The organism is Haloactinomyces albus, assembly GCF_031458135.1.
Lineage (GTDB): Bacteria > Actinomycetota > Actinomycetes > Mycobacteriales > Pseudonocardiaceae > Haloactinomyces > Haloactinomyces albus.
The window spans coordinates 801,948-858,932 of the sequence record NZ_JAVDXW010000001.1; the positions used below are offsets into that span (position 1 = coordinate 801,948).

The 56,985-nt window shown below is 66.9% G+C and carries 57 protein-coding genes and 1 pseudogene (2 of these 58 running past the window's edge); 16 read left to right on the forward strand and 42 right to left on the reverse strand.

From position 1 onward, the window contains the following. The 6 genes from JOF55_RS03720 to mraZ form a co-directional block, all read right to left on the reverse strand. Positions 1-1,412: the 5' portion of a UDP-N-acetylmuramoyl-tripeptide--D-alanyl-D-alanine ligase gene (locus JOF55_RS03720; protein WP_310269595.1), read on the reverse strand. It extends 97 nt beyond the left edge of the window; only the first 1,412 of its 1,509 coding nucleotides appear in the window; its start codon is at positions 1,410-1,412; its stop codon lies beyond the left edge, outside the window. Further along, positions 1,409-3,034, reverse strand: a complete 1,626-nt coding sequence (locus JOF55_RS03725) for a UDP-N-acetylmuramoyl-L-alanyl-D-glutamate--2,6-diaminopimelate ligase (protein WP_310269597.1) — start codon at positions 3,032-3,034, stop codon at positions 1,409-1,411. Before JOF55_RS03725 ends, JOF55_RS03720 begins: the two co-directional genes overlap by 4 nt. A gap of 175 nt (positions 3,035-3,209) precedes the next feature. Then, positions 3,210-5,060: a peptidoglycan D,D-transpeptidase FtsI family protein gene (locus tag JOF55_RS03730; protein ID WP_310269600.1), complete on the reverse strand. Its 1,851-nt coding sequence runs from the start codon at positions 5,058-5,060 to the stop codon at positions 3,210-3,212. Beyond that, a complete protein-coding gene (gene ftsL / locus JOF55_RS03735) occupies positions 5,060-5,794 on the reverse strand; it encodes a cell division protein FtsL (RefSeq protein ID WP_310269604.1) in 735 nt (244 codons plus the stop codon). The genes JOF55_RS03730 and ftsL overlap by 1 nt, the downstream gene beginning before the upstream one ends. Continuing rightward, on the reverse strand, positions 5,791-6,828 hold the full coding sequence (gene rsmH / locus JOF55_RS03740) for a 16S rRNA (cytosine(1402)-N(4))-methyltransferase RsmH (protein ID WP_310269607.1): 1,038 nt from the start codon (positions 6,826-6,828) through the stop codon (positions 5,791-5,793). The genes ftsL and rsmH overlap by 4 nt, the downstream gene beginning before the upstream one ends. A gap of 254 nt (positions 6,829-7,082) precedes the next feature. Beyond that, a complete protein-coding gene (gene mraZ, locus JOF55_RS03745) occupies positions 7,083-7,514 on the reverse strand; it encodes a division/cell wall cluster transcriptional repressor MraZ (RefSeq protein ID WP_310269610.1) in 432 nt (143 codons plus the stop codon). A gap of 590 nt (positions 7,515-8,104) precedes the next feature. On the opposite strand from mraZ, the gene JOF55_RS03750 reads away from it, so the two are divergent. From JOF55_RS03750 to JOF55_RS03760, 3 genes are read left to right on the forward strand one after another with little or no spacing between them, the layout of a single operon-like run. Then, a complete protein-coding gene (locus tag JOF55_RS03750; RefSeq protein ID WP_310278271.1) occupies positions 8,105-9,160 on the forward strand; it encodes an AAA family ATPase in 1,056 nt (351 codons plus the stop codon). A 2-nt stretch (positions 9,161-9,162) separates the two neighbouring features. Beyond that, the gene (locus JOF55_RS03755; protein WP_374727217.1) at positions 9,163-10,419 is read left to right on the forward strand and encodes a DUF58 domain-containing protein; all 1,257 of its coding nucleotides are present in this window, start codon (positions 9,163-9,165) and stop codon (positions 10,417-10,419) included. Continuing rightward, positions 10,416-12,692 carry a transglutaminase TgpA family protein gene (locus JOF55_RS03760; RefSeq protein WP_310269614.1) on the forward strand — a complete coding sequence of 759 codons (2,277 nt, stop codon included), beginning with the start codon at positions 10,416-10,418 and terminating at the stop codon, positions 12,690-12,692. The genes JOF55_RS03755 and JOF55_RS03760 overlap by 4 nt, the downstream gene beginning before the upstream one ends. A 144-nt stretch (positions 12,693-12,836) precedes the next feature. Here JOF55_RS03760 and JOF55_RS03765 read toward each other — a convergent pair whose 3' ends face one another. Continuing rightward, on the reverse strand, positions 12,837-13,247 hold the full coding sequence (locus JOF55_RS03765) for an SCO2097 family morphological protein (RefSeq protein WP_310269617.1): 411 nt from the start codon (positions 13,245-13,247) through the stop codon (positions 12,837-12,839). A gap of 180 nt (positions 13,248-13,427) precedes the next feature. Next, positions 13,428-14,168, reverse strand: a complete 741-nt coding sequence (locus JOF55_RS03770) for a class I SAM-dependent methyltransferase (protein ID WP_310269621.1) — start codon at positions 14,166-14,168, stop codon at positions 13,428-13,430. 104 nt (positions 14,169-14,272) lie between these two features. Here JOF55_RS03770 and JOF55_RS03775 point away from each other — a divergent pair, with 104 nt between their 5' ends. After that, the gene (locus JOF55_RS03775; RefSeq protein ID WP_310269623.1) at positions 14,273-15,154 is read left to right on the forward strand and encodes a ParA family protein; all 882 of its coding nucleotides are present in this window, start codon (positions 14,273-14,275) and stop codon (positions 15,152-15,154) included. A gap of 62 nt (positions 15,155-15,216) precedes the next feature. Here the strand turns inward: JOF55_RS03775 and pspM are convergent, their stop codons facing one another. The 5 genes from pspM to pgsA all read right to left on the reverse strand — a co-directional run bounded on the left by pspM (position 15,217) and on the right by pgsA (position 19,470). Continuing rightward, positions 15,217-16,236, reverse strand: a complete 1,020-nt coding sequence (gene pspM / locus JOF55_RS03780) for a phage shock envelope stress response protein PspM (protein WP_310269626.1) — start codon at positions 16,234-16,236, stop codon at positions 15,217-15,219. A gap of 6 nt (positions 16,237-16,242) precedes the next feature. After that, positions 16,243-17,061, reverse strand: coding sequence for a PspA/IM30 family protein (locus JOF55_RS03785; RefSeq protein WP_310269628.1), 819 nt, complete (start codon positions 17,059-17,061; stop codon positions 16,243-16,245). Between the two features lie 415 nt (positions 17,062-17,476). After that, the gene (locus JOF55_RS03790; protein WP_310269631.1) at positions 17,477-17,977 is read right to left on the reverse strand and encodes a helix-turn-helix domain-containing protein; all 501 of its coding nucleotides are present in this window, start codon (positions 17,975-17,977) and stop codon (positions 17,477-17,479) included. A 357-nt stretch (positions 17,978-18,334) separates the two neighbouring features. Then, positions 18,335-18,832, reverse strand: coding sequence for a CinA family protein (locus tag JOF55_RS03795; protein ID WP_310269634.1), 498 nt, complete (start codon positions 18,830-18,832; stop codon positions 18,335-18,337). Continuing rightward, positions 18,829-19,470: a CDP-diacylglycerol--glycerol-3-phosphate 3-phosphatidyltransferase gene (gene pgsA / locus JOF55_RS03800; protein ID WP_310269637.1), complete on the reverse strand. Its 642-nt coding sequence runs from the start codon at positions 19,468-19,470 to the stop codon at positions 18,829-18,831. The genes JOF55_RS03795 and pgsA overlap by 4 nt, the downstream gene beginning before the upstream one ends. A 373-nt stretch (positions 19,471-19,843) precedes the next feature. On the opposite strand from pgsA, the gene JOF55_RS03805 reads away from it, so the two are divergent. Continuing rightward, complete coding sequence (locus tag JOF55_RS03805; RefSeq protein ID WP_310269639.1) at positions 19,844-20,392, forward strand: amino-acid N-acetyltransferase; 549 nt, start codon at positions 19,844-19,846, stop codon at positions 20,390-20,392. A 337-nt stretch (positions 20,393-20,729) separates the two neighbouring features. Here the strand turns inward: JOF55_RS03805 and JOF55_RS03810 are convergent, their stop codons facing one another. After that, positions 20,730-20,933: an AAA family ATPase gene (locus tag JOF55_RS03810; RefSeq protein ID WP_310269641.1), complete on the reverse strand. Its 204-nt coding sequence runs from the start codon at positions 20,931-20,933 to the stop codon at positions 20,730-20,732. Further along, positions 20,923-21,978 carry an AAA family ATPase gene (locus tag JOF55_RS03815; RefSeq protein ID WP_310269644.1) on the reverse strand — a complete coding sequence of 352 codons (1,056 nt, stop codon included), beginning with the start codon at positions 21,976-21,978 and terminating at the stop codon, positions 20,923-20,925. Before JOF55_RS03815 ends, JOF55_RS03810 begins: the two co-directional genes overlap by 11 nt. 326 nt (positions 21,979-22,304) lie before the next feature. Between JOF55_RS03815 and JOF55_RS03820 the strand changes: the two genes are divergently transcribed. Further along, on the forward strand, positions 22,305-22,874 hold the full coding sequence (locus JOF55_RS03820; protein ID WP_310278274.1) for a phospholipase: 570 nt from the start codon (positions 22,305-22,307) through the stop codon (positions 22,872-22,874). 188 nt (positions 22,875-23,062) lie between these two features. Continuing rightward, positions 23,063-24,283 carry an alpha-hydroxy acid oxidase gene (locus tag JOF55_RS03825; protein WP_310269646.1) on the forward strand — a complete coding sequence of 407 codons (1,221 nt, stop codon included), beginning with the start codon at positions 23,063-23,065 and terminating at the stop codon, positions 24,281-24,283. 59 nt (positions 24,284-24,342) lie between these two features. Here the strand turns inward: JOF55_RS03825 and JOF55_RS03830 are convergent, their stop codons facing one another. The 4 genes from JOF55_RS03830 to JOF55_RS03845 all read right to left on the reverse strand — a co-directional run bounded on the left by JOF55_RS03830 (position 24,343) and on the right by JOF55_RS03845 (position 29,105). Beyond that, positions 24,343-27,078 carry a DNA translocase FtsK gene (locus tag JOF55_RS03830; protein ID WP_310269649.1) on the reverse strand — a complete coding sequence of 912 codons (2,736 nt, stop codon included), beginning with the start codon at positions 27,076-27,078 and terminating at the stop codon, positions 24,343-24,345. Positions 27,079-27,206: 128 nt separating this feature from the next. Continuing rightward, on the reverse strand, positions 27,207-27,563 hold the full coding sequence (locus JOF55_RS03835) for a cupin domain-containing protein (protein ID WP_310269651.1): 357 nt from the start codon (positions 27,561-27,563) through the stop codon (positions 27,207-27,209). 183 nt (positions 27,564-27,746) lie between these two features. Continuing rightward, on the reverse strand, positions 27,747-28,859 hold the full coding sequence (locus JOF55_RS03840) for a beta family protein (RefSeq protein ID WP_310269654.1): 1,113 nt from the start codon (positions 28,857-28,859) through the stop codon (positions 27,747-27,749). 54 nt (positions 28,860-28,913) lie between these two features. Beyond that, a complete protein-coding gene (locus tag JOF55_RS03845) occupies positions 28,914-29,105 on the reverse strand; it encodes a hypothetical protein (protein WP_310269656.1) in 192 nt (63 codons plus the stop codon). Between the two features lie 172 nt (positions 29,106-29,277). On the opposite strand from JOF55_RS03845, the gene JOF55_RS03850 reads away from it, so the two are divergent. Beyond that, entirely contained in the window at positions 29,278-30,603 is a 1,326-nt protein-coding gene (locus tag JOF55_RS03850; protein ID WP_310269658.1) for a PP2C family protein-serine/threonine phosphatase, read from the forward strand. 43 nt (positions 30,604-30,646) lie between these two features. Here JOF55_RS03850 and JOF55_RS03855 read toward each other — a convergent pair whose 3' ends face one another. After that, the gene (locus JOF55_RS03855) at positions 30,647-31,126 is read right to left on the reverse strand and encodes an ATP-binding protein (protein ID WP_310269661.1); all 480 of its coding nucleotides are present in this window, start codon (positions 31,124-31,126) and stop codon (positions 30,647-30,649) included. Positions 31,127-31,260: 134 nt separating this feature from the next. After that, positions 31,261-31,650, reverse strand: a complete 390-nt coding sequence (locus tag JOF55_RS03860; RefSeq protein WP_310269663.1) for an STAS domain-containing protein — start codon at positions 31,648-31,650, stop codon at positions 31,261-31,263. 204 nt (positions 31,651-31,854) lie between these two features. On the opposite strand from JOF55_RS03860, the gene JOF55_RS03865 reads away from it, so the two are divergent. Both JOF55_RS03865 and JOF55_RS03870 read left to right on the forward strand, forming a co-directional pair. After that, on the forward strand, positions 31,855-32,166 hold the full coding sequence (locus tag JOF55_RS03865) for a hypothetical protein (protein WP_310269665.1): 312 nt from the start codon (positions 31,855-31,857) through the stop codon (positions 32,164-32,166). Further along, the gene (locus tag JOF55_RS03870) at positions 32,163-32,534 is read left to right on the forward strand and encodes a type II toxin-antitoxin system RelE family toxin (RefSeq protein WP_310269668.1); all 372 of its coding nucleotides are present in this window, start codon (positions 32,163-32,165) and stop codon (positions 32,532-32,534) included. Before JOF55_RS03865 ends, JOF55_RS03870 begins: the two co-directional genes overlap by 4 nt. A 20-nt stretch (positions 32,535-32,554) precedes the next feature. Here the strand turns inward: JOF55_RS03870 and JOF55_RS24680 are convergent. The 4 genes and pseudogenes from JOF55_RS24680 to JOF55_RS03885 all read right to left on the reverse strand — a co-directional run. Beyond that, positions 32,555-32,768: pseudogene (locus JOF55_RS24680) on the reverse strand (IS30 family transposase); the annotation flags it as partial. A gap of 167 nt (positions 32,769-32,935) precedes the next feature. Continuing rightward, positions 32,936-33,487, reverse strand: coding sequence for a GAF domain-containing protein (locus tag JOF55_RS03875; protein ID WP_310269671.1), 552 nt, complete (start codon positions 33,485-33,487; stop codon positions 32,936-32,938). A 698-nt stretch (positions 33,488-34,185) separates the two neighbouring features. Next, complete coding sequence (locus JOF55_RS03880) at positions 34,186-34,452, reverse strand: hypothetical protein (protein ID WP_310269673.1); 267 nt, start codon at positions 34,450-34,452, stop codon at positions 34,186-34,188. Between the two features lie 264 nt (positions 34,453-34,716). After that, a complete protein-coding gene (locus JOF55_RS03885) occupies positions 34,717-34,944 on the reverse strand; it encodes a restriction endonuclease subunit S domain-containing protein (protein WP_310269675.1) in 228 nt (75 codons plus the stop codon). A 97-nt stretch (positions 34,945-35,041) separates the two neighbouring features. On the opposite strand from JOF55_RS03885, the gene JOF55_RS03890 reads away from it, so the two are divergent. Both JOF55_RS03890 and JOF55_RS03895 read left to right on the forward strand, forming a co-directional pair. Further along, the gene (locus JOF55_RS03890) at positions 35,042-35,338 is read left to right on the forward strand and encodes a hypothetical protein (protein WP_310269677.1); all 297 of its coding nucleotides are present in this window, start codon (positions 35,042-35,044) and stop codon (positions 35,336-35,338) included. 485 nt (positions 35,339-35,823) lie between these two features. Next, positions 35,824-36,597: a DUF4190 domain-containing protein gene (locus JOF55_RS03895; protein ID WP_310269679.1), complete on the forward strand. Its 774-nt coding sequence runs from the start codon at positions 35,824-35,826 to the stop codon at positions 36,595-36,597. A 107-nt stretch (positions 36,598-36,704) separates the two neighbouring features. Here JOF55_RS03895 and JOF55_RS03900 read toward each other — a convergent pair whose 3' ends face one another. The 9 genes from JOF55_RS03900 to thyX all read right to left on the reverse strand — a co-directional run bounded on the left by JOF55_RS03900 (position 36,705) and on the right by thyX (position 45,077). After that, the gene (locus JOF55_RS03900) at positions 36,705-36,983 is read right to left on the reverse strand and encodes a cousin-of-CoaP protein (protein WP_310269681.1); all 279 of its coding nucleotides are present in this window, start codon (positions 36,981-36,983) and stop codon (positions 36,705-36,707) included. 237 nt (positions 36,984-37,220) lie between these two features. Beyond that, positions 37,221-37,610 carry a hypothetical protein gene (locus tag JOF55_RS03905; RefSeq protein ID WP_310269684.1) on the reverse strand — a complete coding sequence of 130 codons (390 nt, stop codon included), beginning with the start codon at positions 37,608-37,610 and terminating at the stop codon, positions 37,221-37,223. Positions 37,611-37,921: 311 nt separating this feature from the next. After that, positions 37,922-38,185 carry a hypothetical protein gene (locus JOF55_RS03910; protein WP_310269687.1) on the reverse strand — a complete coding sequence of 88 codons (264 nt, stop codon included), beginning with the start codon at positions 38,183-38,185 and terminating at the stop codon, positions 37,922-37,924. Positions 38,186-38,496: 311 nt separating this feature from the next. Next, the gene (locus JOF55_RS03915; protein ID WP_310269690.1) at positions 38,497-38,772 is read right to left on the reverse strand and encodes a hypothetical protein; all 276 of its coding nucleotides are present in this window, start codon (positions 38,770-38,772) and stop codon (positions 38,497-38,499) included. Positions 38,773-39,027: 255 nt separating this feature from the next. Beyond that, the gene (locus JOF55_RS03920; protein WP_310269693.1) at positions 39,028-40,752 is read right to left on the reverse strand and encodes a ribonuclease J; all 1,725 of its coding nucleotides are present in this window, start codon (positions 40,750-40,752) and stop codon (positions 39,028-39,030) included. Further along, positions 40,749-41,690: a 4-hydroxy-tetrahydrodipicolinate synthase gene (dapA, locus tag JOF55_RS03925; RefSeq protein WP_310269696.1), complete on the reverse strand. Its 942-nt coding sequence runs from the start codon at positions 41,688-41,690 to the stop codon at positions 40,749-40,751. Before dapA ends, JOF55_RS03920 begins: the two co-directional genes overlap by 4 nt. Before the next feature lie 189 nt (positions 41,691-41,879). Continuing rightward, positions 41,880-42,506 (reverse strand): TIGR03085 family metal-binding protein, encoded by a 627-nt coding sequence (locus tag JOF55_RS03930; RefSeq protein ID WP_310269699.1) that lies wholly within the window; start codon positions 42,504-42,506, stop codon positions 41,880-41,882. Positions 42,507-42,614: 108 nt separating this feature from the next. After that, positions 42,615-44,105 (reverse strand): serine/threonine-protein kinase, encoded by a 1,491-nt coding sequence (locus JOF55_RS03935; RefSeq protein ID WP_310269702.1) that lies wholly within the window; start codon positions 44,103-44,105, stop codon positions 42,615-42,617. A gap of 219 nt (positions 44,106-44,324) precedes the next feature. After that, positions 44,325-45,077, reverse strand: coding sequence for an FAD-dependent thymidylate synthase (thyX, locus tag JOF55_RS03940; RefSeq protein ID WP_310269708.1), 753 nt, complete (start codon positions 45,075-45,077; stop codon positions 44,325-44,327). A 224-nt stretch (positions 45,078-45,301) separates the two neighbouring features. Between thyX and JOF55_RS03945 the strand changes: the two genes are divergently transcribed. From JOF55_RS03945 to JOF55_RS03955, 3 genes are all read left to right on the forward strand, one after another. After that, positions 45,302-45,886, forward strand: coding sequence for a toxin-antitoxin system HicB family antitoxin (locus JOF55_RS03945; protein WP_310269711.1), 585 nt, complete (start codon positions 45,302-45,304; stop codon positions 45,884-45,886). Positions 45,887-45,938: 52 nt separating this feature from the next. Further along, on the forward strand, positions 45,939-46,892 hold the full coding sequence (locus tag JOF55_RS03950) for a DUF4097 family beta strand repeat-containing protein (RefSeq protein WP_310269714.1): 954 nt from the start codon (positions 45,939-45,941) through the stop codon (positions 46,890-46,892). A 249-nt stretch (positions 46,893-47,141) separates the two neighbouring features. Then, entirely contained in the window at positions 47,142-48,836 is a 1,695-nt protein-coding gene (locus JOF55_RS03955; RefSeq protein WP_310269716.1) for a C69 family dipeptidase, read from the forward strand. A gap of 45 nt (positions 48,837-48,881) precedes the next feature. Here JOF55_RS03955 and JOF55_RS03960 read toward each other — a convergent pair whose 3' ends face one another. Then, entirely contained in the window at positions 48,882-50,111 is a 1,230-nt protein-coding gene (locus JOF55_RS03960) for a winged helix-turn-helix domain-containing protein (RefSeq protein WP_374727218.1), read from the reverse strand. Positions 50,112-50,332: 221 nt separating this feature from the next. Here JOF55_RS03960 and JOF55_RS03965 point away from each other — a divergent pair, with 221 nt between their 5' ends. Then, positions 50,333-50,896 (forward strand): GNAT family N-acetyltransferase, encoded by a 564-nt coding sequence (locus JOF55_RS03965; RefSeq protein ID WP_310269720.1) that lies wholly within the window; start codon positions 50,333-50,335, stop codon positions 50,894-50,896. A gap of 49 nt (positions 50,897-50,945) precedes the next feature. On the opposite strand, the gene JOF55_RS03970 is transcribed toward JOF55_RS03965, so the two are convergent. The 7 genes from JOF55_RS03970 to JOF55_RS04000 all read right to left on the reverse strand — a co-directional run. Next, positions 50,946-51,410, reverse strand: a complete 465-nt coding sequence (locus JOF55_RS03970) for a hypothetical protein (protein WP_374727380.1) — start codon at positions 51,408-51,410, stop codon at positions 50,946-50,948. 56 nt (positions 51,411-51,466) lie between these two features. After that, on the reverse strand, positions 51,467-52,207 hold the full coding sequence (dapB, locus tag JOF55_RS03975; protein WP_374727381.1) for a 4-hydroxy-tetrahydrodipicolinate reductase: 741 nt from the start codon (positions 52,205-52,207) through the stop codon (positions 51,467-51,469). A 163-nt stretch (positions 52,208-52,370) separates the two neighbouring features. Continuing rightward, complete coding sequence (locus JOF55_RS03980) at positions 52,371-54,653, reverse strand: polyribonucleotide nucleotidyltransferase (RefSeq protein WP_310269728.1); 2,283 nt, start codon at positions 54,651-54,653, stop codon at positions 52,371-52,373. 266 nt (positions 54,654-54,919) lie between these two features. Next, positions 54,920-55,189: a 30S ribosomal protein S15 gene (rpsO, locus tag JOF55_RS03985; protein WP_310269730.1), complete on the reverse strand. Its 270-nt coding sequence runs from the start codon at positions 55,187-55,189 to the stop codon at positions 54,920-54,922. Between the two features lie 347 nt (positions 55,190-55,536). Beyond that, a complete protein-coding gene (thpR, locus tag JOF55_RS03990; protein ID WP_310269732.1) occupies positions 55,537-56,112 on the reverse strand; it encodes an RNA 2',3'-cyclic phosphodiesterase in 576 nt (191 codons plus the stop codon). A 107-nt stretch (positions 56,113-56,219) separates the two neighbouring features. Then, entirely contained in the window at positions 56,220-56,705 is a 486-nt protein-coding gene (locus JOF55_RS03995; protein ID WP_310269734.1) for a helix-turn-helix transcriptional regulator, read from the reverse strand. 158 nt (positions 56,706-56,863) lie between these two features. Then, a protein-coding gene (locus JOF55_RS04000) for a bifunctional riboflavin kinase/FAD synthetase (RefSeq protein WP_310269736.1) crosses the window boundary here: on the reverse strand, positions 56,864-56,985 show its end. The gene runs 862 nt beyond the window's last position; 122 of the gene's 984 nt are visible here — the last part of the coding sequence; its start codon lies off the right edge, out of view; its stop codon occupies positions 56,864-56,866.

Sequence of the window (56,985 nt, forward strand, 5' to 3'; positions counted from 1 at the left end):
ACGACATCACCGGGGCGCAGCTCGTCGCGCAGCAACGCGACAGCGGCCTCGACGTCGGGCACCAGAACCGACTCCTCTCCCCACGATCCTTCCAGCCAAGCACCTCGGTGCATCGGGCGAGCCTCCTCGCCGACGACCACCAGGTGGTCGATGTTCAACCGGACGGCCAACCGTCCGATCTCGTCGTGCGCGTCCGCACCGGAATCGCCCAGCTCGCCCATCACCCCGAGCACCGCCCACGCTCGACCGGGCTTGTCGCGGGTCATCGATGCCAACGTCTTCAGTGCCGCGCGGACCGACTCGGGGTTGGCGTTGTAGGAGTCGTTGACCACCGTGACCCCGTCGGCGGTCTCGGTGACCTCCATGCGCCGTGCCGAAACCCGATGCACGCCGCCGAGGCGTTCGGCGACCTCCTCGAACGAGGCCCCCGATTCGAGCGCGATCGCGGCGGCGGTGAGCGCATTGCCGATGTGGTGCTCCCCGTGCAGTGGCAAGGTCACCGCGGCCCGGTTTTCTCCTGCGACGCTGCCCGCGGCGGTGACCAGCGTGAAGCTCGGCCGGGCCTGCTCATCGAGTTCGATGCCCTCGGCACGGACGTGTGCCTGCGGACTCTGCCCGACCAGCACGACACGGGCCCTCGTCCGCTCAGCCATCGCGGCGACCAACGGGTCGTCGGCATTGAGGACCGCCAGCCCGCCTTCTTCCGCTCCGGGCAGTGCCTCGACGAGTTCACCCTTGGCCCGGGCCACCGCTTCCTGCGAGCCGAACTCGCCGAGATGGGCGCTGCCGACGTTGAGCACCGCTCCGATGCGGGGCGGTGCCGCCGCGCACAGTGCGGCGATGTGTCCGACCCCGCGCGCGGACAACTCCAGCACCAGGTGACGCGTGTCCTCGTCGGCACGCAGAGCGGTCCACGGGTGACCGAGTTCGTTGTTGAACGATCCCGGCGGTGCCACCGTCGGCCCGAGCGGTTCGAGCATCTGGGCGATCAGGTCCTTGGTCGAGGTCTTGCCGGACGAACCGGTCACCCCGACCACGGTGAGCCGCAACAGCCGATCCACCACGTACCGGGAGAGTCGGGCCAGGGCCGCCAACACCGCCGCGCCGGAGCCGTCGGTATCGGCGGCCAGCGCCATCACGCCGGAGCGGTCCTCGTCCTCCACCGGAGGGACGATCACCGCGGGGGCGTCGACCTCCCGCGCGGCGAGTACGCCCACCGCACCGTCGGCGACCGCCCGACCGGCGAAGTCGTGCCCGTCCACCCGCTCGCCGGGAACGGCCACGAACAGGTCGCCGGAACGCAGCTTCCGCGAATCGAACTCCACGGTCCCCGAGACGGTCTCGGAACCGTCCGCACGGTGGAGCCTGCCGCCAACCGCCGCCGAGATCTCGTCGAGGCTGAGCCGGATCACCTTTCCTCCTCGTCGCATCCCCGACCGCCGGTCGGGGCGTTGTGCCCCAGTCCGATGCCCGCCCCCTGCGAGCCTTCGAGTCGTGTGCGCAACGCGACCGCGAGTTCGTCGCGGTCGGAAAAGGAGTGCACGACTCCTGCCACTTCCTGCCCGGTCTCGTGTCCCTTGCCCGCCACGACCACCACGTCGCCGTCCTCGGCACGACGGACCGCCTCGGCGATGGCCGCACGCCGATCGCCGATCTCGATCAGTTCACCACGCTGCCCGCCGGGCACGTTCCGGGCTCCGGTGAGCATGGCTTCCCGGATCGTGCCCGGATTCTCACTGCGGGGGTTGTCGTCGGTGACGATCAGCAGATCGGATCGGCGTGCCGCCGCCTCACCCATCACGGGACGTTTGGCGGCATCCCGGTCGCCTCCGCACCCGAGGACCACGATCACCTTCCCGGTCACCTGGGCTCGAGCTGCGTCGAGCACCGCGGAGACCGCGCCGGGCTTGTGGGAATAGTCCACCACAGCGGCGAAGTCCTGCCCGAGTGCGACACGCTCCATGCGTCCCGGCACGTCGACTTCCGCCAGGCCCCGTTCGATCGCCGCAGCGGGGACACCCGCCGCGTGCAGAACCGCGGCGGCGAGCAGCCCATTGGCGACGTTGAAGGGGCCGGGCAAGCGCAGTCGGATGTCGAGCCGCACATCATCCGGGCCCGAGGCGCGGAATCGCTGCTCACCCGTGGGGGTGGCAACGATGTCCGAGGCCGTCCACACGGCTTCGCCCACTGTGGACACGGTGACTGTCGTGGGGCCGACCAAGCGGTTACCCCACTCGGTGTCGGTGCACACGACCTCGTGTTCGGAGCGGCCGTCGAACAGCATCGCCTTCGCCGCGAAGTAGTCGTCGAGATCGCGGTGGAAGTCGAGGTGATCCTGGGACAGGTTGGTGAAGGCTCCCACCGCGAACCGGGTGCCGGAAACCCGGCCCAGCGCCAGCGCATGGCTGGAGACTTCCATCGGAACGTGGGTCACACCGTGCTCGACCATGACCGCCAGCAATGCCTGTAGATCGGGAGCTTCCGGTGTGGTGAAAGCGCTGTCCAGCCGTTGTCCGGCGATGCGGGTTTCCACCGTGCCGACCAACCCGGTGGTGAACCCTGCCGCGCGCAGGGCGGACTCCAGCAGGTAGGTGGTGGTGGTTTTGCCCGAAGTGCCGGTGATGCCCAGGATCGACAACCGTTGCGAGGGTTTGCCGTAAATGTGGGCGGCGGCCACACCGAGTGCCCCCCGGGGAGCCTCGTGCACCAGCAGCGGCACCGAACCGTCCTGTACCCGCGGATGACCTGTCAGGGCCGCACGTTCGGCGCCCGTCTCGTCGGTGAGCACGGCGCCGGCGCCCGCATCCAGCGCCTCTCCGGCGAAGTCGGCACCGTGTGCTCGTGCGCCGGGCAGCGCGGCGAACAGGTCACCGGCACGGACATGCTGCGCGCGCAGGGTCGCCCCGGACACCGCTGTCGGCCCGTGAGCAGCGGCACGAACGAGTCGGGCGCCGAGGGATTCGGCAAGCTGTTCGGCGTCCACCGGCTCGACGTGAGCAGGGCGAGGCGGGACTGTCGCAACCGCGGAAGGCACGACGCGAAGGTTACCGGTACCGCCTATCGGGTTCTCTTCATGGTCGCCCGTTTCAGACGCACTCGCCGACACCCGCCCATCCCCGGCGCCAAGCGGATTCCACACGGTGCACGGCAACCACGCGGTTTCGCCGCACACCGGTTGCTCTGCTCGCCGCCACGGCCGCAGGCCGTGGTCACCGAACACGCAGTGTCACCTCGGGGGCGGGTTTCTTCGACAACGGAATGCCGTAGCGCTGGGTCAGGTAGGAGGCGATGTCGTGGAACAGCGGCGCCGCCGAGCGCGTCTTCGTCGGATTGTCCAGCATGATGCCCACGACATAGCGAGGATCGTCCGCCGGCACGATTCCGGCGAAAGTGGTCCAGTACTTCGAATTGCTGTAGCACCCGCAGGACGGATCGACCTGCTGTGCCGTCCCCGTCTTACCCGCGATCCGGTACCCCTTCAGATCGGCCTCCGGCGCGGTTCCCTCCTGGCCCGGCACGTCCTGCACCGTCGCCCGCAGCATGTCCTTGACGGTGTCGGCGGTTTGTTCACTGACCACTCGCACTCCCTCGGGCCTGGGGTGCGGCACTCGGGTCCCGTCCGGCTTGACCTTTCCGGCGATGATGCGCGGGGGGATCCGCACGCCGTCATTGGCGATGGCCTGATACATCCCGGCCATCTGCAACACCGTCATCGACAGACCCTGTCCGATGGGCAGGTTGGCAAATGTCGTGCCCGACCACTGTTTGCGCGGCGGGACGCGTCCGGAGCTTTCCCCCGGCAGCGCTATCCCGGTTTTCCGGCCGAGGCCGAAGCGTTCCATCAACGCGCTGAAGCGGTCCTTGCCCAGTTTCTGCGCGGTCATCAGAGTGCCCACGTTGGACGATTTGGCCAGGACACCGGTGAAGGTCAGCGGGATCGTCCCGTGCGACCAGGCATCATCGATGGTGCTGCCGCCCATGGCGATCTGCCCGGGAACCTGCAGTACGGTATCGGGCTCGACGATGCCGTGCTCGATGGCTCCGGCGGCCGTGATCACCTTGTTCACCGACCCCGGCTCGAACGGAGTGGTCACGGCCGGATTCCCGAGTTTCTCGTCGGTCCAGGTGTCCTGGTCGCCCGGATCGAAGGTCTTGTCGTTGGCCAGCGCACGAACCTGACCGGTCTGCGCGTCGAGCACGACGGCACTGCCGCCTTCGGCCCCCATCTCGGCGACGTAGTCGGCCAGCTTCTGCTGCAGCACGTACTGCAGATCGGAGTCGATCGTCAGGCGTACATCGGAGCCCGGCTGCACGGGCTTGAGGATCTTCTTGCTGCCCGGGATCACGAGACTGCTGCTGCCCTGCGCGGTGCTGGAGATCTTCGTCCCGTCCTCCCCCGCGAGGACGGGGTCGAGTGTGTTCTCCAGGCCGAGCAGACCACGGATCTTGCGCTCCTCCTTGCGCCACGTCGCCGCCCCGAGGATGTTCGCGGCCACGCTGCCCGCCGGATACTGCCGCACGGCGCGATACTCGGCGCCGATATGCGTGTATTCCTCGGTGATCCTGTGCGCCGTTCCGGGATCGATCAGCGGACCGAAATACAGGAAGCCGTTGTCCGAGAACAGCGCGTCGAGTACCTGCTGTTCGGAGACCTTGCCGTGGGTCACGCGGCCGATGTAGGCGGCGGCATCCCGCTTGTACTCCTCGACCGTGGGCTTGTCCGGGTTTTTCGCATGTGCCCGGCTCACTTTTTCCTCCAGCGTCACCAGGCTGGCGTAGAGCTGGCGAGCCTCGGTACTGAAAGCGAGGACGCGACCATTGCTGTCCACGATGGACCCACGTTCGGCCGGGATCACCTCCGGAGTGGCGAGCTGTTCTCTCGCCCGTTCGGACAGAGCGCTGGCCTCGAAACCCTGTACGATGACCAGTTTGGCCCCGGCCACCACCAGCGCGGCCACCAGCAGCAGTCGCCCCACCCGCAGGCGCCGGAGGCTGCCCGCGACGTCCGTACGAGCCGTTCGATTCCCCCGGACAACCCGAGTGTTCCTGCGCCGGGCCATCAGGGGCGACTCTCCTCCGGAGCCGATGAGGTCTGCTGGGAGGGCTGCTGCGGTGCCGAATCGGGAGCGGCGGCCTTCGCGGGTTCCGGTTCACCGATCAGGGTCACCGAACCATCGGGATGCACCCGCAGGTAGGCCGGCTCGGGGCCGGGTACCAGACCGAGCTCGCGCGCACGCCGCTGCACTGCCGGTATCGAACTCATTCTGCTGACCTGGGCCTGCAACGTTTCCTTGCGTTCGCTCAGCGCATTGACCCGATCCTCGGCCTTCCGCAGCTCGTACGAGTTGCTGACCGCGGAGATGGACAACCACAGCGTGCCCACGATCCCCGCGGCGAGCACCGTCATCACCGCCACCACGAACGGCGCCCGCGCGGATACGACCTTCGTCTGCAGCTGTTTGGCCTTGCTCGCCCGCGATGGCTGCGACGACTGCCGCGGCCGGGATGGCGCCTTGGTCCGCGCCTCGGTCTTCGTCCCGGTCTTCGCCTTGGCCCGTGTCTCGGCCTTCGTCTTGGCTTCCTGCTGACGTGATGACTGCCCTCGTCCGGAGGATTGTCGCCGACCGGAGGGCTGCCGCTGGTTGCCCGACCTGCCGGACTTGCCGGGCTGCCGCGTCCGACGAGCCCGCTGCTCGCGGGGATCGGCACGCGCACGGGTCCGTTCCGGAGCCTGTGCTCGCTCGCTCGACTCCTTGCGCGCCGCGGATGTTCTCGTGCGTGCCGGTGCTGTCATGCACCCTCCTCGATCCGCTCCGCGGCCCGGAGTCGCGCAGGCGCGGCCCTGGGATTGGTCTCCGTCTCCCCTTCTCCCGCGAGCTCGGCCCCACGCGTGAGCAGCCGCAGTTGCGGCCCGTGGCCCGGCAACTCCACCGGCAGGTCGGGCGGAGTGCGCGATTTCGCCCGTTCGGCCAGTGCACGCTTGACCATGCGGTCCTCCAGCGAGTGGTAGGACAGGATCACGGCACGCCCGCCGACGGCCAGGGAGTCCAGCGCTGCGGGCAGCGCGTGCGAGAGCGCATCCAGCTCGCCGTTGACCTCGATGCGCAGCGCCTGAAACGTGCGCTTGGCCGGATGGCCGCCCGTTCGCCTGCTGGCCGCCGGAACCGTGTCGTAGAGCAACTGCACCAGGCGTGCACTGGTGGTGAACGGCGCACGCTCGCGCTCCCGCACGACCGCGTTGGCGATCTTCGAGGCGAACTTCTCATCCCCGTACTTCCGCAGGACCCGGGCCAGATCTCGCGCCGGGTAACTGTTGAGTACATCCGCGGCCGTACGCTCCGATTCGGAGTCCATCCGCATATCCAGTGCAGCGTCCTGAGCGTAGGCGAATCCGCGTCCGGCCTGGTCGAGCTGCAGAGACGAGACACCGAGGTCGAACAACACACCATCCACTTCGGAGACCCCAAGACTCGCGAGGACCTCGTCCAGTTCGTCGTAGACGGCGTGCACCAGATGCGTGCGTGTGGAGTAGGGCGCCAGCCGCTCACCCGCCAACCGCAGCGCTTCCCGATCGCGGTCCAGACCGATGAGTGTCAGTTCGGGGTGCGCTTCCAGGAGTGCCTCGGCATGCCCGCCCATGCCCAGAGTCGCGTCCACGACAACAGCGGATCGCCCCACCGGCGATACGGCCAACGCCGGTGCCAACAGTTCGAGCGTGCGTTCCAGCAGGACCGGAACATGCCGATCCCGCGCCGACTCACCGGAAACCGGCACGGGTTCGGAAGCCCTGCCGTACTGCGCACTGTCCTGTTTCTCACCAGCAGCCACAGCGGACCCTCCCTCCCGCGTGCCTCGCGTCATTGAGCACCGTGCCCGCAGCCACGGAACCGTCCTCACTGGACAGGCCACACACGTGCGCCGAGCCGGTACCGAACGGCTCCGTGCGGATACCGCCAGGTCCCCGCCCGCCCGTGGCGTCCTGGTGCCGGGGAAGTTGCACCAGGACGACGCACACCGGGCGGACCGAGGCCTCACGACACCCACGCCGAGCCTCACCCCCGTTGTTGCCGAAAACCCCACCGCTAGAAGACGCCGGGCAGCACCTCCTCCTGCGCCTGCGCGTAGCCCTCCTCGTGTTCGTCGAGGTAGGTCTGCCACCGCTCGGCGTTCCAAATCTCCAGCCGGGTGATCGCACCGATGACCACGCAATCCTTGGCCAGCCCGGCATAGCGCCGCAGCTCCGGTGCGATCGAAATTCGCCCTTGGCCGTCCGGTTCCTGCTCGTCGGTCCCGGCGAACAGGTAGCGCTGGTAGGCACGGACGGATTCGTTGGTGAACGGGGCTTCGGCGACCTTACGGGCCATCTGTTCGAACTCGGCGCGAGGGAAGACGTACAAGCAGTGATCCTGCCCCTTGGTGATCATCAACCCCCCTGCCAGTGCTTCCCGGAACTTCGCCGGCAGCGTCAATCGCCCCTTGTCATCGAGCTTGGGACTGTGGGTACCGAGAAACATCCCGGATCCCCCTCCCTGGCCCGTGTGCTGCTTACCCGCCCCGTCTCGCTGCGGTTGGTCAGCCCTCGGCGATCAGCCGTCGGCAGGACCCCATCCGCCCCACCGCGTGCCACAGTACCCCACTTCGCCCCACCGTCAACACGAAACACCCTGGAACGGCCATGAACACCGACCTCGTTTTTCCTGGTGACAGAGCTTTTCAGGATGGTGGGGCGCGGTGGGGGAGGCGAGCTCCACAGTGCTCGCGCGAGCACCTCGCCCCTGGGCACGGCCACAGGCTGCGCGAATACCGGAAGATCCACCCGAGTCTCACAACAGCACTCGAAAGAGGGGCCGGTGACACCGCGGCAGCCATCCGAGAGAGCCTGCGTGCCGGGTGAGCACCGGTTGCCGGACTCCCGCTTCGCCAGGCAGCCATGGTTTGAGACACTGCATGGCACGCTGATGTGTCGATCGCATGTCGTGGCCGGGTGGCACAACTCGGCGGGAAAGACCGGCGGGGAACAATCCTGCGCCGCAGTAGCGTCAGGCGCGGGTAACCGCCTCACCACGGGGCACCCGAGACAGCACCTGGAGGTTGCGTGACTCCCATGATGCCCACATCCGGTACCACGTTTCTCGGCAGCGATTCGGATCGGCAATCGAGCGAGAACCGGGACTCGACATTGCCCGGAGGGGTCTCGATCGGTCACCTGCACTCCACCCTGCAACGCATCGCGGCGAACATGGAGCAGGTCCTGGTGGGCAAGTCCGATGTGGTGCGCATCGCGCTCATGACCCTGCTGGCCGAGGGACATCTGCTGCTCGAGGATGTGCCGGGGGTGGGTAAGACCTCGCTGGCCAAAGCATTGGCACGCTCCATCGATTGCACCGCCAGCCGCATCCAGTTCACCCCGGACCTGCTGCCCAGCGACATCACCGGCGTGTCCGTCTACAACCGCCAGGCCGAAAGCTTCGAATTCCGCGCGGGACCGGTATTCGCCAACATCGTGGTCGGCGACGAGATCAACCGGGCTTCCCCCAAAACCCAGTCGGCGCTGCTGGAATGCATGGAGGAGAACCAGGTTACCGTCGACGGCCACACGTACTCCCTGGAAAGCCCGTTCATGGTGATCGCGACACAGAATCCGGTCGAGATGGAGGGCACCTACGCACTTCCCGAGGCGCAGCGGGACCGGTTCACCGCACGGGTCTCGATCGGCTATCCCGATCAGCAGGCGGAGCTGGCCATGCTCGACGAGCACTCCGGCAACGAACCGCTGCAAGACCTGCATCCGGTCGCCGACGGCGCCGAGATCGATACGCTGCTGCGAGCCGTACGCGGAGTGCACGCCACGAGCGAAGTCCGCCAATACGCCGTCGAACTGGTCACCGCCACCCGGAGTCTGGCGGAACTGCGGCTGGGTGCCTCCCCCCGGTCGACCTTGCAACTCATGCGCGCCGCTCGCGCCCAGGCCGCGCTTTCCGGCCGCGAGTTCGTGATTCCCGACGATGTGCAGGCCGTGGCCGTCCCGGTTCTCGCCCACCGGCTGGTGTTGACCGGCGAGGCGCACGCCACCAGGCACACCCCGGCCGACCTCGTTCGGCGGCTGCTGCACAAGGTGCCGGTGCCGCGGGGTGACGGCATCGAGGACGGACGACGGTAACCGTGCTGCGCGGCCTCACCATCCGTGGACGATGCTTGCTGGCGGCAGGCCTGGCTGCCGCGCTGTGCGCGCTCGTCCTCGATGAACGGGACCTGTTGCGGGTCGCTGCCTTCGTCACGGCACTGCCGTTGCTGGCGGTGTGGCTGTCCGGACGAGTTCGGCTCGGCCTGAGCGCCCGGCGGGAACTCGTGGCGAACCGGATCGCGGTGGACTCGGAGACCACGGTGCGCCTGCACCTCAACGGCCGGGGCCGAGTCTCGGCGGGCGGGCTGCATCTGGAGGACGGGGTGCCCTACGCACTGGGAGGGCGACCACGTTTCCTGCTCGAACGACCACCCCGGGACCGGGGCACGATCGTGGAGTACCGGGTGCGTCCCGCACTGCGCGGCATCCACCGGATCGGTCCCCTGCGCAGCCGGGTGCGCGATCCCTTCGGGCTGGCCGAGTTCGAACGTGAACTCGGCGAGCACAGTCGCCTGATAGCGGTGCCCCGGGTGGTACCGCTGGCCGGCACGCCCACCGGCTCCGGTATCGGCGTGGGTGAAGACGGGACGAGAAGCCTGCGGGCAGGCCACAGCGAGGACGACACGATGGTGCGCGAATACCGCCACGGCGACGACATGCGGCGAGTGCACTGGAAGGCGACCGCGCACCGGGACGAGTTGATGGTCCGCCTCGAGGAGAATCCGCGGCACGGCGGTGTCACCGTCCTGCTCGACAATCGCGCGGCAGCACACCGGGGAACCGGGGCGCAATCGAGTCTCGAATGGGCGGTCTCCGCTGCCGCCAGTATCTGCCTGCACCTGCACGCACGCGGCCAACGAGTACGGCTGGTCACTGCGGACGGCCGCCCCTTGGCGAACGGGTCCGGTCGGCACGGCGGCGATGACGGCACCGTCGTGCTCGATGCGCTGGCAGCATTGCAGCCCTCCCCACAGCGGGATCTGATGTGCGGTGCCGACCCCGGCGCCGGCCGGGAGTTGATCGCGGTCCTGGGAGCGACGACGACAGCGGGGATCACGGAGTTGACGAAACTCCGTCCGCACGGTGCACAGAGTCTGGCTGTGCTGCTCAACGTACGCGGCTGGAACGATGCCGACACCGACGGCGGCTTCGACGCGGGCGAGACCGCGAGCCGATTACGTGCCTCCGGGTGGGCCGTGGCCACGGTCGACGGACCGAACTCCGCACTGGCCACAGTATGGGAACGCCTGTGCGGGCAGGATAGTTCGGCACGGGACACGGCGGTGACGACATGACCACCGCGCGCGGATCGGCCGCCACCGAATCCGGCCGCAATGTCATACCGCCCCTGGCCGCGGCACTGGCTGTTCTGCTCACTTCGAGCGCGTTCTCCGGGGTCTTCACCGATACACGCTGGATCCTGCCGCTGAGCATGACGGTCGGCACGGTGTCCCTGTCCGGGATGGCCGTTCGCGCCCTGCGAGGGCGGCCACCGTGGGTGGTCCTCGCCCAGGTGGTGACTCTCCTGGTGCTGCTGAGCACCATGTTCTCGGACAGGGCGATCCTGGGTGTGTTTCCCGGCCCGGGCACGCTCACCGAACTGGGGACGATTCTCGGACAGGCATTGGGCACGGTCCGCACCGCGGTACCGCCGGTTCCCTCGGACACCGCGCTGCAGTGCCTGGTGTGTCTGGGCATCGGTCTCGTCGTGCTCCTGCTCGACGCGGTCGCGGTGTCGGCGAGAGCGCCCGCTGTGGCGGGCCTGTTCCTGCTGTGCGTGTTCGCGATCCCGGCCTCGCTGGCCGACGACATGCTGCCGTGGTGGACCTTCCTGGCGGGCGCAGCCGGCTTCGCGCTGCTGCTGACGGCCGAGAAAGCACGGAACCACACCGCAGCAGGCAACCAGGACGGGCGCGGGTTCCTCGGCTTCGGACGGCAAGCGCTCACCCTCGCCGCTTCGGCGGCCGTGGTGGCACTGCTGGTGGGCTCGGCCTTTACCGGCGTGGGGACCGAAGGGCGGCTGCCCGGTTCCTCGCCCACCGTCGACAGCAAGGCGGCCGGCGGTATCGGGATCCGACCCTTCACGTCTCTGCGGGGTCAGCTCAACCGGGACAGCGTCGTCGAGTTGTTCCGAGTTCGAGGACTCCCCGAGGACGCGTATCTGCGGGCCATGACGCTGCGGAAATTCGATCCGGCAAGTGGCTGGAAACTCGCCGGGCTCACCCGGGGTGTTCCGGCTCGGGGGTCACTGCCGTTGCCTCCCAGTGCGGATTCCATGTCGGGTCCCCCGGTACGAATCGAGATCGATCCGATCGGCTATCGGGACGCTTGGCTGCCGGTTTTCGGCATCCCGCTGAAGGTCGCCGGAATGGGACCGAACTGGCGCTACGATCCGGCAGCGGGGGTGCTGTTCACCCAGGCCCCGCACGAGGCCCGGCCCTATGTCGAAACGGCGTTCCTGCCCGACCACAGCCCTGCGGAGCTGCGCCGCGCCTCCGGGCCGCTCCGGGTGGACCCGGCCTACCTCAACCTCCGCGGTGTCGGACCGCGCATCATCGACCTGGCCGAACGGATCACCGCGGAAGCCGACACCGCGTTCGACAAGGCGGTCGCGCTGAACCGGTACTTCACCGATCCCGACAACGGATTCACCTACGACGAGCAAACCGCCCCGGCGTCCTCGAGCAGCGCACTGGCCGACTTCCTGCTCCGAGGCAAACGTGGCTATTGCGAGCAGTTCGCCTCCTCCATGGCGGTGTTGCTGCGTGCCGTCGGCATTCCCTCCCGGGTGGCCGTCGGATTCACCTCGGGGCACCAGGAGGGCGACAGCCGCGTCATCACCACAGAAGACGCGCATGCGTGGGTCGAGGCGTACTTTCCCGGGGTCGGGTGGGCCACGTTCGATCCGACACCGCTGGACGACGGCCGCACCTCCCTGCCCTCCTACCTGCAGGACGAGCTGAATCCCGAGGGAGGACAAGCGTCGGAGGAATCCGGCCGCACTTCCTCCTCCACCGGTCCGAGCCGAGCGGAGGACGGTGACACCGGCGAGAACCCCGCCGCAGCACTACCGGATCCGCCTCTCTCCGATGCCGACGACAATGTGTGGGTCATCGTGGGTGTTTGTGCCCTGGCCGTGGCCGTGCTGGCGGCTCCTGCCGCGACGCGCTCGGTTCGACGGCGCCGTCGCGTGGCCACGGTCGCCGCAGGAGCGCAGGGTGCGCCGACCACGGCCTGGCGTGAAGTGCTCGACGAGTTCCGGGATCGCGGCAGTCGAGCTGCGGCCACCGATACGGCGCGCGGGGTCGCGCACGCTCTGATCGAACGGCACGGTCTCGATGAGGACGGGGCCGACGCCATGCGTGCTCTCGTCACGGTCGTGGAACGGGACTGGTACGCACCCGCGGGGATGCCCACGGACCACTCCGCCGATCCCGCGCTTGCGGACGTGCTCCGGCGAGTGCGGGACAGTCTCCGGCGAAGCGCACCGCTGAGCTGGCGTCAGCGGCTACTACCCCGGTCCGTGCTCCAGCCCGGCAGGTCCGAGGAGACCACTCCCGCGGCATGACTCCGCGGCGAGAGTTCACCTCGCTCCGGGAATCTCCACGGCAGGGCATGCCACGGCAGAGGCCTTGACGACAAGGTCTGCGGACAGAGTCACTGCCCGGGTCGCCGAGGCGACCCGGGCACCGACTGCCGCATCACGAGTGCGTCACTGCTCGAAGCGTTTGCGGAAACGCTCTTCCATGCGCTGAGCGAAGGAACTGCGGTCCTCGGCTTTCTTCCGGCCCCCGCCGGAAGCGCCACCACCGCCCTCCGCTTGCGACTCGGAATCCTCCCCGCCACCACGCATCGCGAACAGGACGATCACTGCTCCGCCGAACATCACGAGGAAGCCGACTACGCTCACCACGGGGATACCGGCCGCTGTCACCGGTATCACCACGCCGACCACCAGCAGGATCAACCCCAATACGAAAACGGCGATGCCTTGCAGGCGCCGCCGCCGAGAAGGACGGTGCAACCGCCCTCCGCGCACATTGGAGGCGAACTTCGGATCCTCGGCGTAGAGCGCGCGCTCGATCTGATCGAGCAGTCGCTGCTCGTGCTCGGAGAGTGGCATGGCTCCTCCTCCGGCACAGGGTGTAGTGGCGCCGGAGTCCCTGAGGGATACCCCTCCGGACTGGGGATCCGGCGAACGCTTGGGGGCGTCACTTCTGAGGATACGGTTCCAAAGACGAGACGACTACCCGATCCTGCCACCGGGCATGAACGAAGTGGTCGGCATCATCCGGTTGGGGCATTATCGAGATCGACTCGGAACCCTCCCCAGGGCATGGAGACGAGTGGCGATATCGCGCAGCGGCGACCGAGCGGCGGCGGCGAGTTCCAACTCCGCAAGCATGTCGGCCGCCCCGGTACCGGACTCCAGCACCGAGCCGGGCACGAGATCACTGAGCACTCCCTGGCCCTGCACGGTCTCGACGGCAAGCCCGGCTTCCCGAAGCATCCGCTCCAGCACGTCACTGTCGAACCGGCGCTGCAACGTGTCCCCCGCAGGCCCGTCCAGCCTGCCGTCGGCATCCCGGAACAGCCGGAGCGCTTCGGACACACGTCCCGCCAGCGCCCGTTGCAGCACCGCCGCGTATCGGTTGACCACGAGCACCGACACGGCCCCACCGGGAGCCGCTGCCGCCGTCAGCGCACGCAGCGAGGCGGACACGTCGTCGACGTACTCCAGAAGCCCGTGCCCGAGTACGAGATCCGCCCCTCCGGGCGGGCTCACCGCGTCCAGGGCGTCCGTATCACCTTGCAATGCCGTAATCCGCTCGGCCACACCCGCCTCGGCAGACCTTCGTTGCAAGGTGGCCAGCGCGTTGGGGCTGGGATCCACGACGGTGACGGCACATTCCGCGGAGGCCAGTGGCACCGCCCAGACTCCGCTTCCGCCGCCGACGTCGAGTACCTCCGGCGTGCCGCCACGCCGCCTGCGCGCCTCGGCGAGTTCGGATTCGAGAACGCGGTACACAGCGTCGGATCTCATGGGACGAAAGCGTAATCGCGGCTCACGTGGTCCCGTCATCCGGCGGGGCATGTGGAAATACCCAGTGCCCACTACGACGGACGCGGATTCCGTAGGCTACGGGCGTGCATACGGTGGCAGTACTGAGTCTCAAAGGCGGCGTCGGCAAGACGACCGTGGTGCTCGGTCTCGCTTCGGCGGCCATGCGTCGCGGTGTGCGGACACTCGTGGTCGATCTGGACCCGCAGTGCAACGCGACCGCGTCTCTGGAACCGGAGGAAACCGGCAAGGGCTTGAGCGACGTCCTCGCGACCCCGCACGCCGACGTGTTGCGGGCCGCGGTTGTCCCCAGTTCCTGGGGGGAGGAAGTCGATGTCCTCGTCGGTTCCGAGGACGCGGAAATCCACAACGGCCACGATTCCGACGACAGGCATCTCGCCCGGCTCACCGACGCACTGTCCCAGCTGGACAGCATGGTCTCCGATGGCGAACTGCCCTATCAGCTCGTCCTGCTGGACTGCCCGCCCTCGCTGGGCAGGCTCACACGGTCGGCGCTGGTGGCAGCGGATCGGGCGCTGTTGGTCACCGAGCCGACGATCTTCGCGGTTTCCGGGGTCCAACGAGCCTTCGAAGCCGTTCAGGCCGAGCGAGCCGAGAACAATCCACAGTTACAGCCCCTCGGCGTGGTCGTCAATCGTGTCCGTCCCCGCTCTCATGAGCATCAGTTCCGCATCGAGGAGCTCCGCGATATCTTCGGTCCTCTGGTCATGCCGGTCACACTTCCGGACCGGCTGGCCGTGCAGCAGGCCCAAGGTGCGTGCCTGCCGATCCACCAGTGGGGGACGCCGGGTGCCCGCGAGGTCGCATTGGCGTTCAACCTCCTGCTGGCCCGGGCGTTGCGCGCGGGCCGTTCCCGCCGCACTGCCGCAGAGGGCGACATCCCGGCCGAGGCAATCGACGACGCCGACGACGACATCGATGACGAGGAGTTCGAGCAGGAAGCCTGAGAGCTTGGGGCACCGGGCTCTTCCGGCATCCTTTCAACCCACACAGCAGCCCCGAGGACTCTTCAGGCCGGGTCACCCCGGCCGGAGCGGCCACTGTCACGAGGCGGGCGCACCTCCTCGCCCGGTTGTTCGCCCGAGGCATCCGAGTCCTGTGGTCCGGCGGTACGGGGCGGCTCGGAGGCACTGGCTGACTCGGCGCCCTCGAATCGTGTCCGGATCTCTCCGGCGGCCCCGAACGGCACGTCGGAGGCACTTCGGCCGGTACCCGGTGTTCCGCCGGAGAGCTCCTGCAGTGCCGACGCCAGTCCGGCGAGCCGATCGGTGGCGTCCTGCATCACGTGTTTCTGCTCCGAAGCACCGCTGGCGGCCACCGCACGCCCGGCTGCGGCCACGAGACCACCGTAGCTTTCGACTCCCTCGTCGAGTTCCGCGCGCAGACGCCGCACATCGGATTGCAGCGCCTCGCGGTCCGCCGTGGGTGCATGCGGAATCGCCCCCTCCACGGCGACCAACCGATCCGCGACGGCACGCAACGCCGAAGCGGCGCGGGCAGCCGTGCTCCGCGCGTCCGCGGCGGACTCGCCCGCCACCCCGGCCTCCGCAGCTGTCAACTGGGTCAGCGCGTGGTGCAGGCTCTGTTCCGCGTCCCGCAGCTGCCGCATGGGCTCACGTGCCCGGGAATCGTGTGGTGGCAGCTGCACCGGTTCGGGATCCGGTTCCGGAAGCGGTGTGCGCTTCAGTCGTCGGTACTTCAGGCCGGCACCGATGGTGCCGGCTCCCATCGCGAGTGCGAGACCGCCGATCCCGAACGAGGTCATGTCCAGCATGGTTTCCGTCGCGGGCTCGATGGCCGACCAGAAATGATCCGCAGCGTAGGAGAAGTAGGCGCTGCCGCCGAGCACTCCCGTGGTGGTGGCGCCCGCGACCGTGCTGTGCTTGGCCCTCCGCCGTCGCCGGATCAGTCGGGCCCGAGGATCGCGCCACGCCGCGAGCTTCCTGCGGAAACCGGTCAGTACCGGGCCGCGCAACTGATCAAGAGCGAACTCGTTCCATTCGCCGAGCTGATTCCAGCGCTTGCTCACCGATGGTCACGCCTGGCCGGACTGCGGGTTCTGCTGCTGCGGCCGGGGAGCCGGGGCCGCCTGCTGTGTCTGCTGCTCGCTCTCGGTCACCTGCTGCTGATCACTGCCTCCCATCGAGGCTCGCAACTGGTTGAGCCGGTTGGTACCCGCGGCATCGACCGCCGCCTGCTGGACCTCCATCATGCGGCCCTGCACGCTGTTCTGGGCCAGGTCCGCCTCGCCGAGCGCCGTGGTGTAGCGCTTTTCGATCTTGTCCCGCACCTCGTCCAACGACGGTGTGTTGCCGGGGGCGGAGACCTCGGTCATCTGCCGCAGTGAACTCGACACCTGCTCCTGCATCTTGGCCTGTTCGAGCTGGCTGAGCAGCTTGGTGCGCTCGGCGATCTTCTGCTGGAGCACCTGGGCGTTGCGCTGGACCGCCTCCTTGGCCTGGTCGGCGGCCTGCAATGACTGGTCGTGCAGGTTCTTGAGGTCCTCAACGCCCTGTTCGGCGGTCACCAGCTGACTGGCGAGCTGCTGCGCGGTTTCCTCGTACTGCTGCGCCTTGGCCTCGTCCCCCTCGGCGCGCGACTGATCGGCCATGGTCAGCGCCTGCCGAGCCGAGGACTGCAGCTTCTCGACTTCACCCAGTTGCCGGTTGAGTTTCATCTCCAGCTGCCGCTGGTTCCCGATGACCGAGGCGGCCTGTTGAGACAAGGCTTGATGCTGCCGCTGGGCTTCCTCGATGGCCTGCTGGATCTGCACCTTCGGGTCGGCGTGCTCGTCCACCTTCGACGAGAACGACGCCATGAGGTACTTCCAGAACTTCACGAACGGATTGGCCATCTCCTCCGCCTGCTTTCTCTCATGCTGGTCTCCGTCGTGCTGGACTGGCTCACACCGACAGCCCCCGGAGAACCACAGGGCATTGCTCTCGACGGGTCCATCCTTGCGATGGCTCCACCGAAAGGCTCCTCGAGGAGCCTACTGCCCACGGTCCGTGTCCTCCCCATCGTGTCAGGTGAATCGGGCGGCTTCCACCACGCCCGGAGGATCTCGGGGAATTTTCCGGGCCGCTCCCGGGGCCGCCGGTTTCGTCCCCTGCCGGACAGTCCCGGCCATGCTGCGCAGGAGACCACCGAGGTGATGATCTCCTGCGCAGGCCTGTGCTCGCACCGTCGTCCTGGCCGGTCACCACGGTCGATTCTGCGGCCCGAGCGGAAACCGTCCTGACCGGCAACTCGAATCGGGCCCATCCGAATCAGGCAGCGACGACCACGCCTCCGGAGGTCCGAGCAGGCGCACTGATCCGCTGGCTGAGCATCGGCTGCAACCGCCGATCCTGCCCCTGGGATTCCTCGTCGCGGCCCTCGGCATCGGCACCCGCGTGTGCTTCCGCTCCGACCGGTTCGCCTTCCGTCAACTCGGTGTCGGCGAGTTCGCCGCCGATCAGGCTGGGAACCAACCGACCGCCCTCGATCTCGGCAGGCGAGGCCTGCTCGACCACGGAAGGGGCCACCAGGGATTCGGATCCGTCGAGATCGCCGGCCACCGTGACCAGTAGCTCGGGTAGTGGCAGGTCCAGCGCCTCACAAATCGAGCCGAGCAGCTCGCTGGAGGCCTCCTTGCGACCACGTTCCACCTCGGAGAGATAGCCGAGGCTGACTCGGGCCGCGCGCGAGACCTCTCGCAGAGTGCGAGACTGAGCAGCCCGGGCGCGGCGCAGTCGTTCTCCGACCGCCTCCCGCAATAATACGGTCATCGCGCGCCTCCCTTCATCGTCGCCTACATCCTGCGCTACGCGTCAACGGCCCCACGTGACTCAGGGCCCTCCACGTTACTCACCGCAATGCGCCCGGTGGGACCGATGGGTAACAAGTCCGCCGAGGGCGAACGTCGCTCACTCGCATGGCGGCATCCGCCCCCCCCTCCTGACGCACCGGGTTTTTCCATCGTGGTACTTGCATTCCCAGGGGAACGAATATCGGGATCGGGAATCGTAGGGCGGCGAACCGGCCGGGGATGATTGCTGGTGCTCGTCGCCGGGGATAATCGCCGGGGATGGTCGTTGGGACGGATGATTGGTGGGTTCCCGCGCAATGCGGCCGACATACTCGGTTCAACGCAGCAGGCTCTCGAAATGTTCCAGTGCCACCCGAACGGCCGCAGCACGCACAGCGTGCCGGTCACCGTCCAAGGATACCGAGTGCACCGACGTCCTCCGGTGACCTGCGAACCCGAGGTGTACCGTTCCCGGCGCCACACCACCTTGCGAGTCGGGTCCTGCCACCCCGGTGACACCGATTCCCCAGTCCGAGGCGCAGCGCTGCCGGGCTCCCACGGCCAATTCCTCGGCAATCCGCGGATGCACGGGACCGTGCTCGGCGAGCAGGTCACCGTCGACACCTGCCAACCTCGCTTTCAGATCGGTCGCGTAGACCACCAGGCCGCCTCGTACCACCTCGCTGGCACCTGCCACGTCGGTCAGTGCCGCACCGACCAGGCCCGCCGTCAACGATTCGGCCGTGGCCACCGTTGCGCCGTGCCTGCGCAGTGCCTCCAGAACCGCGGTCACCCGCTCGTGCGGCACGTTCAGCGCTTCGATCACACCGCTCATTCCTGTCGGTTGCGTGCCCGGTTGCCAACCGCACGAAGACGCAGTGCCCGCACCATGTAATCCAGCCCGGTCGCCACCGTGGCCACCACCGCTGTCCCCATGACCGTCCACTGGAGCAGCTCACCGGACTCCCCCAGCGGCAACAGGTACAGGCCGATGGCGATCGCCTGCAGCATCGTCTTGAGCTTGCCGCCACGGCTGGCCGGAATCACCCCGTGCCGGATCACCCAGAAGCGCAGCAGGGTGACGATCAGCTCACGCGCCACGATGACCAGTGTCACCCACCAGGGCAGGTCGCCGAGCACGCTGAGCCCCACCAGCGCGGCACCCGTCAGGGCCTTGTCCGCGATTGGATCGGCGATCTTACCGAAGTCGGTGATCAGACCATGCCGCCGGGCGAGATCACCATCGATGCGGTCGGTCACCGAAGCCAGGACGAACACCGCGGTGGCCACCCAGCGCCACACCGGATCGTGCCCACCCGCGGAGAACAGGGCGATCAGAAAGAGCGGAACGAGCACCAGTCGCGACATGGTGAGCACATTGGCGATGTTGAACAGGGGCACCGGTCGTGCCGTGCTCACGTGCTCCTCCCCCGTTTCCGCGGCAGGCCCCGGCGCCGCGCTCTCCGCCGTCATGGCCTCTCCATCCACTGGTCGGTGAAAACGTGCCCGTGAGTCACCACCTTGCGCAAAGTCCGGCATGTCGTCCACTGCTCACCTACTCAGGACGGGCGCCGCAGCACACGGCACCCACCGCGGATCGCGATACCACCACCCCGCCGACACGGTCACCACCGAGTGTGATCCGAGGTGGGCATGCTCGGTCATCATGCTTCCGAGCTTAGCTGCTGTACTCGGAACACCCTGGAAGCCGCCTTCTGCGCGCCACGCCGTGTCCGCCTCCCGATCGTGCCCGCAGGCACCGCGTCCACGGGCATCGTGCCCGCAGGCACCGTGTTCGCCCTCGCCGGAGTCACCGCCGTCGCGGGGAGCACGATAGAATACGCCAATGCATGATTATACGGCCAGCGCGATAACGATTCGCCGAGCGCGGATCTCGGACGTCCGAACCATCAAAACGCTGGTCGACACCTATGCGGGCCGAGTGCTGCTCGCCAAGGACCTGGTCACGCTCTACGAGAGCGTCCAGGAGTTCTGGGTGGCCGAACTCGGCGAGCAGGACGGTCCTGCCCGGATCGTGGGCTGCGGCGCGCTGCACGTGCTGTGGGAGGACTTGGCCGAGATCCGCACCGTGGCGGTCGATCCCAGTGCCCGGGGGTTCGGAGTCGGGCACCACATCGTCGGGCGATTGGTCGCCCTGGCACGCGAGCTCGGCTTGCTACGCCTGTTCGTACTCACCTTCGAGACCGGATTCTTCGCCGGGCACGGCTTCCAGCCGATCTCCGGAGCGCCGGTGGACCCCGAGGTGTACGCGGAGATGCGCCGTTCCGCCGACGAGGGCGTCGCCGAATTCCTGGAACTGCCCTACGTCAAGCCGAACATCCTCGGCAACACCCGCATGCTGCTCGAACTCGATCACCCACGTGGCGAGGGCTGATTATGCTGCGTGGGGACCATTGCCGCCACCAGCTTCCACACCCCGGTCGACGGGTTGCATCGGTGCTCTCGCCCGTATTCGCACCGTGCTGCTGCACGAGCTACCGCCACCTCGATGCCTTCGGCGAACTCTCCGAAAACAAGCCGGGTCTTGTCATAGCTCGGCAGGTGGCGACGCAGTTGCCGATCGACATCGGACGCATCCGCCAGGTTCCGGTAATACTTGCGAAGCCCTTCGAGGTATTGTTTTTCGGTCTTTACTCCTCCGCATACCACAAGAATCAGCGAGCGAGACTCGGCTCGTGGGGCTCTGCGCCGCCGACTGTTTTCCCGTTTGGTCACTGCTCCCCCTTCGCCGCGGAGACGAAGTCGTCCACATCGAGGAACGGGACAGCTCCGTAGCTGCCGCGAAGGTAGCGTCGTTCGGCGTTCTCCCCCTTGCGTGGCTTGAAATCACTGAGTGGGTACAACTCGCTCGCACCGCTGGTGTCCTTCTCCACGAACCACACCTGGTCACGCTTGAGCACCTCTTCACCCATCATCGTGCCCAGTAGGCTCGTGTCGTGCGTGGTGAAGATCAACTGCGCACCGTACGGGTTTGGTCTGCTCATCCTGGAACAACCCCACCAGCCGTGACGTCAGCAGAGGATGCAAGCTGGTGTCGATCTCATCCACCAGGAGAACTCTTCCACGATCCAGCGCATCGAGCACGTCCGGAAGCAGTTCGAACCACGCCTGAGTTCCCGCCGACTCGTCGTGTATGTCGAACGGTCGGCTGTAGTTCCCATGCACCATCTTTACTTCGGTCATGGTTCGCGGACCATCCGCACGTACCTGTTCGATTTGCTGGGATATACGCGAAACTTCATCAGCATCCTGACGTTCATTCGCATCCCTCAAGAGCCGCTCGAGGCGCGGAACATGCTTGGGATCCTCCGTTTCCTCGACATAAATATCGGTGATTCCGGAATCAGCCGCGGAAACGAGACCAACCAGCATTCGTCGGGACGCGTCACCGGCTTCCAGGTAAGACGCTATTCTTCGTGCCAGCCTCCCCGTCGACCGCCGCAGAAAATTACTCTTCCGGCCTACAACAAAGGAAATTCGAAACCAATGATAGACCGGCATAAAAGAATCGATTCCGAACTGGACGGCAGCAGACAGAAAAAGACAGTTACCCCGGGTCAATTCCTGCAAGGACTGCAGCTTCCCCTTGGACTCGCCAAGCTTCGTTCCGAACTTGAAATCATCATTTTCTCGCTCGAAAAGCAGGCGCCTGCGCTTCTCGGGATACGAGTACAGCCACTCTTCTCGCACTCGCTCGTCATCCACGGTGAAACCGTACATGTACGGCACCGATTCGATCACCATCTCGATCACATATGTCGAGAGCTCAGCCTGCGCACCCGCATCGAGTCGGTACGGATGCCGAGGGACCCCTCCCTCGGCATCCCAGTCCCCGAGCGATCTCAGGACCGCCTCCCGCATGAAGTGGAAGCCGTCGAGCAGGTTCGACTTACCGGAGGCATTCGCCCCGTATATCGCCGCGACGGGCACCGCCATCCGATCCCGGTCATAACTCGGCATGAGCAGGAGCTCTTGCTCCTGCCGGAAGGACCGGTGGTTGCCCAACCGGAAGCTTCACAGCACGATGCACCCCTTTCACTCGTTCCTTCATCGGCCTATGTGCAAGTAAACCGTACAAAGACGGCCGAAGGGAAACCGAAAAGGCACTCTGGCTGCCGTACTGCCCCATCGGAGGTCCTGGCCATGGGCGCATGAACCGTTTGCCTCTTCGGCAAGATCACCCGAAGAGGGGGTGATGATCAGCCTGTCGCACGATGCGGGCGGACGGTGATCGAGATGACACTAAGGGTGATCATTTTCGACCGAAGGAGTTCTTCGTGCCGTCCATGCTTGCCCGCCGTCCGGGTCGCGGAGCGCTGGCCACCGCCGCTGCCGCCTTCGCCATGGTGCTCACCGCCGGAACCGCCCACGCCGACCTCACCGACGAGGAACTGCGGGCGGTCACCGACCTGTATCTGTTCGAGGCCTCATTGGACGAGTTCGTCTCGATCCGCTCCGACAGACCGTTCGACGAGCAGCTCGACTGGTCGACCGACGGCTGCTCCTGGTCACCGGATGAGCCGCTGGGCTACGAGTTCACGTCGAGTTGTCACCGTCACGACTTCGGCTATCGCAACTATCAGCGCCAGGAGCGATTCACCGAATCCAACCGGCTCCGGATCGACAACACGTTCCGCGCCGATATGTACTCCGAGTGCGCTGGTGATGTGACCTGCCAGAGCGTGGCCAACGTCTACTATTTCGCGGTCCGGCAATTCGGTGACGCGGCGATCGGCACTCCCGAAGCCGTCACACGGGCACACATCACCACCGAAAGGGCTCCGTCCGGTGAGGTCGTGGCACTGCACGCCACCAACGACGACGGCGAGGTCGTGGAGTTCCCCGTGGCCGGGTAGGTCCGATGCACAGCTGCAGTGCCGAGGGCGTGACCGCGTTCGGTCACGCCCCTGTCACCTGCTCGATGTCGCAAGCCCTGCTCGGTATCCGTGCGGCACGGCACATAGGTACGGTGCGTCACACAGGCAATCCGCGCCATCCGTTCACGGTGATGCGGCTCGTGCGATGAGAGAAGGGACGGTGTGCCATGGTACAGCGGCAGTTTCCCCGCTGGTCCGAACTACGTCCGCTGCTTCGGATCCAACCGCCGGTGCTCGACCCGACCCGGCGGCGGCTGTCCCGGGCACACACGATCGGCGATCTTCGCTCCATAGCACGGCGGAGGACGCCGCGCGCCGTCTTCGACTACACCGACGGGGCGGCCGAAGGGGAGACGAGCCTGCGGCGTGCGCGGCAGGCATTCCAGCGCATCGAGTTCCACCCCAACGTCCTGCGAGACGTGTCCGAGGTGGATACCAGCCGTGACATCCTGGGCACGCGAGCGGCACTGCCGTTCAGCCTCGCCCCCACCGGATTCACCAGGATGATGAATCACGAGGGCGAGCGGGCGGTCGTTCGGGTCGCCGAGCAGTCCGGCGTCCCCTACGCGCTGTCGACGATGGGCACCACCTCCATCGAGGACACCGCAGCCGCCGGGCCCGATGCGCGCAAGTGGTTCCAGCTCTACGTCTGGCGGGACCGCTCGGCGGGCAAGGACCTGGTCCAGCGCGCTCGCGAGTCCGGCTATGAGGCGTTGATCCTCACGGTGGACACGCCCGTCGCAGGCGCACGCATGCGCGATGTGCGCAACGGCCTGACCATTCCCCCATCGCTGACGCTGAAGACCCTCGCCGACGGTGCGATGCACCCCGCTTGGTGGTTCAACCTGCTCACGACCGAGCCACTGACCTTCGCGTCCTTCAAGCGCTGGGAGGGCACGGTCGCCGAACTCATCAACGAGATGTTCGACCCGACCCTGAGCTTCGCCGACGTGGAATGGTTGCGCGAGCTCTGGGACGGGCCGCTGATCATCAAGGGCATTCAGAACGCCGAGGACGCCGGTAAGGTCGTCGACCTGGGTGCCGATGCGGTCATCCTGTCCAACCACGGCGGGCGCCAGCTCGACCGGGCCCCGACCATGCTGGAGCTGTTGCCGCAAGTCCGCGACAACATCGGCGACCGCGCTCAGGTCCTGGTCGATACCGGCATCCTCAGCGGTGCCGACATCGTGGCCGCGCTGGCGCGTGGTGCCGACTCCTGCCTCGTCGGCCGGGCCTACCTCTACGGGCTGATGGCCGGAGGGCAGCAAGGGGCGGAGCGTGCCGTGGAGATCCTGCGCAGCGAGATCGTCCGGACCCTGCAGCTACTCGGCGTCTCCTCCGTCGACCAGCTCGACAGCAGTCACGCGACACTACGCACGGCCACGTAACCGGATGAACGCGTCGTTGTGGCAGGCACACCGGCAGACACACCGCCACAGCGACGCATTCACCGTTCCTCGCTGTCCTCCGGCGGCGGCCCACCTCGGATCGACTGCAGTGCACCATCGAGCTCATCGGGCTTGACCAGCACTTCCCGTGCCTTCGAGCCTTCCGAGGCTGCGACCACGCCGCGTGACTCCAGCAGGTCCATGAGCCTGCCCGCCTTGGCGAATCCGACGCGCAGCTTGCGTTGCAGCATCGAGGTCGACCCGAACTGGCTGGTCACGACCAGCTCGGCGGCCTGCAGCAACACGTCGAGGTCGTCCCCGATGTCGGAGTCGACTTCCTTCTTCTCGCCCGCCTTGGCGGCGGTGACGCCCTCGGTGTAGTCGGGCTCGGCCTGCTCCTTGGTGTAGGCCACGAGCCGGTGGATCTCCTCGTCGCTGACGAACGAGCCCTGCACCCGCGACGGCCGGGCACCGCCCATCGGCAGGTAGAGCGCGTCCCCCATGCCGATCAGCTTCTCCGCGCCCTGCTGATCCAGAATGACGCGCGAATCGGTCAGTGACGAGGTCGCGAACGCCAGCCGCGAGGGCACGTTCGTCTTGATCAGGCCGGTGACCACGTCCACCGAGGGACGCTGGGTGGCCAGCACCAGGTGGATCCCCGCGGCCCGCGCTTTCTGCGTGATCCGCACGACCGCGTCCTCCACATCGCGGGGCGCGGTCATCATCAGATCCGCGAGCTCGTCGACGATCGCCAGGATGTAAGGATAAGGCCGGTACTCGCGTTCACTGCCGGGCGGAGCGGTGATCTCGCCGGAGCGGACCTTGGCATTGAAGTCGTCGATGTGGCGCACCCGGTTGGCTTGCATGTCCTGGTAGCGCTGCTCCATCTCCTCGACCAACCAGCCCAGCGCGGAGGCGGCTTTCTTGGGCTGGGTGATGATCGGGGTGATCAGATGCGGAATGCCCTCGTAGGGAGTCAGCTCCACCATCTTCGGGTCGATCAGGATCATCCGGACCTCGTCCGGGGTGGCCCTGGCCAACAGTGAGGCCAGCAACGAGTTGACGAAGCTGGACTTACCGGAACCGGTCGAGCCCGCACACAACAGGTGCGGCATCTTCGACAGGTTCGCCGTGACCATGTGCCCTTCGATGTCCTTGCCCAAGCCCATGACCAGCGGGTGCGTGTCGCCCGCTGCCTTCGACGAGCGCAGCACGTCGCCGAGGCGCACCATCTCGCGGTCGCTGTTGGGCACCTCGATTCCCACCGCCGACTTGCCGGGGATGGGCGCCAGCAGGCGCACGTTGTCGTTGGCCACCGCATAGGCGATGTTCTTGGTCAGCGCGGTGATCTTCTCGACCTTCACACCGGGGCCGAGTTCGACCTCGTAGCGCGTCACCGTCGGCCCACGCACGAAGCCGGTGACCTGCGCGTCGATCTTGAACTCATCCAGGACCCCGGTGATCGCCTCGATCATGGAGTCGTTGACCTTGCTGCGGCTCTTCGGCGGGTCGCCCTCCTGCAACGCGTCCAGCGGCGGAAGCTGGTAGTCGCCCTCGACGGTGCGGCTGATCGTGAGCTTGCCCTCCTGCTCGTCCCCGGGCTTCTCGGCCGAGGCGACGGGCACCTCGGCCGCCGCGGGCTTCGTCTCGGATGTTTTCCTGCCCGAGGAGCCCGAGGATGCCGAGGAGGGGGTCTTCTTGGTCGATTCCGCTCCGGAGGATCGCGACTCGGTGGCGGCGTCGTCGAGAGTCAGTTGCCCATCGTCATCGGCTGCCCGGCCACCGCTCATCGACCCCTGGCGGCGTCTCGACGGACGTCGCAGCGTGGCGGCGGAGGGATCGGACGGTTCCAGACTCTCCGCACCGGTACCGGGCTCGGGAGCGCCCTGCTGGGCAAGAGCCCGCAGCCGTTCGGGCACGTCCCGGACGGCCGTTCCGGTCAGCAACAGGATCGCGAACACGACCACCAGCACGAGCACGGCGATCGCCACCCCACCGGTGAGTCCTCGCGACAGTGGCCCCCCGGCGGCGAAACCGAGAACGCCCCCGGCTTGTGGCCATCCCGAGCCGGTTTGCGGGGCACCGGCGGCGATGTGCAGCACCCCGAGCACGGCCGACAGCATCAGCAGCGTGCCGATCACCATCCTCGGCCGTGCCTCGGGATTCGTTTCCGTTCGCATCAACAGGATCGCGACGCCGAGCAGCACCACCGGCAGGACCAGGGCGGCCGAGCCGATCACGAAGCGCAGCCCCCAATCCAGCCACTGCCCCACCGGACCGCCCGCATGCCACCAGACGCCTGCAGCGGCCACGACGGCGACGGCGAGGAAGGTCAGGGCGAGTGCGTCCCGACGGTGAGCGGGATCGATCTCGCGGGTTCTGCCCAGCGCGCGGAGTGCGCCCCCCAGCCCGCGCGTCAGGCTCTGCCCCAGGTCGGAACCACCGGAACGACGGGTGGTACCGCGCCGTGCGGGGGCACGGGCGGCACCGGAGCGGGGCGTGGTCGTCCGCTTCGCCGTGCCGCCCTTGCTCGCGGCGCCGGACGAGGTCTTCTTCGCCGCCGATCCCCTGCCTGCCGTCGAACCCCTGCCTGCCGTCGACCCCTTGCGCGCCGTCGACCCCTTGCGCGCTGCCGAACCCTTTTTCGTGGTCGAGTTCGCTTTCGACGCCGAGGAGGACTTCGATGTCGAGGAGGACTTCGACGCCGAAGCGCCCTTCGAGGTGCTCGCACCGCTGCTGGCCGCACTCGTGGCGCGTGCCGGGCCCCGCCCGCTACTCGCCGTACCGCTCGCCATGGTCAACACGGTATCGCCTGCCCGCCTCCGGCGTCACAATTGCCACACCACCCGTGCGGGAAAGCGCGGACGCCCCGAGCCGAGCCGGTCCGGGGCGCCTTACACGCGGTCTCGGCTGCTGGAGCGGATCAGCCCGCAGGTTTGGCGTAGGTGTCCGCGGCGGCCCAGTCGATCGCCACGAACGGCTCGTCGCCCACGACCCAGGCATCGTGGCCCGGCGAGATCACCACCGAGTCACCGGCTCCGGCCTCTCCTTCCGTGCCGTCGTCCATCGCGACGTGCATTCGTCCCGCGAGAACGTAGAGCTGATGGCTCTCCTGGCAACTGTCGGTTCCGGCGAGCGGCTTGACGTCCTCGGACCATTTCCAGCCCGGCTGCATGGTCGCCCGGCCGACCGAGACACCGGCCAGCTTCACCATGGCCAATTCGCCGTTGTTGAAATTCCTCGTCTCGTCCGGCCGGTCGAGACTCTTGGCTTCGAGCATGATCGTCCCCCTCGGATAAGCCCGCTACGCGGGCGTGACTCGAAAGCACTTCCAGTCTGCGCCGCTCGACTCCGATGCGCCAGGGCCACATTCCCACCGCGGTCCCGGTAGGAGCTCGCCGAGGACCACCGCACCACCGGAGTGAATGTCCCGGTTGACCGCATAGCGCGGACGAACATCCGTTCACTCCTCCACCGGAGATTCCTCCCGCACCAGATCACCGCCTGCCGCCAGGTGGGCGATGTGGTGCGAGGTACCGATCGCGACCCAGCGGGAGGCATCCGCGGTACCACCGTGCCGTGCGTAGTCGTCGAGCACCCGATCTCCCCACGACCGCGATGCGTCGGGATACAGCTCGGTCACCCGTTGGGCGAGCTCACCGAAGTATCTTCTCTTCAACTCCCGGTTCTCTTCGGCGGCCACTCCCTCGGGCGGCAGGCGCCTGGTGAAGTAGTGCGAACGCTGACACCGGGTGTAATGCAGGTAAGGATGCCGTGGTGTCCACCCGCGCGCACCGGGACCGTCACGGGCACGCGGGTGCACCACTCCGTAATCGCCGTATCGGAGCGCCGGAGCCCGAGTGAGCAACTGGTGCCAGAGTGCGTGCTCGGGCCGGGACCGATCCCTGTCGAACGCTCCTCTGCTTTCGGGCACCGAGCCGCTCAACAGCGTCACCGAACGGAAGCGCTGCCACGGCAGTCGGGTGAGCGTGGCGGCGACCGACTTCGTGTCCGGTTCGAGCGGTGGCCGGGCCAGGAAACCCACATCGAGCAACAGGTCGACATCGGCGGGGTCGACACGCAGTCGCCGCAGGCACCGTTCGAGTCTGCCGGGCAGGTCGGGGGCGGATGTCGACGCATGCGGCACCCGCAGCGCCACACCGCGTCCGAGCTCTTCGAGCACCAGGGCCACCCGCGCCATGTGCCGTTCGGTGCCGTTCAGGCACACGACGGGAACGAACGCGGGGACTTCGGAGGCGTGCAGCCCGAGATGTTCCTCCAGCACGCGAGCCATGTAGCCGAATGGGCCGTGCGGTTGCCGCCACAGCGATGAGGACGGGTGCAGCTGGGAGACGTCGAGCATCAGACGGCGGCCACACGTTCCGAGCATCATCGCGATCTCGGCCAGCCTGGAAAGCATTCGGCTGTTTCCGGCGACGCCGGACAGCAACTCCACGACGGGCTGGACCCGGCGCACTTCGTCGGAGCTCATGTGCAGGAGCGCTTCGAGCTCTCCCGGCTTGGCCTTCACCGCGACCAGCGTTTCGAAGTCCCGACCCGCCGCATGCTCCCCCACTGTCGACCTCCGGTCACCGGCTGCCTCGGGGCACTTCCCGATCATCGAAGGTATTCAGGAGAAAGCCTCGTGCGCGTCGGCCGATCGGATGATCACGTGATCGGCCGCCACACCGGGCACAGCTTGCAGCCGAGCTCCGACGGCGTGCGGCCCGCTTCCCCGGCTACCGAACGAAGTCACCGGCGTCGCTCCGGCGGTGGACACGCAGCGCAGCATCATTCCGGCAATCCGTGTACTGATGCTCACTAACGTTTCGGTTACAGTACGGTTGGTTGAGCAGTCAGCCACTGGATCATGCACCGTGCCGACGAGGGGCCGCTGTTCCGCACGCTCGACGACATCCCGGCAGTAACGGCCACGACGGGAGCGGTCGCCGAGCGGCGGTGGCTGCGCACTTTCTCGGCAGGAAGGACGACCTTTGGCGGCCGAGCAAACAATACCGGGGATCACGCCGGCTCCACACCGCCGGAATGGTGATGCCGAGGCGATCGAAGCGGCACGGTTGGCGGCGGTGGCCCGCTACGACATCGTGGACACCCCTCGGGACGAGGCATTCGACCGGATTGCCGCGCTGGCCGCGCGGTGGCTCGACACACCGATTGCGACAGTGTCCATCGTGGACAGCGATTGGATCTGGTTCAAAGCCACACATGGCATGAGCGAGATCACCCGGACCGCGCGGGAGCCGGGACTGTGCGACTCGGCGATCTCCCAGGACGCACCGTATGTGGTTCCGGACACTCTGGCCGATCCCCGCGCAGCCGGGAATGCGCTGGTGCGCGGGGAGTTGGGCATCCGGTTCTACGCCGCCGCACCGATCCGCAACTCCGAGGGCCACCGGCTGGGCACGGTCGACGTGCTCGACACCCGCCCTCGCGAGGTCGGAGATACCGAGCTGACCACCTTGCAGGATCTGGCGGCCGTGGTGATGGATGAGCTGGAGCTGCGGCTGTCGGCACTGACGACCCTGCGACACGAGCGCAGGCTGCGGGAACGCATGGAGGGGTTCGCTTCCACGCTGCAGCGCACACTGCTGCCCCCGTCCCTACCCCGGGTGCCCGGGCTGGAGCTGGCGTGTCACTACCACGCCGCGTCCGCGAGCGATGTGACCGGCGACTTCTACGATGTGTTCTCTCTCGGCGACGGCCGGTGGGCGTTTTTCCTCGGCGATGTCTCCGGTCACGGCGCGCCTGCGGCGACGGTGACCTCGCTGACCCGCTACACGCTGCGAGCCGCGGCGCTGCACAGCCCCGATCCTGCCGCCGCGCTGATGGAATTGAACGCTGCCCTGCTGCGGGATCCGCACGTTCCGCAGTGCTGCACCGTCCTGTTCGGGATCCTGCAGCCCGTGTCCACCGGTGGCTTCGACATCGTCCTCGCAGGCGGCGGGCATCCGCCTGCACTGTGGATGCGTCCGGAACACGGTGTGGTGGAGGAGATTCATCCCGACGGGGGGATGCTCGTCGGGGCGCTGCCGGATGCCTCGTTCGCCACCTCCCGCCTACATCTGGCGGAGGGGCAGACGCTGCTGCTCTACACCGACGGGCTCGTCGAAGCCCGCCCCGGTGGCGAGTTCTTCGGGGAAGAGCGACTGAGGACGTTTCTGGCCGACAACATCAGCGCAGGTGCCGAGACGTTGATCGGGGAGCTGACCACGCTGATCGGCAGGTTCGATCCCGCCCCCGACGACGATATCGCCCTGCTTGCCCTGCGCGTGCCCACTGCTTCACCGGACGCACACTGATCCACGGCCGAACCGGCAAGCACCGCGAGTACGCGCGGACGCGTCAGGGCGGGGACGGGCGCACCGCTTCGGCCTGCGGCACCACGGTCCAGGCCATGCGCACCGTGGTGCCGGAGGTGCCTGCGGTGACCTCGGCCTGCTCGGCCAGGCTCCGAATCAGCACCAGGCCCCGGCCACCCATGTCCGCGCGCTCGGCAGGCGGGCGACGCCAGCTTCCGTGATCGGACACGGTGACTTCCACCTGTGCCGTGTCGGGCCGGTAAACCGCATGCATGTCCAGCACGCCGCCACCATCGGGATAGGCGTGGGCGGCGACGTTGGCCAGCGCCTCGTACCCGGCCAGCGCCACTACTTCGACCTGTTCGACGGCCATCCCGATGCGCTCGGCCCACTCGGTCAACGCGCGCCGCAGTCCCGCCAGCCGTTCCGGCTCGGCAGGCACCGCAGGGCAATGCAGATCGGCGACCGGCCCTGCTCTGTCATCACCATCGTGTTCGTCGGCCGCCGCACCGTCGGTGTCCATGTGCTCTTCCTGCTTCGACTGCTGGATCGGGCTCCGGCGTACCCACTCGGCCGGTCCACGTATGCACACATCGCCGAAATGATCGTCCTGCTACGGGCCCGCTACGGCCGGGCTCCGATCGAGGGCTGCGGCCATCAACTTTCGGACAGGGCCTCCTGCCGGGAAGCGTGGACGGGGATCCTGCGGTCCAGAGCGGTCACCTGCAGCGGCCGTGCCGTGGCCGTGTTCGGGGCCACCACGCACAGCGCTGTGTGGCCCTCGGCCTGCTGGTAGGCGGTAACCAGCGCCGACAATCCCGCCGAAGCGAAGAAGTCCACGCCGGTCAGGTCCACCACCAGCTTCTCCGGCCTGCCCTCCAATGCCGACGTCAGCGCTTCCTCGAATGTGGGCGCGGTCACCATGTCGACGTCTCCCGAGACCGGCAGCACCGCCTCCCGGCCATACCACTCCACGGCCGCGATCACGATCTGCCCCTCGGCGGGTTCAGTGGTTTCGGTATGCACGGACGAATCGAAAGAAGTCACGGCGCCCACTATCGCATACCACCACCGACCTCCGTCGAACAAAGCCCGTGGTGTAGGCCGGTGGTCCGGCGAGCTCGATGACGAGGATCTTGGCCTCGTGCTCGATGGGCCTCGGAGACTCTCCTTGCTGTGCTTGCCACAAATCGACTCTACAAAGAATTCTGTGTAGAGTGGGTGATGTCCGGAACAGTAGAGGAGGGCCGGATGAGACTCGAAACGAACGATATGCGGACGATGAGCGAAGCCACCAGGACCGGCGTGTCACGGCTGGCTCAGGAAGCCCACGCTGGCCGGGATATTGTGCTGACCAGCAACAGCCAACCCGTCGCAGGCGTGGTGAGCATCGACAAACTCGCCCGGATGCAGCACCTCGATGAGGTCGAGTCCGACCTGCGACTCCTGACTCTTGCATGGACACGGGTCCTCACCGACAACGGTCGGCATCACCGCTTGGAGGATGTGGCTGCCGAGTTCGGCGTCGACCTCGACACCGAGGACGACGAGTCCCAGGCATGACCAGTGAAGTCGTTCTCACCGATGATGCCAAGGAGGATCTGCGGGAACTGGATGGATCAGCGCGCAAACTGGTCCTGAAGGCTCTCACCAAGCTGAAACAAGCCCCGGAACAGCGTGGCGCCTCGCTCGTGGGCGTTTTGGCCACGTTCCGGAAACTTGTCATCGGCGACCGTGACTACGGTATCGTGTATCGCGTAGAAACCGATGGCACTGTCGTCGTCGGTTACGTGATCGGTAAACGCACCGATGGTGAAGCCTACGAGCTCGCCCGCTCTCGCCTGGCCCTGCATCATAATCAGTCCGCGGCTCAAGCTGTCACCGAATTGCTGGATCGGGCATACAACAGAGAAGCCGGATCATCGGCCTGATGAGGTCGGCAGCAGCCCGCCCGCGGCACGCCCGCCGCACGAAGGCGCTCGTACTCCAGACGCCCCGGATGCCTGACAGGACCGGCCTTCCCCCCGCCCTTGGATGCCAGCCTTACGCGCCCACCCGTAGGCCGTGTTCCGGTTCACTCCCACCACACGGGCAGCCGCCAGAACGTTGCCCGACTCCCGATCCAGCGCCTCGAAGAACCGAGCCTTCAACTCCCCAGAAACCACGATCCCCGCAACTCCCTGAATCCCAGGGTGTTGCGGGGACCGCTAGAACCCGGCGCTGTGGTAGCGGGGCCGCTGGTGTGCGGCGGGGCGGGCTTGTTCAAGGCGGTGAGCGTTGCTGCACGGTATGCGCGGGGAGCAGCGGATCGCCGACACACTCGAGAGCGGATTCAGCCGCCTGCCGGCGGGGTGATTCCGGGCAGCCCGCCGGTGCGCGCGCTGATCAGGATCATCGCCGCGTACGAGGCGAACACCCAGCCCATCTGTTCGGCACGCTCATCGAGAGCGTGCCGCTGGTTGGAGTACAGGTCCAGGGCCGCGAAGAATTCCTCGTCCCGGTAGAGCTGGAAACCCATCATGCTGCCGACTCCCAATGCGCGGGCCTGCGGTATGTAGGACGGCCAGCGGGTCTCGGTGGCGAGGTCGTCGCTGCGGTAGACCCCGTTGTGCCAGGCACCGACTTGCATGGCGGCATCGAAGCACGGGCCCTGGCGTAGCCGACCCTGCGCCTGGTCGGAATCGTGGATGCGCCTGCTGGTAGCCGCTGCCGTCTCGACTCCCCGCTTGCGGTACAGCAGCAGGACGCCTGCGTCGTCGCAGCCGTCGAGGTGCTGCACGGCCAACTCCACGACCCGGTCCAGCACGGCCTGCTTCGAGGATTGCACAGTCAGGTCCCGAGCGAGGTCGGCGAAGACCTCCAGGGGCGTGTCATCGATGGCCATGGCTGCCGCTTCCTCTTCCGCACTGTCGAGCTTGCCCTCGCAAGGCTTCCAGGGGGCGGGCGCGGCGGCGGGTGACCACCACACATTCCCTTCCTCCGACGTACCAGCGGCTCGGTCGCAACGCAGCCCCACCATCCCCCGAACGAGCCCCGAGCACCGAGCAGCCGACGGCACCGCTTGCGGGCGGCAGGCAACGAGCGTGGCCACCTCGCGAACACCGCGCTACTGCGGCTCGAAGCAGGTATCGCTGCGCACGGAAGTGCATCTCGGAGCCGTACCGCCTGGCACCGTCCAGGGCTCACAGCAGGGGCTCGGCTTCGCGTGGCCGACCCAGCTCGATCATGCAGCGCCCCGCCATGACATCGATTTCGGCTCTGTTGAGCCAGTAAACCCACTCCGGCCATCCGGTCCTCGGCGCTCGTACGAATCGTCGCCCCGGTCCAGTGCTCTCCAGGTGGCCTCGGCATCTCCCGCTTTCGCCGAGGCCCAGGCAACCCGTTCCGGAAACAGAGCACGAACCACCGGAGTGGTCTCCGACGCTCCTTGGACAGCCGTACGCGCCAACAGCGCAGCATCGGCAGGAGTGCCGATATTGGCCATCTGATAGCTCAGGCTCGACAGGAGCTGCGCGCCGAGCGTGCCTGCACCTGCCGCCCTCCCTGCCTCACTTGCGAATCACTATCGAAGATTCCCACTGATCACAGGTTCAGATCCAGTGATTCTCGGGGGCCATTGCCCGGCGGTGGCGGCAGCGGCCGGTCGGGGTCGATCTTCGTGGCAGGTGCAGCGGGCTGCTTCTCGGCAGGTTCCGGTTCCGCGTCGGCTTCGGCGGGTTGAGTTTTCGCGAATTGAGCCTTGGCCGTGCGGGGCTTACGAGTGCGTCCGGCCTTCGACGCACTCGCCCGCTCGACGCGGATACGTTCCAGCAGCACCGAGGCCGGTTCGTCATCCGGGTCCTGCTCCACCAACCGCCCCGCGAACGCCTCCCGCGGGAGGGAGCGGCGCCGGTGTTCTGCGGGTCCGGGCCTCTGTCACAGCTTCACCCAGTTGTTCTTCAGCGGTACGCAACTCCCTGTTGCGCTGCGCAATGGCTTCCTGCTCTCGATATGGCGGGATAGGTACACGGATAGCACGGAGAGACTTCTGCGATATGCTTCTCATCGAGTCCTTGGTTCCCGTCGCAGCATTCGATATCTGCTTACGCGCGTAAGGCGACGAAAGAACAGGGATCAAACGTTCCTTTGGGGGGCAGCTTCATCTTCACTTTCCTGAAATTCGCCCCAAGTCATTGCGCTGACCTTGATGACGCCCCACTCATCATCGCGGGCAGGTCTCGCTTCGCAAGCAAAAGATTTACCTGCTTCGATACGATCAAGCACCTCGTCGAGGATTCCTAGACACCAACTCTCCGGCATCTCCGAGGGGGCCAGCCCGCCTCCAAGCACGTTGGTCTGCAACGCCGACCTCTCCCACAGCCCCAAGGAACGCTGAGCACGAGTTACTTCTCCAGCAGCAACCTCCGACCGCGATAGGTAGTCCTCGAGAACGGCGACGATGCGGTGCTGCTCGGCGATCTCGCGCCAGCGGTTGCTGCTCCGCGCTCGCCTGCGCGAGCTGTTGCTCGACCTCCTGGCGGCCACGTTGCTCGCGTTCCAGCGAGTCGTGCGCATCGGCGAGTTCCGTGCGGGTCTCGATCAGTTTGGCGCGGTGCGCATCCAGGTCCGTGTGGAGCCGGTCGAACTCGTGGCGCTCGGCCGCCGAGGACGGATCGGTGAACACATAGGACTCGGCACCCGCCCCCAGCGAGGCCAGCAGCAGGTCGTGCTCGACGAGCAGGCCGAAGTTCGGTGAGTTGCGGGCGAGTGCGGCCACGCGCGGATCGACCGGTGCCGACGTGCCGGGCGTCCCCGTTGCCTCCGTCATCGAATCCTTGCCCACTCGTGACCGGCGCAGCGTCGGAACGTATCGCTCCTGTGACATACCAGGTGGACACTGTTCCGGTGATGTCGTCAGCAGCAGCTTTCGAGCCGTCCCGGTGGCACCCACCGCAGCGGCGAATCCGGTGCGTCGAGGTGAGCCCGTTGTAGCGCTCGCGCTTACGGGAATCAACCCCACGTTACCGGCGGCAGTATGCCTGCTCAGCCCCCTCGCTCGGCTCGGCGATCCGGAGCAGTCGACGCGGGGAGATCACGAACCCCCGGCCCAAGCACAACAGGCCCCCAGCATTACCGGACATAGAGCCGTCCCCGCACGACACAGGAGCACGTCCTGCCACGCCACGAAAAACAGCGAAGTCCGTGGCGCTACGAACGCATCTCCACGATGAAGGACATTCGATGAGCATCCCCCCACCCCCTCCGCCCGGACAAGCCGTTCAGCCGCGCAACGGGCTCGGCACCGCCGGTTTCGTCCTCGGGCTCCTTGCCGCCCTCTTTTCGCTGATGCCCATCATCGGGATGATCGCCTGGCCACTGTCGATCCTCGGGCTCATCTTCGGCATCCTCGGCATTCTGCGTGCCCGGAAGGGAGCGGCCACCAACAAGGGACTGTCGATCGCAGGCACCGTACTGGCCGCGATCGGGCTGGTGACCTGCATTCTCTGGACCGCTCTCACCGGTGCCGCCATCAACAGCGCCGCCAACGAAGCCGAGAGTGAACTGAACCGCATCGAGCAGGAAATAAATCAGTCGATTCCGCCCACCCAGGTCGACAAGCAGGCCACGAACGCGCCGACGAAGCTCGCTTTCGGCGAGAAGCACGAATGGCCCGGTGGTGAGGCGGTCGTGATCTCCGCACCCACCAAGTACACGGAAACCAATCCGCTCATCCTCGGCGAGAACGAACGTGGCGCCGCCGTGGACATCACGATCACCAACAACACCGGCGATGAGATCAACCCGATAAGCTGGGACATCACCGCCACACACGGTGGTAGACCCGCCGAGACGATTCTGGGTGACGATACCTTCGCCGATGCGGCGATTCCGGCGGGCGGCGAACTGACCATCACCCGGGCGTTCAAGGTCGGTACCGAATCCGCCGAGCTGCAGGTCTCGGTGGCCCCTAACGTCTTCGCCGAGAACACCGTCTACTACCACGGCACGTTCTGACCCACGCCCGGTTTCGACCGGCTGGGAGCTTCCGGTCAGCCAACACAGGTGTGCCGGTCTCCCCGGAGGAGACCGGCACACTGCTGTGCGAAACGAGCGGAAGAATCTCAGTCGGCGTCGACGACGGGAGCGTTGACGCACTGGGTGTACTGCGGTGAGGCGATGGGCGCCGCGATGCCGAGTACGGCCACGTTGTTCCCACAGGCCTGGATCGGCGCCACGCTGACGTTGTTGTCGTTGAGGATGTTGATGCCGTCGTTGCCGTCGTCGTAGTAACCGCCATTGTGGCCGTAGTCGCCATGGCCGGAGGCGAAGGCGGGCGAACCCAACGCCATCAGTCCGGCGGTGGCGGCCGCAGCCCCGATAAGTCGAACGGAAGTACGCACCGAAAGACCCCTCTCTCGTGTGAATTCGATTCCATCGATCGGACGAGACGCCAACTCGCGAACATCCTCGGCGCCCTCGTCGACCGGCTCTCCCACGGTGGCACCCACCCTGCTCACCGGCTCGCCCAATCACTCCAAAGAGCGACGAAGAAGGACATTCCGCCGGTTGTGTCCGCACAGATGTGTGCCGGCCTCCCGAAGGAGACCGGCACACGCGCTTCTCAGGAAGCAGCGGTATCAGCCCAGCAGGCCACCCAGGCCACCCAGGGCGTGTCCCTTGCCATTGTCACCGTTCTTGCCCTTGTTGTTCTCGTAGTCCTGGTAGTGCTTGTCCTTGCCGTAACCGTTGCCGTTGTCTTCGACCTGCTTCTGGTCCGAGTCGGCGTCGCCGCCGTCGCCACCGTTACCGGCCGAGCACGCCACCTTGTTCTCGCCGAGAACCGAGATCGGAACGAGGCCGCACAGGTTCACGCCGATGCCGCCGTCACCGCCGTCACCGCCCTCGTTCTCGGCAACCTGGCTACGAATGTCCTCGAAGGAGGGAACACTGGCGAAGGCGGGCGCGCCCATGGCCATCATGCCTGCGGTCACGGCAGCGACTCCGACCAAGCGAGCAGATGTACGCACTGAAAGGCTCCAATCTGGATGAATTCCGTCCTCAAAACCGAACCGACGTGGATTCACTCCCCATACCCCGGGAACCCATATCGCCGACCGGCGAACTTCACCCTGACACCGGTGCCCGCGCCCCGCCCGCTCTGTCACACCAAAGAAAACGCACACTCACCCGAGCGCTGACCATATTTACACAGAGTAATAACATCATTGACACAAAGCACACATGAGTGTGCCGACCCCCTCGAAGAGGACCGGCACACTCATGAGCGCAGAAACACTTTCAGGACCGTGGAAGTCGTGCACGATCCACTGCGGGCATGTCAGTCGCGCTCCTGCCCGTCCGAGTCGCCGTTACCACTGCCGCCACCGTTACCGGCCGAGCACGCCACCTCGTTCTCACCGAGAACCGCGATCGGGAGGACACCGCACACGTTCACACCGATGCCGCCGTCACCGCCCTCACCTGAATCAACCTGGCTGTGAATGTCCTCGAAGGAGGGAACACTGGCGAAGGCGGGCGCGCCCATGGCCATCATGCCTGCAGCCACGGCAGCGACCCCGACCAAACGAGCAGATGTACGCACTGGAGACTCCAATCTGGATGAATTCCGTCCTCAAAACCGAACCGACGTGGATTCACTCCCCATACCCCGGGAACCCGCATCGCCGACCGGCGAACTTCACCCTGACACCGGTGCCCGCGCCCCGCCCGCTCTGTCACACCAAAGAAAACGCGCACCCACCCGAGCGCCGACCATATTTACGCAGCGCAACCGGAGTATCGTCGCCCCGCACAAGAAATGTGCCGACCTCCCGGAGGAGACCGGCACATTTCCGCACCGTAGAAGCACGGAGTCAGGGCCGTGGGCGTTTGCCCGTCCCTATCAGGACAAGGTCACTCACCCTGCTTCTGGTCCGAGTCGGCATCGCCGCCGTCGCCACCGTTGGCGGCCGAGCACGCCACCTCGTTGCTGCCGAGCAGCGCGATCGGGATGAGGCCGCAGGCGTTCACGCCGATGCCGCCGTCGCCGCCCTCGCCGCCCTCGTTCTCGGCGACCTGGCTGTAAATGTCCTCGAAGGAAGGCGGGGCGCTGGCGAAGGCGGGCGCGCCCATGGCCATCATGCCTGCAGCCACGGCAGCGACCCCGACCAAACGAGCAGATGTACGCATCAAATACTCCATTCCTGATGAATCCGGATACACCGGGCCGACACGGACTCACTCCCCATACCCCGGGAACCCGCATTGCCGACCGGTGGATTCACCGTGGCATCCTGCCGGTGATCCTGCTCGTTCTGTCACACCAAAGAGAACAGCAGATCGCACAGGACAGCAGGAGTACCGAGCACCATCTCCGAATGAAAGTCACCTTTTTCGGGCCGAGTCATTCCCGATGAAAACGCACGGACCGAAAAAGCGAAAATCTCACGAATCGACCGGAAGAACGTTCGGCACGATCATCGGGCGCCTGCGATAGGTATCGGCCACCCACTTGCCGACCGTGCGGCGCACAGCCTGGGCGATCCGGTGAGTATCGACGATGCCCTCCGTCTCGGTACGCGAGAGCTCCATCTCCACCAGCGGCACCACCTCGTCGAGCGCCTTCGGATCATCGGAGAACCCGCGCCCGGAGATCGTCGGAGGCGATATCGCCCTGCCGGTGGTGGCATCCACCGCCACCGTGATCGAAATGAACCCACCTTCACCGAGGACCAACCGATCCGACAGGGTCGACTCGCCGACGTCGCCGACCGACAGGCCGTCGACATACACGTGGCCGATCTCGTAACGCCCGGCGATGCTGGCGATGCCATCCACGAGATCCACCACGACCCCGTCCTCGGCGATCACCACCCGATCCGGCGGCACCCCCGTCAGCGTGGCCAGGTCCGCGTTCGCGCGCAGATGCCGCCACTCGCCGTGCACGGGCATGACATTGCTCGGCCGGACCGCGTTGTACAGGTACAGCAGTTCACCGGCCGAGGCGTGCCCGGACACGTGCACCTTCGCCCCGCCCTGGTGCACCACCTCGGCACCCAGGCGCACCAGACCGTTGACGACCCCGAACACGGCGGTCTCGTTGCCGGGAATCAGCGAGCTGGCCAGCACGACGGTGTCCCCGGACTGGATCTTGATCTGCTTGTGCTCCCCGCGCGCCATCCGCGACAGCGCCGACAGCGGCTCCCCCTGGGAACCGGTCGAGACGAACAGCACCATCTCCGGGGGCATCGCCAGGGCGTCGTCGAGATCCACCAGCAGCCCGTCCGGCACCCGCAGGATGCCCTGCTCGGCCGCGATGCCCATGTTGCGCACCATCGAGCGGCCGACGAAGCACACCTGGCGGCCACGCTTGGCGGCGACGTCGAGGACCTGCTGCACGCGGTGGACGTGGCTGGCGAAACACGCCACGATCAGTCGCTGTGTCGCCTCACCGACCACCGAGTCCAGCACCGGACCGATCTCGCGTTCCGGGGTGACCACTCCCGGAACCTCGGCATTGGTCGAGTCGACCAGGAACAGGTCGACCCCTTCATCGCCGAGCCGCGAAAACCCGGCCAGGTCGGTCAGCCTCCCGTCGAGGGGAAGCTGGTCGAGCTTGATGTCCCCGGTGTGCAGGACCGCACCGGCCGGAGTGCGGATGGCAACGGCCAGCGCGTCCGGGATCGAATGATTGACCGCGAAGAACTCCAGGTCGAACACGCCGTGGTCGCTGCGCTGCCCCTCGGCCACCTCGATGAGCGTGGGGTTCAGGCGGTGTTCCTTGCACTTCGCGGCCAGCAGCGCCAGGGTGAACTTCGAGCCCACCACCGGGATGTCCGGGCGCAGCCGCAGCAGGAACGGCACGGCACCGATGTGGTCCTCGTGCCCATGGGTGACCACGATCGCCTCGACCTCGTCGAGGCGGTTCTCGATCGCTGCGAAATCGGGCAGGATCAGATCCACCCCGGGCGCGTCGTCCTCCGGGAACAGCACGCCACAGTCGACGATCAGCAATCGGCCGGCATATTCGAACACGGCCATGTTGCGGCCGACCTCTCCGATACCGCCGAGCGCGACCACACGCAGCGCCCCCTCCGCCAGGGGCGGTGGGGGTGTCGCGGAAGTCGGAGTCACGGGATGGTTCTCGGTCGACGTGGCGCGAGCGCTCAACGCGATGTCACCTCGGCTGCATCGGGATTGACCAGGACGAGCCCAGCATCCCACAGGTCACTGGTGATGATGCGCACCTGCTCGTCCGTGGCTGCGGGCAACGGCAGCCGGGGCTGCCCCGTTTCGTAGCCACACAATCGCATCGCGGTCTTGGAGAAGATCACCCCACCCACGAAGTTCATCGAGCGGTAGACCGGCAGGAGGCCATGGTGGATCTCCTGAGCACCGGCGACATCCCCGGACTCGTAGGCATCGAGCATCTGCCGGAGCCGATCACCGACCACATGCCCCACCACGCTGACGAAGCCCACGGCACCGACCGACAGCCACGGCAGGTTCAGCGGATCCTCCCCGCTGTAGTAGGCAAGATCGGAATTGGCCAGCACGTCACTGCCCGCCAGCAGGTCGTGCTTGGAATCCTTGACCGCCTTGATCCGCGGGTGCTCGGCGAGGCGCTTGAGTGTCTCGGTCTGGATCGGCACGACCGTGCGCGGCGGGATGTCGTAGAGCATCACCGGCAACTCGGTCGCGTCGGCCACCGTGGTGAAGTGCGTGTACAGGCCCTCCTGCGGGGGCTTGGAGTAGTACGGCGTAACCACCAGCAGCCCGTGCGCGCCCGCTTTCTCGGCGCCGCGCGCGAGCTCCACCGAGTGCGCGGTGTTGTTCGTGCCCGCGCCCGCGACCACGGTCGCGCGGTCCCCGACCGCTTCGACGACCGCGCGCAGCAACTGCTCCTTCTCGTCGTCGCTGGTCGTGGGGCTCTCCCCTGTCGTGCCGTTGACGACCAACCCGTCATTGCCGACGGTGTCGACCAGGTAGGCGGCCAGATCCTGGGCCAGGTCCAGATCCAGTTTCCCGTCCGCGTCGAACGGGGTCACCATGGCGGTCAGGACTCGGCCGAACGGACGGCCTTCGGTGGCAGTGGGACAGACGGTCATAGTCCACGACGCTACCTGGTAAGCCCACTGCTCAGCGCGCCCGCACCGGTCTTGGACAACCGGAATCGACGCCGCCGAAACGGCACACGGAAACCTCCCGCGGCAGAAGTTTTGCCTCGGCTGTTCTTCCGTCGCCGCCACCGTTGCACGCAAGAGTTTTTCAGCGGCCGAGGGGTGTGATCGTCGACATCACATGGTGCGGCGGAGATCCTCCATCGCCAGCACGTCGGCCTCGTTGCCCTCGACCGTGGCCCGATTCTCCCGGCGGCTGAACGCATGCAGGATCAACTCACTGGGCTCACCCACCACACGCACCGTACGTGGGCCGCTCTTGGCTGCGATCTCGTGGCCGTCGGGTCGCCGCAGGGTCACCCCTACCGGGCTGCGCCCGTAGAAGACCTTGGCCGACCGTGACAGCGCCTTCCACAGCGCCTCTTCACGCGCCGGGTCGGAGGGTCGCGCCTGCCATCCGGGCTGCGCACGCCGCACATCCTCGTGGTGGACGTAGAACTCGGCACTGTTGACGGCCTCATCCACCGCACCCATGCTGAGCGGGTTCCACTTGGGAGCTCCCCGGCGCACCCGGTTGACCAGTTCCGGCCACGGCTGCTCGCGCAGCTCGCCCTGAATCCGGTCGCTGCGTTCGGACAGCGCCTTCACCAGGCGCCCCGCCAGCGCGTCCGGCCGCTGTTCCCGCATGACGAGGTGGACCGCGAGATCGCGAGTCCACCACCCGTGGCACAGCGTCGGCGCCTCCGGACCGAGCTGATCGAACAGATCACACAACTGCTGGCGTTCATCACCGGCCACACTCATGGGGTCACCCTATCCGGATCTTGCCGATGGCGCCGAACAGTGGATCACGGGAGTGGGCCGGTGCTCGGAAGTTCCGGGGAACACCTCCGGGGACCACACCTCCGAGCGCTACGAGGCCTTCGCCGAGCTCCTCAGATGGCTCCCGTTCGCGCTGTACAGGGCGCAGTAGACGGTTCGGTGTCCCCGATCGTCGTTGTCGCTGTTCTCGTCGGCCAGTACCTGGTTGCGCAACTCCCACACGCCCCGTGCGGGAACCAGCGCGGCAAACCGCAACACGGTCCGCTTACCGGGGGTGACGATCTCGTCGGAGGCGAAGTACGAGGCGCACAGCCCCTCCGCGAATCGGTTCAGCGCCTTGTCGCCGGGATAGGAGACAGCCGAGGTGCTGTTGTCGAAAAAGGTGCCGTAGGTGTAGACCTCGATATCGTGCGGGTCGCTGCACGGCACGCCGTCCTCGGAGGTGATTCGGGCTCCCGGAGTGAGCGTGCCGTTGGCGCAGTCCCCGGAGCCGATTCCGGTGAAACGGATGTCCCCGCTCTCGCCGAAGGTCAGAGTCGGCGCCATTGCCTGCGGCTTCGAGGGGGCCAGTGCGAACCGCCCGACGAGAACACCTCCCGCGAACAGCACGACAGCCGCGACCATCGCGGTGGCGATGAACCAGGGCTTCGTGATTCGCCGGGCGGGCGCGGGCCGGGTCGAGGGACCGCCGTGGACGACGGTGGCGGGGCCGGTCGATCCGGTCTGCTGCGAGCCCGCTGCCGTGCTGTCGAGCAGAGCGCGCAACTGCACCGTACTCAGGCGGGCACGTGGGTCACCGATCAACAAACCGGTGACCACCGACCCCAGGGCACCGTGGGCTCCGCTCAACCGCGGAACCTCGTTGAGGACGGCGTGCAACGTGGCCGCCGTCGTCTGCCGGTCGAAAGGCACCCATCCTTCCAGCGCGAAGAACAGTGTCGCCCCGAGCGACCACAGGTCACTGGCGGCGGTGGCATCGGCGCCCTGGAGCCGTTCGGGAGCCATGAACGCCGGAGAGCCGACGATGGTGCCGCTGGTGGTCAGCTTCGGATCGTCCAGGGTCTGCGCGATGCCGAAGTCGGTCAGCTTCACCCGATCTTCGGCCACCATGATGTTGCCCGGCTTGATGTCACGGTGCACGATCCCGGCAGCATGCGCGTTCTCCAGTGCCGAGACCACCTGACGCGCGATCGAGGCAACGTAGTCCGCAGGCAACGGACCACGTTGCGCCACCAGCTCACTGAGGGTGACCGCGTGGACCAGCTCCATGACGATGTAGGTCGTGCCCGATTCCGCGAGCACGTCGTACACCGTGACCACGGCGGGATCGTTGAGTCGCCCGGCCGTCCGTGCCTCCCGCAGGACCCGTTCCTCGTAAACCTGGCGCTCCTGTGGCGGGACCCCCTCCGGCAGATGCAGTTCCTTGATCGCCACCGCACGGCCGATCACCTGATCCCACGCCCGCCACACGATGCCCATCCCACCGCGTCCGAGCTCATCGGTCACCGCATAGCGGCCCCCGATCGTCCGTTCCTGTCGGCCGACACCGACTTGATCGACCACTGCGTTGTCCTCCACCACATTCGACCACCCGAGCGCGGACGGTCCGCGAACGACGTACTCCCCGAACCGGGCTTCGGCTCACCGCGTAGCCGCACCCTGGTTCGAGGGGACATTGTCGGCCTTGAGGACTCCGCGGAAAGCGGTGAGGTTGCCCAGAAGAGGTGAACCGATTCCGAGCTGTTATCTCCGCACTGTGACCGCCGGGCAGCCCTCTCCCGCAGTCGACCCCTCGCGCGATCAGCCCTCTGCCACGAACGGACTCGAAGCGACCTCGCTCCCGTCTCGCAGTGTCGTGATCTCGAAGTCGCCGAACACGTTCGACGCCGCCTTCTGCAACTGACGCAGGCACTCCACGGCAAGAGACCTGATCTCGACGTCGGCATGCTCGCTCGCGCGCATCGCGATGAAATGCCGCCACGCGCGGTAGTTCCCGGTGACCACGATCCGGGTCTCGGTGGCATTCGGCAGCACGGCACGCGCTGCCTGCCGTGCCTGCTTCCGTCGCAACGTCGCCTTCGGCTCCTCGGCGAACTTCTCCTGCAGAGCCTGCTGAAGCTGCGTGTAGGCCTCGATGCTGGCCTCGGTCGCCGCCACGAATTTCTCGTGTAGCTCCGGGTCCTCGGCGATCACATCCGGCTCGACCATCGCCGCGTCCTTCTCCGGGACATAGCGCTGCGAGAGCTGGGAGAACGAGAAGTGGCGGTGCCGGATGAGCTCGTGTGTCAGCGACCGGGACATGCCGGTCAGGTAGAAGGTGACCGAGCCGTGCTCGAGCACCGACAGGTGGCCCACCTCCATGATGTGGCTCAGGTATCCGGCATTGGTCGCAGTCGCCGGGTTCGGCTTGCTCCAGGACTGGTAGCAGGCCCGGCCGGCGAACTCCGCCAGCGCCTGGCCGCCGTCGGCATCGGTCGACCAGTCCACATCCTCCGGTGGGAAGAACTCGGTCTTACCGATCAGCTGCACCTTCGGCGGCACGATCTCGGTCACGGGGAAACCCCTTCCTGCTTCACGCCGGTGCACGACCGGCGGCGACTCCCTGCTCTTTCGCATCGCAGGGTACCGATCGGACCTGCAGGACCATCGCGGCGACCGGAGAGTGCCCACCTCACCGGTTGGTCAATTTCTCGAGAAATTGGCCGACCCCACCCGCACCGTGCGGGTGACACCACCGAGTGGTTGCCAGACATCGCATTTGACGTCATATTGGTGTCATGGATCTGAGCCCCTACATCAACCAGCTTCGCGAGGACCTCACCGCCGCGGCCTCCGCCGGGGACGAGCAGACCCGGCAAGCAGCGGCCACACTGTCCGCTGCCGTCGAGCCCGCCACCCGACTGGCGTTCATGAATGCGCTGTCCGACCTGGCCGCGGAAGTCACCACCCAACTGGACGGCCAAGTCGTCGACGTGCGACTGGACGGACGGGACATCCGGGTGGTGGTCACCGGTTCTCCCACCGGCACCGAACCCGAGGACTCCGAGGAGGAACCAGCACCTCCACCACCGTCCGGCGACGGCGGTGACATCAGCAGGATCACGCTCCGACTGCTCGACGAGATCAAGGGTCAGGCCGAACACGCCGCCTCCTCCCAGGGCGTGTCCCTGAACACCTGGGTGGCGCAGGCCGTACAGGGCGCCCTGCACGGCAACCGCTCGCGCGGACCGTGGGAGCAGCCACGACAGGGCTCCACACAGCGGCAGCGCACCTGGGGGATGTCCGGGAATCGCGGTCCCCGGGGCGGCGGCCGGGGACCGGAGGGTCCCGGCGGACGTATCCGCGGGTGGGTCCAGGGGTGAAACCGATCGGACGAGTTCGACAGGGCCCCGCGAGCGAGGAGGCGATGCGCGAATGACCGGCGACATGGGTTCCGCACCGAACGACGTGGTGCGCACACAGGATTTCGACCCCCGAGGACCGATCGAGCTGGACGTGAGCAACAGCATCGGTCCGGTCAACATCGAACTGATCGAGACCTCCCGCGTCCACGTGGAGGTCCGGCACGATCCCGCATCCGGCCATCCGGACTGGCGCAGCGGGCTCAGCGGGCTGCTGAACTGGGTCAGCGAGCAGATCGGCGAGAGCGGGATCAAGCCGGGCACCGGCGACCGTGACAACGGCCGCGGCAGGGACCGGTCGCTCGACGAACCCAGTGCCGAGGCGGTGCGCCAGACTCGCATCGACATGACCGGCACTCGGCTCGCCGTGCATCCACCCAGCACCGTGCCGCTGCGGACCGTGCCACTGTCGATCACGGTGCAGGCCCCCGCGGACTCGCAGGTGGGTGTCCGCACGGGAGCCGGTGCGGTTTCGGTCACCGGCACGGCCTCGAGGATGCGCATCCAGACCGGTTCCGGTTCCGTGTCGACGGATCGAACGGCAGGGCACGCCACGGTCCGAACCGGTTCGGGCCAGCTCCGTCTCGGTGCGATGCCGTCCGGAGTGGAGGCACGCAGCGGCAGCGGCGACGTGGAGATCGCCTCGTTGGATGCGCCGTCCTCTGTGGTCACCGGCAGTGGCGGCGTGTGGATCGGCACCGTCCATGCCGACGTACTGGTGCGTTCCGGCAGCGGGAGCACGACCGTCGCCGAAGCCGTGGCGGGGCAGGTGGAACTCATCACCGGCTCCGGTGGCTTGCGCATCGGTGTGCGCAAGGGCGTCCACGCGGAGGTCGACCTCACCTCCTCGACGGGTAGTGCGGACAGCGAGTTGGAGGTATCCACCGAGCGGCCGTCCGGGGAACCCGCACTGCGGGTCTTCGGGCGTACCGGCAGTGGTGAGGCACTGGTGACCTCGGCAATGTGAGCTCCATATCGCCGATCATCGAATTCCGTTCGAATCCCGTCGGACTTCCTTCCACGGCACCTCGTCCCGGATACCGAAAATCCTCTTTTTCGGGCATTTCTCGAATCGTTCTCACCGTGCGTCCCGCGATGGCTCGTGATACGACGGTCCGCAACGTCACCGTGGGACCACGAAAATTGTTCCACGGTGACAGGATTGTCGAGAACGTCGCAGTCCGAATCCTGCGACCCTGCCTGAATGAGGTTTTTCATGCACCGACGGGTCCTCTCGTATCCCGCCGCGCTCGTCACGGCCGTGCTCATCACCGTGGCAGGTCTGCATTTATCACCCGGACAGTCCCACGACGGTGCCGCTCAGGCCTCCGAGGCCACCGTCAAGAAGGCAGCCGCCGGGAAATCGGTCGTCAAAAGGGCGGCCGACCATCGTCGCGCGAGCCCCTCCGACAAGCGGTCGAAGTCCCGGAGCAAAAGCCTCGTCCAAAAGAGCTACGGAATCTACGTCGGCCGTAACCTCACCGACGACGGAAGCGTCATGCTCGGCGGAACCGGCGACGAAGTGTCCAGTCACTGGTTGGAGGTCGTCCCGGCCAAGGATCATCCCGAGGACGCCACCATCACCGTCGGCGTCACCGACGAGGCGACCATTCCGGGAAACCTCACCGAGATTCCACAAGTGAGCCACACGTACAAATACATGACGATGAACTACAGCGAATGGGCAGGATTTCCGCCCCCGCTGACGAACGGCGGAATGAACGAGCACCAGGTCGCCATTCGCGACATCTGGTCGCCCTCCCGCCAAGAACTCGTGGAAATGACACCGACTCCGCAGGAGGGACCGCAGTACAGCGACCTCGCCCGGATCGCACTCCAGCGCTCCAAGACCGCGGAGCAGGCGGTCACCATCATCGGCAACACCATCGACAAGTACGGATACTCGACGTACGGCGGGAACTCCCATCTCATCGCCGACACCAAGGAAGCATGGGTGATGATCGAACTCGCGGGCGGGCAAGGCCTGTGGGTCGCCGAACGGCTCGGTCCGAACGAAGTACGGATGTCCTATCCGGGATACATCAAGGAGATTCCGCGCAACTGCCAGGAACACCCCGACTACATGTGCTCGGACAACTTCATCGATTTCGCAGTGGAGCAGGGCTGGTGGCAGCCCGACTCCGGAGAGCCGTTCAACGTCAACGAGGTCTACGGTGAGCAGGGATGGAACTACCGGACCACACCGGCGGAGGGGAAGTTCGTCGCCCCTGCCACCATCGAGAAGGAACTCGAGAACGAGGCGCCGGTGACGCTCCAGGAGTTCATGAGCACGGTCCGCGACCGCAGGATATCCAGCGACCAGAACGGCTACGGCCAGGTGGCTCACCTTCGCAACGGTATCCCCAGCGCACTCGCCCAACTCTGGATTTCGCCCACCGGATCGGTCACGAGTCCGTTCATTCCCTACCACATCGGGGTCCAGGACGAACCCGCCGAGTATCGCCAGCATCGCTATCTCACCAAAAACGCAGCCCAGACCTACATCAATCCCGCCTACGCACCCCAGGAAGCGACCAAATTCGCAGGCCGTCTGTTCAAACGACTCATGTACCACACATGCACGCGCCCGAAGGAGTTCTACCCTGAGGTTCACACGGCACTGACAGCATTCGAGGAGAACATGCGTCAGGAGCAACCGGAGGTCGAAGAAACCGCCCGGACACTCCTCGAGGCCGATCAGCGCGACCTCGCCCAGCGCTACCTCACCGAATACAGCCACACACAGGCCGCCAAGGCCATGGACCTGGGCGAGAGTTTGGTGTCGAGCATCGAGGCACGTGTCAAACTCCGCTACGGTATCCCCGAACCGCCGAATTCGGAGAGCATCAACGGTGGCGGCTTCGAGCAGGGAGGATTCGTCACCTGCTACCGCCAGAAAAACTCCAAGTAGCCGACCGATCAGCAGGTCGGTAGCAGGCCGAGCCGACCGACGTGATCACACAGCCTGCCGCAGGGCCTCGACGAGGTCACCGTGCTCACCAACGGCGACTTCGCCGAGGTCCAGCCATGCCGCCATGTCCCGCAGCGCCGCCGCGAGTTCGGCGGCGATCCTGACGACATCGCCGCCCGGCTCGGAAAACGCCCCGAACACCCGCAGCACCCGAGCAGCACGGTCGGCCTTGAGATCCACCCGGGCCACCAACCGCCCATCGAGCAGAAACGGAAACACGTAATATCCGTACACCCGTTGCCGCTGCGGGACGTAGATCTCGATGCGGTAGCGGAAGTCGAAGATCCGCTCGGTGCGGGAACGCTCCCAGATCAGCGGATCGAACGGGCACAGCAAGGCCCGCCCGGCGATGGTGCGCGGTGTGCGGGCCGCCCGATGGCGATACGCCTGATGCCGCCAACCACGTACCGCGACCGGTTCCAGCGCACCGTCCTCGACCAGTTCGGCCACCGCCTGCCGGGACTGCGCCGGGCTCAGGCGATAGTAGTCACGCAGATCCCCCTCCGTGGCCACTCCCAGTGCCTGTGCCGACCGCTCGACCAGCGTACGCACCGCATCGCCCTCTTCGGGATCGGAGGACAGGACCTCCGGAGGCAACACACGTTCGGGCAGGTCATACAACCGCTCGAAGCCCCGGCGCGTTCCGGTGGTCAGCTCACCGGTGGCGAACAGCAACTCACAGGCCCGCTTGGTGTCCGTGCGATTCCACCAAGGACCACGGCCCTGACGCTGGTCACCACCGAGTTCCCGCTCCAACCGCCCCGCCCCGACCGGGCCGATCTCCTTGACTGCGGCGAACACGTCCTCGAGCAGGCCCGGTGCTCGTTCCAGCAGGTCACGGTAGCGCCGCCGGGATGCGCTGCCGTACTCGCGCATCCGCCAGCGCAGCAGCGGCCAGTCCCGCACCGGGATCAGCGAGGCCTCATGCGCCCAGTACTCCACCAGCAGGCGCGACTGCCGTCTCCGCGCGTGCTGTGTTGCCGGTGGCCAGGCCGCCGCGTCGACCAGTTCGGGCGAGTAGGACCCGAGCCGGCTGTACAGCGGCATGTAGTGGGCACGAACCGCCACATTGACCGAGTCGAGCTGCAACAGCTTGGTGCGCGCGAGGGCACGTTGCAGATGCCTGCGATTCACCTCGCCACCCGGGCGGGAATCGGCGAATCCTTGTGCGGCCAGCACGGTTCGCCGCGCTGCGGCGGCACTCATCGTCTGCACGGATCGGATCGTGCCAGTGATCCCCGACATCGCCGACACCGGCTGCGTCTCTCGGAGCCTCTCGGAACCGAACGAGGCGGTGATCCTGTCAGGAAGGGCACGGCAGACGTCACGGTCCCTGCGATGCCACGTTCGATGCTGACCTGCGATGTTCGCTGCCGCATCGGCTTCGTGCTCACCACGGCACAGCGGAACGGTGTGAACGCGTTAGGTTGTCGGCCATGGCCGATGCCGATGTACGAGTCGCCGAGCCGTCCGATGCCGCCGAAATCGCACGAATTCAATTGACGACCTGGCGCACCGCCTACGCCGAGATCCTTCCCACCGAGGTGCTCGACAATCTCGACGCCGCCGAAACCGAACAGCAGTGGCAGGATGCCGTGTCCCACGGGCCGGTCTCGGTAATGGTGGCCACCGAGAGCGACTGGACCGTGGGTTTCTGCGCCGCCGGGCGGACACCCGAGCAGGAAGCCGCTGCGGCGGACGGCACGATACCGCCCGATGTGCGCACGACCGCGCTGATCAGCACCCTGCTCGTCGAACCACGCTGGGGACGACGAGGGCACGGCGGTCGGCTCCTCGGAGTGATGGCACAGCGACTCGCCGCGGGCGGGGCAACTCGCGGTATCGCCTGGATCCCCGAAGCCGACGAGGCATCCCTGGCGTTCTTCCACAGCGTCGGCTGGCCCCCGGACGGCACCGTGCGCACCCTGGACGCGGGGGGACGCCCGGTCCGGGAACTACGCCTGTCGGGCGGGCTCGATCTGCACTTCAGGCAGGACTGAGCGCACTCAGTGTGCTCGGGAGGGCGGAAGCTTTCGGCAAAACTTCAACCTAGGCGGAGCCGGGTCCCGGCGAATCCGCCCGTTCCAACTCGATCGCCCGGCGCATGGTCTTACGTCCCCGGTTGCGATCGCCCGCGAGGTCATAGGCCTGCGCCAGCGCGAACCACATCCGCCAGTCCTGCGGCGCCGCCTCCAGTTCGGCCTGCTTCTCGTCGAACCACGCGTCCGCAGCAGCACGCCGGACGCGTCCCGAGGGCCTGCGCGGCAGATGCGACACATCCGGCAGGGCACCCTCCTCGTCGAGTCGGCGGGCCAGTCGCTCGGTCCGGGCACCGAACCGGATCTGATCGAACACCAGCACCGCCCCCAGCAGAGGCAGCACCAGGACGGCCACGCCCAGGGCCACGAACACGGGCTCGCCGGTGACGATCATCGTGACCGCCCGGCTGCCCATCAGAACCAGGTACACAGCCAGCACGGCGGCCAGCACGAACGCCGAGGCACGCGGTCCCATCATGGGCCGCCGCTTCCGTTCGGGCACCACAGGCTCCACAGACTCCTGTCCGGACACTACAGCCCCAGCAATGCATCCAGCCCGACCGTGATCCCCGGCCGGGTCCCCACCTCGCGTACCGCCAGCAGGACACCGGGCATGAACGACCTGCGATCGTAGGAGTCGTGCCGGACCGTCAGGGTTTCTCCTTCGGTACCGAACAGTACCTCCTGATGCGCCACCAGCCCCGCCATGCGCACCGAATGCACCGGCACACCGTCGACGCTGGCTCCCCTGGCCCCGTCGAATTCCTTGGTCGTCGCATCCGGGGCCTCGGCCACCCCGGCCTGTTCACGCGCACGCGAGACGATCTGTGCCGTGCGCGCCGCCGTCCCGGAGGGCGCGTCGGCCTTGCGGGGATGATGCAGTTCAACGATCTCCGCGGACTCGAAGAACTTCGCCGCGATCTCCGCGAAACGCATGGACAGCACGGCTCCGATCGCGAAGTTCGGCACGACCAGCACACCCGTGTTCGGCGTGTCTCCCAACGACGCACGGACGGTCTCCAGCTCCGTCTCACCGAGCCCGCTGGTGCCGACCACCACGTGAATACCGTTGTCGACGCAGAAAGCGACGTTGTCCAGGACCGAGTCGGGATGGGTCAGGTCCACGGCAACCTGCACCCCGGCATCGGTCAACGTGCGCAGCGAGTCACCCCGGTTGACCTCGGCGACCAACTCGGTGTCCGGTGCTTCACCGACCGCCCGCACCGCTTCCGAGCCCATCCGTCCCCGGGCACCCAGGATGCCGACCCTGATCGGCGCCTCCTCGGCCTGGCTCACGTGATCCTCTCCCTTCCGTGGACGTCTGCTGCCGACCCGCTTCTCGAACACCGGGTGCTCACGGCACCACATACGTGCGGCCCGTACCGGACCACGGTATCCGGTACGGGCCGCACGCCGAATCCTCGAATCACCGAGATCACTCGGTGGGCGCCTCCGGGGCTGCCGACTCGGACATCTCGACCTCGCCCTGGGCCTCCGACTCGCCCTCGCCCGCGGACTCGGACTCCTCATCGACGGGAATCAGGCTGATCTTGCCGCGACTGTCGATATCGGCGATCTCGACCTGCAGCTTGTCGCCGACGTTGACCACATCCTCGACCTTGCCGATGCGCTTGCCGTTGCCCAGCTTCGAGATGTGCACCAGGCCGTCCTTGCCCGGCAGCAACGACACGAACGCACCGAATGCGGCGGTCTTGACCACGGTCCCGAGGAACCGCTCACCGACCTTGGGAAGCTGCGGATTCGCGATCGAGTTGATCCGGTCGATCGCGGCCTCGGCGGACGGGCCGTCGGCGGCACCGACGTAGATCGTGCCGTCGTCCTCGATCGTGACCTCGGCACCGGTCTCCTCGGTGATCGTGTTGATCATCTTGCCCTTGGGGCCGATGACCTCACCGATCTTGTCGACCGGGATGTTCACCGACGTGACCCGAGGAGCGTGCGGGCTCATCTCGTCGGGCGAACCGATCGCCTCGGCCATCACCTCGAGAATGGTGAACCGCGCGTCCTTGGCCTGGCCCAACGCCTGCGCGAGCACCTCGGACGGGATGCCGTCCAGCTTGGTGTCGAGCTGCAGGGCCGTGATGAACTCCTTGGTACCGGCGACCTTGAAGTCCATGTCGCCGTAGGCGTCCTCGGCGCCGAGAATGTCGGTCAGCGCCACGTACTGGGTCTGCTCGTCGACCTCGGCGGAAACCAGCCCCATCGCGATACCGGCCACCGGTGCCTTCAGCGGGACACCCGCGTTGAACAGGGACAGCGTCGAGGCACAGACCGAACCCATCGAGGTCGAACCGTTCGATCCCAGGGCCTCCGAAACCTGCCGCAGCGCGTACGGGAACTCCTCCCGGCTCGGCAGCACCGGAACCAGGGCCCGCTCGGCCAGGGCACCGTGGCCGATCTCGCGCCGCTTCGGAGTACCGACCCGGCCGGTCTCACCGGTCGAGTACGGCGGGAAGTTGTAGTGGTGCATGTACCGCTTGGACGTCTCCGGCCCCAGGCTGTCGATCGTCTGCTCCATGCGCAGCATGTTCAGCGTCGACACACCCATGATCTGGGTTTCACCACGCTCGAACAGTGCCGAACCGTGCGCGCGGGGAATGACGCCGACCTCGGCGGAGAGGCTGCGGATGTCGCTGAGACCGCGACCGTCGATGCGAACCTTCTCGCGGATGATCCGCTGCCGCACCAGCTTCTTGGTCAGCTCCTTCAGCGCCGCGCCGAGCTCCTTCTCGCGTCCTGCGAAGGGCTGTCCCTCCTCGACGCCTGCCCGGTCCAGAGCCGCCTGCTTGATCTCGTCGAGGCGGTTCTCCCGCTCCTGCTTGCCACCGATGGCCAGCGCCTCGGCCAGCTCACCGGAGACGGCCTGCTCGACGGCGGTGTAGGCGTCCTCGGCATAGGCCGGGAAGACCGGGTATTCCGCGGAGCTCTTGCCCGCCGCCTGCGCCAGCTGCTGCTGCGCCTCGCACAGGCTGCGGATGAACGGCTTCGCGGCCTCCAAACCACCGGCCACGACCTCCTCGGTGGGGGCTTGTGCGCCCTGGGCCACCAGGTCGGTGGTGTGCTCGGTGCCCTCGGCCTCGACCATCATGATGGCCACGTCGTCGCCCACGATCCGGCCCGCGACGACCATGTTGAACACGGCCCGCTCGAGCTGTTCGTGCGTCGGGAACGCGACCCACTGCCCGTCGATCAGCGCCATCCGGGTGCCGCCGACCGGGCCGGAGAAAGGCAGTCCGGAGATCTGGGTCGAGCTGGAGGCGGCATTGATCGCCAGCACGTCATAGGCGTCCTGGGGATTCATGCTCGTCACCGTGATGACGACCTGCACCTCGTTGCGCAGGCCGTCGGCGAACGACGGCCGCAGCGGGCGGTCGATCAGCCGGCAGGTCAGGACCGCGTCGGTGGAGGGGCGGCCCTCCCGCCGGAAGAACGACCCGGGAATCCGGCCTGCCGCGTACATCCGCTCCTCGACATCCACCGTCAACGGGAAGAAGTCGAGGTTCTCCTTGGGCTGCTTGGAGGCCGTGGTGGCCGACAGCAGCATGGTGTCGTCGTCGAGGTACGCGGCAACACTGCCCGCGGCCTGCTTGGCCAGCCGACCGGTCTCGAAACGAACCGTACGGGTACCGAACGCACCGTTGTCCAGAACCGCGGTGCTCTCGTACACGCCATCGTCGTATGACTGTTCCTCAGTCAAGTGAAACTCCTCGTCTTGGTGGGTTCTCAGGGCCCACAGCAGCCGCACGGGGTGTGGTCCGACGAGGCCGGTCATCGATCGAAGTTCCCGGGGGCGCGATATTGCCGTCACGCTCCCGGCAACCACTACCGAGGACCGGCGGACGCCTGCCCGCAGCAGCGTAAGCCCCTCGCCCTCATGTTTCGTTGTCTCGCTGTCGCACTCGCGGTTGTCCGCCGATGATGCACCGAGGGGAGTGGCCGCGTGGCCACTCCCCTCGGAACCTGTCAACGGCGCAGACCGAGTCGCTGAATCAGCGAACGGTAACGCCCGATGTCCACCTTCGTCAGGTAGTTGAGCATCCTGCGCCGACGACCGACCATCAGCAGCAGACCACGGCGCGAGTGGTGGTCGTGCTTGTGCACCTTCAGGTGCTCGGTCAGACCCGAGATCCGGTGGGTCAGCAGGGCCACCTGTGCCTCCGCCGAACCGGTGTCGGTCTCGTGCAGCCCATAGTCGGACAGGATCTGCTTTTTCTCGGTAGTGGACAAAGCCACGAGTTGACTCTCCTTGTTACGTGTCCCGTGGACCCCACCGAAGGGATGCGGCACACAACCGCATCGGGGGCTCGAGTCATCGCCGTCCGGTTCTCCCCGCCGGATTCACCACCGCCGGGTTCGGCACCATCCGGCCATTACCACGTCATCCATTCAACGGTGACTCGTTCACCTTGTGGATTTCACCAGCATGGTCGGTAACCAGCATGGTTGGTAACCGGCCGCCACGGACTGCAGCCGGACTCACCGCGAGGATACCAGCAACTCGACTCGGTCTCGCCCCCGGCAAGCCGCGTGTCCGACCACACCCCTCCCCCAGTCAGCCGGCCGCTGTCAGTCGGCCGTTGTCAGTCGACCGCTGTCAGGGCGACACGGCGGATCGTCCGGTAAACGGGCGCACTCGACTGCTGCTCACTGGACACCACCGAAACCTCGTCCGCACTCCACCACGGCCCTTCGTACGCCGTGAGGAGATCGGGCAGGGCACGGTCGGCCCGCCCCGCTGCCCAGCGCGCCACGGTCACGTGCGCCCGGAAGGAACGAGCATCGGCCCCGGCCATGCCCGCCACTGTGCTCAACACGGCGGCATCCTCCTGCCCACCCGGTTGCACGCCGACCCACAGGACCCCGCGAAACACACCCGCCCCGGTCATCCGCAACCGCGGAGGGCCGAACCCCGGTTGCGTGCGGCCCACTCGCCCGACCCGGCGGGCCAGCCGATCGCCCACCCGATCGGGCTCGGCGTCGTCGCCGTGGAAGCACAGTGTCAGGTGCCAGCGCTCCGGCGGGAGGAACCGGAACTTGCGCAGTCCCTCGGTGGCCTGCGCCAACCGCTTCGGCTGTGTCGACCGCACGGTTTCCACCGCCGCGGCGAGGTGCCGGACGGCTTCCTGCGAGGGCCAGAGCGCGGTGAACAGACGCATGGACCCATGAAGCTACCGGTTCCGGAAGGCACATCGCACGACAAGGTCGACGTTTTCCCGGAGACGTCAGCCCCTCCCCGGACACGAACCACCAGACCCGGCGGAACTCAGCGGTTCCCGGAAGCTGCCCTGCGCAACAGCTCCGCCAGTGCCGGATGGGAGCCGCCGATCAGCTCCGCTGCGGATTCGAGTTCACTGGGCCGGGCCATCTCCCGCAGCACCGGCCACGCCGATTCCTCCCGGTGGGCTCGGTGCCCGACCGGGAGATTGTCCCGCACCACCGACGGCTCCGAGTCGCGCACATCCTCCAGTGCCTGCTGGATCGCCTCGGACTCACCGGCGGCCACACCGGGGGTGAGAACCTTGCGCTCCAGCATGACCAACCGTGCCAGCACCGACGGGTTTCCGATCTTCGCCCGGCGCCCGCTCATCACCTGGCTGAGCATGGGGGCGCTGATCCCCAGAACATCGGCAAGTTGAGCCTGCGAAGTCCGAAAAGCCACGACCAGTCGCCGCACCCGGTCGCCCAGAGGTTCCCCATACCACTGACGCTGCAACGCCAGATTCCGCTGGACGATCTTGCGTTCCTCCACCTTCACTCCCCCGGTGCCGGCGTTGATCCCGAAGTCTCCCAAAGACCGAATACTGCCAGGGCACCACAGTCAGTGGGGCGCAAATGACAAAACTCCCGCAACCATTCCGGCGGTGATCGCGCGAATTCCCGCACACCGCCCTCTCCGGCAGTGCGGTTTCACACGTCCATACGCAGGCAGGCACGGGTATCGACGACATCCTGCTGCATCTGATCGACAAGCTCCTCCGGGGAGTCGAACCGAATCATCCCCCGCAACCGCCGCACGAAGTCCAGCTCCG

What these genes read in the sequence shown, in the direction of transcription:
- JOF55_RS03730 (WP_310269600.1), bottom strand. Translation starts at nt 5,060, where the DNA reads ATGGCCCGGCGCAGGAACACTCGGGTTGTCCGGGGGAATCGAACGGCT.
- ftsL (WP_310269604.1), bottom strand. Translation starts at nt 5,794, where the DNA reads ATGACAGCACCGGCACGCACGAGAACATCCGCGGCGCGCAAGGAGTCG.
- mraZ (WP_310269610.1), bottom strand. Translation starts at nt 7,514, where the DNA reads ATGTTTCTCGGTACCCACAGTCCCAAGCTCGATGACAAGGGGCGATTG.
- JOF55_RS03750 (WP_310278271.1), top strand. Translation starts at nt 8,105, where the DNA reads ATGATGCCCACATCCGGTACCACGTTTCTCGGCAGCGATTCGGATCGG.
- JOF55_RS03760 (WP_310269614.1), top strand. Translation starts at nt 10,416, where the DNA reads ATGACCACCGCGCGCGGATCGGCCGCCACCGAATCCGGCCGCAATGTC.
- JOF55_RS03765 (WP_310269617.1), bottom strand. Translation starts at nt 13,247, where the DNA reads ATGCCACTCTCCGAGCACGAGCAGCGACTGCTCGATCAGATCGAGCGC.
- JOF55_RS03770 (WP_310269621.1), bottom strand. Translation starts at nt 14,168, where the DNA reads ATGAGATCCGACGCTGTGTACCGCGTTCTCGAATCCGAACTCGCCGAG.
- JOF55_RS03785 (WP_310269628.1), bottom strand. Translation starts at nt 17,061, where the DNA reads ATGGCCAATCCGTTCGTGAAGTTCTGGAAGTACCTCATGGCGTCGTTC.
- JOF55_RS03790 (WP_310269631.1), bottom strand. Translation starts at nt 17,977, where the DNA reads ATGACCGTATTATTGCGGGAGGCGGTCGGAGAACGACTGCGCCGCGCC.
- JOF55_RS03795 (WP_310269634.1), bottom strand. Translation starts at nt 18,832, where the DNA reads ATGAGCGGTGTGATCGAAGCGCTGAACGTGCCGCACGAGCGGGTGACC.
- pgsA (WP_310269637.1), bottom strand. Translation starts at nt 19,470, where the DNA reads ATGACGGCGGAGAGCGCGGCGCCGGGGCCTGCCGCGGAAACGGGGGAG.
- JOF55_RS03805 (WP_310269639.1), top strand. Translation starts at nt 19,844, where the DNA reads ATGCATGATTATACGGCCAGCGCGATAACGATTCGCCGAGCGCGGATC.
- JOF55_RS03810 (WP_310269641.1), bottom strand. Translation starts at nt 20,933, where the DNA reads ATGATGGGTGAAGAGGTGCTCAAGCGTGACCAGGTGTGGTTCGTGGAG.
- JOF55_RS03815 (WP_310269644.1), bottom strand. Translation starts at nt 21,978, where the DNA reads ATGCCGAGTTATGACCGGGATCGGATGGCGGTGCCCGTCGCGGCGATA.
- JOF55_RS03820 (WP_310278274.1), top strand. Translation starts at nt 22,305, where the DNA reads ATGCTTGCCCGCCGTCCGGGTCGCGGAGCGCTGGCCACCGCCGCTGCC.
- JOF55_RS03825 (WP_310269646.1), top strand. Translation starts at nt 23,063, where the DNA reads ATGGTACAGCGGCAGTTTCCCCGCTGGTCCGAACTACGTCCGCTGCTT.
- JOF55_RS03830 (WP_310269649.1), bottom strand. Translation starts at nt 27,078, where the DNA reads ATGGCGAGCGGTACGGCGAGTAGCGGGCGGGGCCCGGCACGCGCCACG.
- JOF55_RS03835 (WP_310269651.1), bottom strand. Translation starts at nt 27,563, where the DNA reads ATGCTCGAAGCCAAGAGTCTCGACCGGCCGGACGAGACGAGGAATTTC.
- JOF55_RS03855 (WP_310269661.1), bottom strand. Translation starts at nt 31,126, where the DNA reads ATGGACACCGACGGTGCGGCGGCCGACGAACACGATGGTGATGACAGA.
- JOF55_RS03865 (WP_310269665.1), top strand. Translation starts at nt 31,855, where the DNA reads ATGAGACTCGAAACGAACGATATGCGGACGATGAGCGAAGCCACCAGG.
- JOF55_RS03870 (WP_310269668.1), top strand. Translation starts at nt 32,163, where the DNA reads ATGACCAGTGAAGTCGTTCTCACCGATGATGCCAAGGAGGATCTGCGG.
- JOF55_RS03875 (WP_310269671.1), bottom strand. Translation starts at nt 33,487, where the DNA reads ATGGCCATCGATGACACGCCCCTGGAGGTCTTCGCCGACCTCGCTCGG.
- JOF55_RS03890 (WP_310269677.1), top strand. Translation starts at nt 35,042, where the DNA reads ATGCGGTGCTGCTCGGCGATCTCGCGCCAGCGGTTGCTGCTCCGCGCT.
- JOF55_RS03895 (WP_310269679.1), top strand. Translation starts at nt 35,824, where the DNA reads ATGAGCATCCCCCCACCCCCTCCGCCCGGACAAGCCGTTCAGCCGCGC.
- JOF55_RS03915 (WP_310269690.1), bottom strand. Translation starts at nt 38,772, where the DNA reads ATGCGTACATCTGCTCGTTTGGTCGGGGTCGCTGCCGTGGCTGCAGGC.
- dapA (WP_310269696.1), bottom strand. Translation starts at nt 41,690, where the DNA reads ATGACCGTCTGTCCCACTGCCACCGAAGGCCGTCCGTTCGGCCGAGTC.
- JOF55_RS03930 (WP_310269699.1), bottom strand. Translation starts at nt 42,506, where the DNA reads ATGAGTGTGGCCGGTGATGAACGCCAGCAGTTGTGTGATCTGTTCGAT.
- JOF55_RS03945 (WP_310269711.1), top strand. Translation starts at nt 45,302, where the DNA reads ATGGATCTGAGCCCCTACATCAACCAGCTTCGCGAGGACCTCACCGCC.
- JOF55_RS03950 (WP_310269714.1), top strand. Translation starts at nt 45,939, where the DNA reads ATGACCGGCGACATGGGTTCCGCACCGAACGACGTGGTGCGCACACAG.
- JOF55_RS03955 (WP_310269716.1), top strand. Translation starts at nt 47,142, where the DNA reads ATGCACCGACGGGTCCTCTCGTATCCCGCCGCGCTCGTCACGGCCGTG.
- JOF55_RS03965 (WP_310269720.1), top strand. Translation starts at nt 50,333, where the DNA reads ATGGCCGATGCCGATGTACGAGTCGCCGAGCCGTCCGATGCCGCCGAA.
- JOF55_RS03970 (WP_374727380.1), bottom strand. Translation starts at nt 51,410, where the DNA reads ATGGGACCGCGTGCCTCGGCGTTCGTGCTGGCCGCCGTGCTGGCTGTG.
- thpR (WP_310269732.1), bottom strand. Translation starts at nt 56,112, where the DNA reads ATGCGTCTGTTCACCGCGCTCTGGCCCTCGCAGGAAGCCGTCCGGCAC.